This is a genomic window from Caulobacter sp. GW821-FHT09B11, from assembly GCF_059418205.1.
In genome coordinates this window covers 1-55,225 of record NZ_JBWKPK010000028.1, presented here as the reverse complement: position 1 = coordinate 55,225, position 55,225 = coordinate 1, and the positions used below count along the sequence as shown (strand labels likewise).

The following is a 55,225-nucleotide window of genomic DNA, read 5'->3' as shown; positions in this document are numbered from 1 at the left end:
CAGCGGATAACCTCGCGCTCGGTCGCCCAAAGAACCGCCAGCAGCCCCAGGGCGAAGCCCAGGATCGGCAGCAGCATCCGCGAGATCGGACTGAGCGAGGCCCACGACATGATGCCCGGGGCCGGCGCCGACAGGACCACGAACACGTCGTCGCCGACCAGCGAGGCGGCCGAGAACAGGCGGCGGCGGCCTTCGACGTCCTTGCCCGACCATAGGACCGTATCCCGTCCCGCCTGCTCCCGCAGATGGTCGTGGGCCGGCCCGAAGGCCTTCAGGTCGGTCGCCGAGAAGACGACGCCGCGAGCATCGGCGAGACCCACCTCGGCGCCTTCCGGCAGCGAGCGGGTCGCGGTCTGGGGCTTGAGACTGGAGAGGGTCAGGACCGCCGCCATCGCGCCGTTGAACACGCCGTTCGCATCCTCGGCCCGCACGGCGGTCAGCACCGCCGGCTCGCCGGCGTAGACGGCGCCGGGCGTCGGGGCCACGGTCAGGGGCGCTCCGGCCGACAGGTCGAGGAACCAGGGCCGCTTGGCCCGCTCCGGGTCGCGCGGCGTGGTTCCGGCCGCGCAGGACACGCGACCATAGGCGTCGAACCGGATGAGGTTGGCGTAGCCGGGCAGGCGCGACTTCACCGCGTCGAGACGCCGGGCGCACTCCAGACCCACCGAGCCGGGGCCCAGGGTCTGGAGCAGCACGCCGGCCGCCTCGATACGCGCGCGGGCGGTGCCGGCGCTATGGCTGGCGGCGATTTCCAGGCTCTGCCGGCGCGCGTCGTCCTCGGCCCGGAAGGCCAGATACGACTGGAACGCGCCGATCAGGAGCACCGGCAGGAGGGCCAGGGCCAGGGCTAGGCCCAGACGGACCCGGATGGTGCCGACGACCTCCGCCGCGCGGCCGTACACGCGCTTCACCGCTGGGTGCTCAAACGCTCCGCATCGGCCAGGATGGCGTGCATCGCGTCGCCGGCGGCCGCGCCGTCACGCTCATAGCCGCCCGACTCGAGGATGGCCTGCAGGGCTCGACGAGCCCGGCTGACCCGGCTCTTCACCGTGCCGACCGCGCATCCGCAGATGTCGGCCGCTTCCTCGTAGGCGAAACCGCCGGCCCCGACCAGGATCAGGGCTTCGCGCTGTTCAGGCGGCAGCATGGCCAGGCTCATGCGCAGCTCGTCCAGCGCCACCGGCGCTTCCGGATCGTCGACCGCCACCAGGGTCCGCTCGGCGGCTTCCTGGTCGAGCTGGCTCTGACGCCAGGAGCGACGCTTCTCCGAATAGAACTGGTTGCGCAGGATCATGAAGGTCCAGGCCTTCATGTTCGTGCCCAGCTGGAAGCTGGCCCGGGCGTCCCAGGCTTTCATCATGGCGTCCTGCGCCAGGTCGTCCGCGGCCGTCGGGTCACCGGTGAGGGTGCGCGCGAAGGCCCGCAGGTGCGGGATGAGGGTGACGAGCTCTTTCTTGAAGGTCTCGTCACGGACCGGATCGATGGGCGACCGGCCGACTTGCGCTTCGCTCATGCTCAACGCTCTCCCGAAGGCTTGTCAGCCTTGCGCAGAATGTCGAGGAATTCGTCCGGGATGGGCTCGTTGACCACCTCGTCGAACATCTGGCGAAGCTTGACGCCGATGGCCTGCTGACGAAGCCGCGCCTCGTCGAGCGAGGCGGATCCCTTGCGTTGATCTTCCATGGGTACGTGTTCGATCATGTCCTCGACGCCGGTTGTGCGCAGCGTCCGCCCCCTGCGGCCGAATTTATAAATGCTGGAGGTCAACGCCAGATTCCGCATCGGGTTCCATAAGCTTGAGCGTAGAGTGCCAAAAATCGAGTTGCTACGGAACCGTCGTCACGCAGGGCACGTTATGCTCCCGACTGAACGGCATAGCTTTGCCGTGACGGACGAGCTTTTTTGTTTCGAAGACACTCTACGGGAGGGGTCATGAGTCTTCTTGCCCGACTGGCGCCGCACCTGCCCTACGTTCGCCGTTACGCCCGCGCGCTGACCGGGGATCAGACCACCGGTGATCATTATGTCCGCGTTGCGCTGGAGGCCCTGGCCGCCGGCGAACGCTCGCTGGACGCGGCCCTGTCGCCGCGCGTGGCGCTCTATCGCGTCTTCCACGCCATCTGGCTGTCCTCGGGCGCCCAGCTGGAAGCGCGGCGCGACGATATCTCCGACGACGCCTCGCAGCGCCTGCTGCGCATCGCCCCGCGGTCGCGCCAGGCGTTCCTGCTGACGGCCCTGGAAGGCTTCACGCCCACCGAGGCCGCCCAGATCCTCGATTGCGACTTCGGCGAGGTCGAGCGGCTGATCGCCGACGCCCAGTCGGAAATCGACGCCGAACTGGCCACCGAGGTGCTGATCATCGAGGACGAGCCGGTCATCGCCGCCGACATCGAGGCGCTGGTGCGTGAGCTGGGCCACGACGTGGTCGACATCGCCGCCACCCGCGGCGAAGCCGTCGACGCGGTCGCCCGCAAGACCCCGGGCCTCGTTTTGGCCGACATCCAGCTGGCCGACGGTTCGTCGGGCATCGACGCGGTGAAGGACATCCTGGCCCGTCTCGACGTGCCGGTGATCTTCATCACGGCCTTCCCCGAGCGCCTGCTGACCGGCGAGCGTCCGGAGCCGACCTTCCTGATCACCAAGCCGTTCCAGCCGGAAACCGTGAAGGCCGCCATCGGCCAGGCGCTGTTCTTCCATCCGCGCCGGACCCGTCAGGCTGCCTGACGAAGGCGAGGCTTGAAAAAGACGAAGGCCCCGGCGAGCGATCGCCGGGGCCTTTTTCCTGGGCGGAAGAAAAGAGCGCCTAGTGGGCGGGCGCGGTCTTCTCGCCCGGGGCCTGCTTGGGGGCGGTCTGCACGGTCGTGCCCTGGGCGGCTTCGGCCGGTGTGTCGGCGCCGGTGTTGTGCTGGACCGACGCCAGGTCGCCCGAGCGCATGCCCCAGGCCCCGAACAGGGCGATGGCCGCCAGCACGGTCGAGATCACCAGCACCCAGAAGATGTGCCGGCCCCAGCGGCCCTGGCGGGCGCGCGTGGCCTTCAAGGTAGGACTGTGTTCGGTATTGATGTCGGTCGCCATGAGGGACCTCCTGATTTCAATTCGCGGCGGTCCAGGCCGCGCCTTTCGAGGCGGCGTGGTCGGCGTCGAGCCGGGCTTCGGCGAAATGCTGGACGGTGCCGACCGCCAGCGCCATGCCCAGCACGGTCGCCAGAGCGAGCAGGCGTGAACTCCGGGCCTGTCTGCGTCGACGCTGGGTTTCGAAGACCAGTCCGCCATGCGCGGCTTGATAGGCGCGGATCATCACGTCGCTCCCCATTCGCCCACTTTTTCACGGGGTCGGAGAAACAACGTTCCGCGCACGGCCATGTTCCAGCCCGACGGAACGTCGCGGCGCCGGAATATCCGCTCGCCGAGGACGCGAAAAATATTTCGGATTCGCGGGAACGCCGTTTGGGGGAGGTCGTTTACTGTATGCGGAGGCGGCGACGCCCCCCCGACTTGAGGCTGGTGAAAGCCAGCCTGCTGCCTCCGCACCCCCTCTTTTTCTGTCGCGCCTCAGGCGGACCGGGCAAAACCGGCCCGCCTTTCTTCATGCGCGGCTGGCAGGTCCGAGGATCAGCGCTTGGGCGGCGCCTCGAGGTCGATGCGCACGTCGGCGCGGCGGCGTAGGGGGCGGGCCTCGCCGTCACGGGTGATCGCGCCGGCGTCGCCGGCCGCCGACACCTCGAACGACACCTGGCGGAAGCCGACCTTGGCCAGGGCCGCGGTCACCGCGCTGGCGCGACGCTGCGACAGGGCCAGGTTGGCGTCGGGCGCCCCGACGGCGTCGGCCAGGCCCACCACGTGGACGTTCTTGGCCGTGCAGCCCTTGGCCAGGTCAGCCGCGCCGCGCAGCAGCTGCCGCGCCTCGCGCGTGATCGCCGCGGAATCGCGGTCGAAATAGATCGACACCGCGAAGTCATCGCAGGCGGCCGGCAGGGCCTCGATCTGCGATCGCGACTTCGGCCAGGGCCCGGTCGCGCAACCCGTCATCGTTGCTCCGATCGCCGCAGCCGCGATCCAAACGCCAGCCTTGTTCATCCGTAGCCCCTCTATGTGAACCCCGCCGATCGCGAACATGCCAAAGGCGGCCGACGCGCGTCGACCGCCTTCGAAACCCTGTTGGACGACGCCGCCTCAGCGGGGGCTGCCGTCTTCCCAGAAATAACGACCGCTGCGCGAGTCGTAGTAGTAATACCGTCCGGCGCGCTCGTCATAGTACTGGCGACGATTGACGTTGGTGGCGCCGCAGCCGCCGTCTTCGCGACAGCCCTTCACGGCGCCGGCGGTGCCGCCGATGGCCGCGCCGATGGCCGCGCCCGTGCCTGCGTCGCCCGCGCCGACATTGTTGCCGATCACGGCGCCGGCGAGGGCGCCGAGGGCCGCGCCGCCGGCGGCGTTGCGTTCGGTGTTGCCGGTGGCGGTGCAGGCGGTAGCCAGCAGGCCGGCGGCGGCGACCGCGATCACTGTGGTCTTCATCTTGGCTCTCCGTTCGAGCATGTCCCGGTCAGTCAAACGGAGCACGGCCACGGGAAGTTCCGGCGGGTCGCGGCGGGCGCCCCGGAGAGACCCCCGGAGGGACGCCAGGAGGGAACCCCGGCCAAGCGCCGCCGTTAGCTCCGGACGGCGGCCGTCCCGGGCCGCGTCGAGGGGAGTCTTCATGCGCGTCGAACTGGTCGCCAACGTCGCCTCGGGATCTGTGGGCCGCGACGCGCCCGAACGCGCCAAGGCGATCCTGGCTGAGCACGGCGTCGAGGGGACGGTCTGCGCGCCGGCCTCGGGCGAGCTGGAGAGTTGCCTGACGCAGGCCCTGGCCCGCAAGCCCGACGTGCTGTTCGTGCTGGCCGGCGACGGCACCGCCCGGGCGGCGGCCGAGATGGCCGGCCCCGCCGGTCCGATGGTCGCGCCCCTGCCGGGCGGCACCATGAACATGCTGCCCCGCGCCCTCTATGGCGAGCGCGCCTGGCCCCAGGCCCTGGCCGCCTGCCTGACCCATGGCGAGGAGCGGATGATCTCCGGCGGCGAGGTGGCCGGCCGCCTGTTCTTCGTCGCCGCCATCCTGGGCAGCCCCGCCCTGTGGGCCGAGGCGCGCGAGGCCGCGCGGCAGGGCCGGGCCGACCTGGCGATCATGCGCGCCCAGCGGGCCCTGCGCCGGGCCTTTTCCAGCCGCCTGCGCTACGTGCTGGACGGGCGGCCCAAGGAGAAGGCCGAGGCCCTGACCCTGATGTGCCCCCTGGTCTCCAGCGGCATGGACGCCGACGAGCGGGCCCTGGAGGCCGCCGCCCTCGACCCGACCAACGCCCTCGACATCTTCAGGCTCGGCGTGAAGACGGTGACCGGCGACTGGCGCAACGACCAGGCGGTCAGCGTCCAGCGCTGCCGGATCGGCCGGGCCTGGGCCGGCGGGCGGATCCCGGCCATCCTCGACGGCGAGCCGGTGCGGCTGGACGACCACGTCTCGATCCGCTTCCGCCCCAAGGCCTTCCGCGCCCTGGCCCTGAAGGACGACGCCCCGTGACAGGGCCTAACTCGAGCGAACCCGTCTTCAAGATGGTCCAGGTCTCCGACATCCACTTCGGCGGCGAGCATCCGCAGGCGGTCGAGGCGGCGGTGGAGTGCATCCATGCGGCCAGGCCCGACCTGGTGATCGGGGCCGGCGACCTGACCAAGGACGGCGCCCAGGTCGAGTTCGACGCCGCCCGCGCCTGGTTCGAGCGCCTGCCCCGGCCGCAACTGCTGGCGCCGGGCAATCACGACAGCCCCTTCAAGGGACCTGTGGAGCTGTTCGAGCGGCTGTTCATGCCCTGGGGGCGCTACGAGGCGCGGTTCGGCGACGCCGACGGCCTGTCGTATCGCGACGAGCGGGCGGCGGTGTTCACGCTCAATTCGGCGCGCGGCGCCCAGATCCGCTGGAACTGGTCGAAGGGGGCGGTGTCGCGTTCGCAGACCAAGGCGGTGGCCCGTCGCCTTCAGGCCGAACCGGCCAGGCGGCTGAAGGTGGTGGTCTGCCACCACCCGCTGATCGAGATGATGGGCGGGCCGATGACCGCCAAGGTGCGCGGCGGCGAGGCGGCGGCCCTGGCCTTCGCCAACGCCGGGGCGGATCTCGTCTTAACCGGGCATATCCACGCCCCGTTCGTGCACGCCTACCCCTATGCCGGCGGCTGCACCCAGGCGGTGGGCTCGGGCACGCTGTCGGTGCGCGAGCGCGGCGTGCCGCCCAGCTTCAACATCATCGAGGCCGATGCGACGGAGATGCGCATCACCGCCATGGCCTTCGAGCGCACGGGCTTCGTGGTCTGGCGCACCTGGGCGGTGAACCGCCGGCCCAACTGCAAAGCCCCCTGAACGCAAGAAGGGCGGGACCTCGCGGTCCCGCCCTTCTGAAGGTCGGCCCTAAGTTGCGGCTTAGACCGGGTACTTCCAGGCTTCGCCATCGCCTTGGGCGGCGGCGTACTGGGCGTCGGCGAACGCCCAGTTGGGCAGGGCGTCGAACCAGGCTTCCAGGAAGCCCTTACGGTTGTTCTGGTGGTCGAGGTAGTAGGCGTGCTCCCACACGTCGCAGACCAGCAGCGGGGTCACGCCCGGCTTGGTCATGGCGCCGTCGGCGTCGTGGGTCGAGATCAGCGACAGCTTGTCGCCTTCGGCGACCAGCCAGGCCCAGCCCGAACCGAAGTGGCCGACGCCCTCGGCGACGAACTTTTCCTTCAGGCCGGCCAGGCCGCCGAAGGTTTCGTCGATGGCCTTGGCCAGGGCTTCGCCCGGACCGGCCGTATCAGCGCTCATGCAGTCCCAGAAGAACGCGTGGTTCCAGGCCTGGGCGGCGTTGTTGAACACCTTGCCCGGGCCGGCGTCGGCGATGACGGCTTCCAGCGAGCGGGTGTCGCCTTCCGGCAGCAGGGTGTTGAGCACGTTCACGTAGGCGGCGTGGTGCTTGTCGTGGTGGAAGTGCAGGGTCTCCGCCGAGATGGTCGGCTGGAGCGCCTCGTAGGCGTAGGGCAGGTCGGGCAGCTTGAACATGGTTGCTCCATGGCGAAACGCCCCCGGGAAATGGGCCGGGGGCGGTTGAAAGCTAGACGTTGGCGCCGAAAAAACTCGGCGCCAGAAAATCAACGTCTGGGCGGTGGTTGTCTCGAAGCCATGAAGGCCTGGGCGACGGCCGCCGTGAAGGTCGGGTTCCTGAGCGCGAAGACGCCGGCGGCCAGGGCCGCGCCGATCGACAGGATCGGGCGATCCTTGACGATGTCGACGATGCGTTCAGCGAAGCCGTTGACCTCGGGCGTCGGGGTGTGGCGGACGCGCTTGGCCTCGGCCCGGTTGGCGGCGATCAGGCCGGCCACGGCGACGATGACAGCCGTCACCGCGGCGACCACGGCAGCCGCGCCGGCGGGCGTCAGGAACGGGGCCAGCACGGCGAAAAGCGCGAAGGCGGCGGCGAACACGCTCACGGCAGCGGCCGCGGCGATCGCCGCGGCCGCTGCCAGCGTCATCAGGGTCTTTTCGAAGATCACTTGTTGTGGCTGCGGCCGCCCGCGAGCAGGAGGCCCAGGAGAACGCCGACGCCGAGACCGGCCAGGGTGGCGGTGATCGGACGTTCGCGCACGCGCTCGGAGACGTACTTCTGGGCGTCTTCCAGCTGGGCGCCGGCGGTGTCGGTATAGGTGCGGCTCTGGGCGCGCAGGGTGTCGAAGCCTTCGAGAAGGTTCTTTTCCAGGCGCTTGGCGGCGTCGGCGAAGCTGGCCTTCGCGGCCGAGGCAGCCTCGGCGAAGCTGCGTTCGGCGTGCTCGGCGGCCACGCCGGCGGCGCTCGCCGCCTTGTCGGCTTCTTTGAGAGCAGGATTCAAGGCGTTCGCGGGCATGATCTCGTCTCCGGTTCGCGGCAGGCTGTACGGGAATGCAGCGTCAAGCTGCGCCCCGTCAACGCGGAGCCCATGCGGCCAGTTCCCATCTTAGCGTCACCGCGAAAGCTTCACCACAGAAGATCGCGTGCGAACGCCCCAATCCGGGGTGATCGCCGCTCGCGCGTGGCGGGAAGCCGGTCTATGTTCGAATCATGGCGGACGCGGATGCAGAACGAGCATCGGATCAGGAGGCCCGTAGATTGCGGGCGGCGACGGCTCTGGCCGAGGCGTGGAAAGACGCCGACGACCCGCGTCTCTCGCGCCTGACCCGGCTGGCGGCGCGCCTGTTCGAAGCGCCGCGCGCGACCCTGCTGCTGATCGAGGTCGATCACATCCGCCTGGCCGGACGGGTCGGCCACGCCGACCCGACGATTTCCCGCGAGACGCCGCTGGCCGACATCGTGCTGCGCTGCAGCCGCTCGTCGCAGCACGCGAACGTCGCCGATGCGGGCTTCCTGGCCTGCGCGCCGCTGCGCGATCCCCGCGGCTTCGTCGTGGGGGTGCTGGCGGTCGAGGACGACGCGCCGCGCGGCGAGGCCTCGCCGGACCTGCTCGAAGCCCTGTCGGAGCTGGCCGACCTGGCGGTCGAGGAGCTGATCCGCGGCGCCGACCAGGCGCGGGCCGAGGCCGAGCGCCTGCTCGACGGCGAACGCCTGGCCCTGGCCCTGACGGCCGCGCGCCTGGGCGAATTCGAGTGGCACATCAAGACCGACCGCGTGCGCATCAGCGAGCGCATGGCGCGGATCAGCGGCATTCCCGCGGGCGAAATGCCCGCCGAGGAGGGCAAGGCCATCTGGCCCTACGTCCACCCCGACGACCGCGAGGTCACCCGCGACGACCTGCGGGCCCAGCTGCACGAGAGCGGCCGCTACGAGGTGGAGTATCGCCGGGCCGCCAGTCCCGACGGCCGCGAAAGCTGGAGCCGCGGTTGCGGGGTCATGGTGCTGGACGGCGAGGGCCAGCCTGATCTGCTGATCGGCGTGGTGCAGGACATCACCGACCAGCGCGAGGCCGACGAGCGGCGCGACAACCTGGTGGCCGAGCTCGACCACCGCATCAAGAACCTGCTGGCGGTGGTGCAGTCGGTCGCCGCCCAGTCGGCGCGCAAGAGCTCGTCTCTGGACGCCTTCCTCAAGACCTTCGCCGGGCGGCTGAAGTCGATGAGTTCGGCCCACGACCTGATCAGCGCCGCCCGCTGGCGCGGCGCCACCTTGGGTCGCATCGCCGCCGCCGAGCTGGGCGGCCTGGCCCCCAACCAGACCCGCTGGGACGGGCCTGAACTGTTCCTGACGCCGCGTGCGGCGGCCGCCCTGTCGCTGGCCCTGCACGAACTGGCGGTCAACGCGGTCAAGTACGGCTCGCTGTCGACCGAGAGCGGCCGGGTCGAGATCGTCTGGCGTCGCTCGCCTGAGGGCGGCTTCAGCCTGGAATGGCTGGAGACCGGCGGCCCGCCGACTAGTCCGCCCACGACGCGCGGCTTCGGCGCCACCCTGGTCGAGGACGTGGTCGGCCGCGAGCTGGGCGGCGAGGCCAAGATCGACTACCGCCGCAGCGGCGTGTCGGCGATGATCCACGCCGCCCCCGCCGCCCTGGCCGACGGCCCCGAGCCCGAGCCGGCCGAGGTCGAGCCCGAGCGCATCGTCGAGACCATCGGCGGCGGCGACGAGAATTTCCGCGCCGGCGCCATCGCGGGCCTCAAGGTGCTGATCGTCGAGGACTCGCTGCTGCTGGCCATGGAGCTGGAGGCGGGGCTGGAGGACAGCGGCGTCGAGGTGGTGGGCTGCGCGGCCGAACTGGGCGAGGCCCTGGCGATGCTGGAGCAGGAGTTCGACGCTGCCGTGCTCGACGCCGACCTCAACGGCCAGTCGGTGGCTCCGGTGGCCGAGGTGCTGCGCAAGGAAGGCCGGCCGTTCGTGTTCGCCACGGGCTATGCCGACAAGGCCGCCCCGATGGGCTTCGACGCCCCGATCGTCCGCAAGCCCTACAATGTCCACCAGATCGCCCGGGCGCTGGCCTCGGTGACGGGGCGGGGGTAGCTCGCCTTCGGCGACCCCCTCAGTCGCTCCGCGACAGCTCCCCCAGAGGGGGAGCATCTGGGCGCGATCCTCCCCCTCTGGGGGAGGTGGCCCGGAGGGCCGGAGGGGGTAGGCGCCTGGCGCCTACTTCCGGATCCGCATCAGGCATTCCTGCGCCACCGACGCCACCAGCCGGCCGTCGCGGCTGAACATCTGGCCGCGCACCAGGCCGCGGCCCTGCGAGGCGCTGGGGCTGTCCTGGGCGAACAGGGTCCAGTCGTTGAAGTCGAAGGGGTGGTGGAACCACATGGCGTGGTCGAGGCTGGCGGCCTGCAGGCCCGGCGTCGTCCAGACCAGGCCGTGCGGGCGCAGGGCGCTTTCCATGAAGGCCATGTCGGACGCATAGGCCAGAGCGGCCTGCTGCATGCGGATGTCCTCGCCCAGCGGGGCGACGGCGCGCATCCAGACCTGCTTTTCGCCGGACTTCTTCTCGGGCTTCACCGGGTTCTGCGGATCGATCCAGCGCAGGTCCACCGGGCGCGGGCGCTCCATGAAGGCCAGCATCTTGGGATGGATCTGGTCGCCCAGGCTGCGCAGATATTCGGCCTCGGTGGGCAGGGTCTCGGGCGCGGGGACGTCGGGGGCCTCGAACTGGTGCTCCAGCCCGACTTCCGGCGTCTGGAACGAGGCGGCCAGGTTGAAGATCTGCTCGCCGTGCTGGATGGCGGCCACCCGGCGGGTGGTGAAGGTGCCGCCGTCGCGGGCCCGCTCGACCTCGTAGAGGACGGGGGCGTTCACGTCGCCCGGACGGATGAAATAGGCGTGCAGCGAGTGGCAGACCCGGTCGGGCACGGTCTTGTAGGCCGCCGTCAGGGCCTGGGCGATGACCAGGCCGCCGAAGATGCGCGGAAAGCCGTCATTGGGGCTGATGCCGCGGAACAGGTTCACCTCGATGGCTTCGAGGCTGAGGATTTCGGCGAGGTTCTCGGGCGTCTGCATGGTGCGCTGCGATAAGCTTCAAGGATCGATAGGGCAAGGCTGCCCATAGCGTCAGCCTTGCGCCGCATGGTCGCGGCGCCCATGCTTTGCGCATGCCGCCAATCGTCCATCACCCCGCCTTCCGGGCCGAAATGCCGCCCGGGCACCGCTTCCCGATGGACAAGTTCTCGAAGCTGGCCAGCCTGCTGGAGGCCGAGGGCCTGCCGGGGCCGGAGGGTTTCCACAAGCCGGAGTTCGCGCCGCTGGAGGTCCTGCGGCTGGCGCATACGGACGACTATGTGCGGGGCGTGGTCGAGCTTTCCCTGCCGCCCGACATCGTGCGCCGCATCGGCATGCCCAACAGCGACAGCGTGGCGACCCGGGCCCGCGCCGCCACCGGCGGCACCATCCTGGCCGCGCGCCTGGCGCTGGAGCATGGGATCGCCTGCAACACCGCCGGCGGCAGCCATCACGCCGAGGCGGCTTCCGGCGCGGGGTTCTGCGTGTTCAACGACGTGGCGGTGGCCGCGCGGCTGCTGCAGGCCGAGGGGCGGGTGAGCCAGGTGCTGGTCGTCGACCTGGACGTCCACCAGGGCGACGGCACGGCGCGGATCTTCGAGGGCGATCCCAGCGTCTTCACCTTCTCGATGCATGCCGAGAAGAACTTCCCACATCGCAAGGCGGCGAGCGATCTCGACGTCGAACTGGCCGACGGTACCGATGACGCCGCCTATCTGGCCCGGCTGGATGCGATCCTGCCCGACCTGCTGGCCCGGGTCGCGCCTGATCTCGTCTTCTTCAACGCCGGCGTCGATCCGCATGCGGACGACAAGCTGGGGCGGCTGGCCCTGACCAACGCCGGCATCGCCGCCCGCGAGGCCCGGGTGCTGGGCGCCTGCCTGTCGCGCGAGATCCCGGTCGTCGGCGTGATCGGCGGCGGCTACGACCCCGATCTCGACCGCCTGGCCGACCGTCACGCCATCCTGCACCGCACGGCCGCGGCCCTTGCTTCAAAAGAAAAGGGGCGACCCGTCGCCGAGCCGCCCCTTCCTTACGCGTACTGACGTTGGACGGTCCTAGAAGGCCGTCTTGAGGCTGAGCACCGCCGCGCGCGGGGCGCCCTCATAGGCGTAGGTGCGCGCATAGCCGAGCTGGCCCGGGGTGGCGCTGGTCTGGGTGCCCGACAGGTTGCCGTAGTAGAACTTGTCGAACAGGTTGGTGACGTTCAGCTGGATGTACGAGCTCTTCCAGCCGTCGCCGCCCAGGTCGTACCGGACGTCGGCGTCCCACACCGTGTAGTGGGGCAGCTTCTGGTCGTTGACGTCGGTCATGTAGCGCTCGCCGACGAACTTGCCCTGCACGCCGATCTGGAACTTGCCGATGTCGTAGGTCAGGCGGCCCGAGAAGGTCCACTCCGGCGTTTCGACCAGCTGCTTGCCGGCGGTCTTGGCGTAGCCGGTGGTGGTGACGCTGTTGACCGTGACGGCCGTGTACAGGTTGTCCTGCAGCTTGGCGTCGGTATAGGCGGCCGAGACGTAGCCGGTCAGGTGTTCGTCGATCTGCCATTGCGCCTGGGCGTCGATGCCCTTGATCACCACCGCGCCGACGTTGCGGTCGATGTAGGTGCTGGTGTCGGTTGGGTCGACGGTGCTGACGATGCGGTTCTCGATGCGCGTGTGGTAGGTGCTGATCGAGCCCATCACGTCGGCGACGCGGAAGCGGTAGCCCACTTCGTAGGTCTTGCCGGTTTCCGGTTCGGCGTCGCCCAGCGAGCCGTCGGCCGCCAGGGTGTAGAGGTTGTCGACCTTCGGCGCCGACAGCTGCTCAGAATAGCTGCCGTAGACGGTGCTGTTGTCGGTCACGCGGTACGACAGGCCGAGGTTCGGCAGGACCGCGTCGTAGGTGCGGTCGGCGCTGAACGGCGTGAAGTAGGTGGTCGACGAGCTGCCGAACTTGACCGCCGCGGCGACGGCGCCGTCGGCCTTGGCCGCGGTGCTCGAGGGCGTCTGCGAGGTGCAGTAGTAGGTGCTCGAACCGGCGCGCGAGTAGCAGTACTGATGCAGCTCGCGATCCAGGGTCGGCAGGCGCACGCCGATGTTGGCGATCAGCCGCTCGTCCAGGAATTCGCCGCGATACTCGACGCTGAACTGGTTGAAGGTGGCGACCGAGGCGCGGTTGCGCTTCTGGGCCACTTCGCCGGCCGCGTTGAGGATGGCCGAACCGTAGCCGTCCTTGCCGCTGAACACGTCCGTGGGCGAGCCGTCGCTGTTGAGGATGCTGTACTCGCCGGTCTGGCGGGTGTGAGCCTCATCCCAGGCATAGGCGAAGCGCACCCGGTGATGGTCGTTGATGTCCCAGATCAGCGAGGTGTTCAGGCCGTAGCGGCGGGTGTTGGTGTTGCTGGGCGAATAGACCAGGACCGTGTCGCTGGTGTCGCCGTCGCCGTTGAGGTCGACGCCGGTCGTGCCGGCGGCGTTCAGCAGCTGCATCGACTTTTCCGACAGGCTGGTCGTGCCGCCGCCGTTGGCCAGGGTGTAGTTGAACGACGGATCGACGGTCAGCTTCAGGTTCGGTAGGAGGGTGAACCGCGACTGGCCGCGGATGGTGCCCGTGTTCGACGGGTTGATCCGCACGCCGTAGTAGTTCGAGCCGGCCGTGGTCGTGTAGTCGTAGTCCTTGCCGTAGGTCGCGACATCGCCGGCCACCGACGCGTCGGCGTTGGTCAGATAGGGCGCGTAGTAGCTGCTGTTGCGGTTTTCATTGTAGTTGAAGTTCAGCGCGACGAAGTCGCCCGGCTTGACCAGGTCCTGCTCGATGCGGGCGTTGACCTGCTTCTTCTCGAGGTCGCCCGGACCCTTGAACTTGTCGTACTTCTGGTAGCTGGCGGAGATCCAGGCGCGGGTGTCCAGCGGGCCGAACTCGCCGGTCTGCAGCAGGCCGAACACGCGACGGTAGTTGTCGGTGCCGACGCCGGCCTTGGCGACCACGCCGAAGTCCTTGGTGGCCTTCAGGGTCGTGTAGTTGATGACGCCGGCGGTCGCCGAGGCGGTGACGGAGTCGGCGTCGGTCGAGCCGGTGTTGACGTTGGCCTGCTGGATCAGCTCGGCGTCGACCTGCTGGTTCGAATAGATGGCGTAGTTGCCGCCGTCGTTCAGCGGCACGCCGTCGACCAGGAAGCCGATGTGGGCGCCGTCCTGGCCGTGCAGGCGGATGCTGCCGCCCGACGAGCCGTACGGGTCGCTGTTCGAGAACACGACGCCCGGAATGAGGTTCAGCGACTGCAGGACGGTCTGGCCGTCGGCCTGACGGGCCAGGAACTCGTTGGTGATCGTGTACTTGGCCTTCGGCGCGGTCTCGGCGACCATCGTGCCGTCGATGGTCTTCGGACCGGTGGCGGCGGTGACGACGACGGCGTCGAGTTCGGTGGTCGCCGTGGATTGGGCGTAGGCGCCGGCGGCCGAGAGCAGACCGCCGAACAGCGCCGTGGTGGCCAGGCAGGCCAGCTTGGTTCTGTTCATCTCTAAGATTATCCCCTTGTCCGCAACAACTTCGGCGATGTGCGAAGTAAAACCGTGCGGAGGCAGGATTTTTAGAGACCGTAATTCAATGTTTGATGACGATAATAGAGCGATTATAGGGTCGAAAATCGACGATATCGCTGCAACGGTGTTGCAAAGGCAACGTTCTGATATCTATAGAAACAAGTAAGTTTCGAATTCTTTCAGATGAATACTAATTCGGCGCGATCGGTTGCGCCATGCTCCGCCGGGATCGGCCGGCGGAGCTACGCGGCGATCACTTAGAAGCTCGGCGACAGCGAACCGGCGACGATGACGAGCGGCAGGACGGCGAGCACCAGGCTGGCCAGCGAAGCGAAGGCGTTGTTCGAGAAGGTCATTGTTCTGATCCCTGAGTTTTTGTTTCCCGGCGCGACGTCCGCGTCCGGTGAAAAGGGGTATAGGTCGGGCGAGGGATGAACACCCGTTACCTTTGCGTCATGACGCCATTTTAAGAAACTATCTCGCGCGTAATATGCATTACATGGGATTAATGTTGGTGTTATTTCGCCATTTCCTGGGAGATTATTTCTCTTCCGGGCTTCGCCGCGGCGGCGCCGGCTTGCGCCAGCCGCCGCGACGAGGGTCGATCAGTCCTCGGCCCCGGTGAGCAGGAAATGGCCGCGCAGGGCCGCGATCGGGGCGGCGCGCTGCTCCTGCCAGGCCTCGACATGGACGTTGGCGATCCGCCGGCCGACCTTCTTGATCTGGGCGCGGGCGTAGGTGGTCAGCGGACGGCCCGAGCGCAGGTATTCGATGGAAACGTCAATGGTGCGCGGCTGGCGCTTCAGGGTCTCGGCGATGGAGAGCTGGGCCAGGGCGGTCATCTCCATGAACGCCCCCAGCACCCCGCCGTGGATGGCCGGCAGCATGGGGTTGCCGACGATCTCGGGCGAGAACGGCAGGATGGCGGTCATCTCGTCGCCGGCCAGTTCGGCGGTCATGCCGATGAAGCGGGCGTAGGGAATGGCGCCGAGCACGGCGACCAGGCGGTCTTGAGCTTCGCTCATTGGCCGGTCTCCCCGGATTCAGGTTTGCTGGAGCCGGGCGGCTTGAGATTGGCGCCCGCTTTGCGGCCGGCGCTGGAGTCGAGCATGAAGGCGGCCTGGGCGGCGGCGATCGGATCCTCCGGATCGGTCTCGTAGGCGACGGCCCGCACGAAGGCGACCGAGCGGGTCAGCTTGTAGCAGTGGGCGCGGGCCAGGATGTCCTTCCCCGGCTCTGCCGGCCGCATGTAGTCGATGCGCAGGTCCAGGGTGGCGATCGAGGTCCAGGTGCTCATGGCCGCGTGCACCGCCTGGCCGCTGGCGTGGTCGAGCAGGGTGGTGACCACCCCGCCGGCGATCACCCCCGTCTCGGGATCGCCGACCAGTTCTGTGCGGTAGGGGACCTTCAGCACCGCGACGCCGTCGCCGATGTCGAGGGTGGTGAAGCCCAGGGCCTTGGCCTGGGGACTGCCTTCGTTCATCGCCTTGGCGATGAGGCGGTGCTGCTCGTTCAGATCCGTCTCGCTCATGCCGCTCTCTGGTCTTGGAGGGATAGGCTTACAGGATCGCGCGTTGTCTTATCCAGCCGTGATCAAGCCGCAGGATGTTCTCTGTCCGAAGCCCGCCGGGCTCTACTGCCCGCCCGGCGACTTCTATATCGACCCGGTCCGCGAGGTGGACAGGGCGGTGATCACCCATGGCCATTCCGATCACGCCCGCGCCGGCCACGGGATGGTGGCGGCGACGCCCGAAACCCTGGCGATCATGGCCGAACGCTATGGCGAGGACTTCACCGGCCAGCGCCAGGCCGTTCCCTACGGCGAAAGCTTCACCCACAACGGCGTCGAGGTAAGCCTCGTCCCCGCCGGCCACGTGCTGGGCTCGGCCCAGGCGGTGGTGCGCTGGAAGGGCCTGACCATCGTCGTCTCCGGCGACTACAAGCGCCGCCGCGATCCCACCTGCGCGCGGTTCGAGCCCGTGCCGTGCGACGTCTTCGTCACCGAGGCCACCTTCGGCCTGCCGGTCTTCCGCCATCCCGACGACAAGGGCGAGATCGCCGCCCTGCTGAAATCGGTCGAGCAGTTCCCCGAGCGCGCCCACATCGTCGGCGCCTACGCCCTGGGCAAGGCCCAGCGGGTGATCAGCCTGCTGCGCGAGGCTGGCTGGGACAAGACGATCCACGTGCACGGGGCCATGGAGCGGCTGAACCGGCTCTACGAGGCCCACGGCGTCGATCTTGGCCCCCTGGCGCCGGCGACCACCGAGCGTGGCAAGACGGGCGACTTCGCGGGAAGCATCATCGTCGCCCCGCCCTCGGCCCTGGCCGACCGCTGGAGCCGGCGCTTTCCCGATCCGGTCGACTGCTTCGCCAGCGGCTGGATGCGGGTGCGGGCCCGCGCCCGGCAACGAGGCGTGGAACTGCCGCTGATCATCTCCGACCACGCCGACTGGGACGAGCTGACCGACACCCTGGCCGAGCTGCGGCCCGGCGAGGTGTGGATCACCCACGGCCGCGAGGAGGCCCTGGAGCGCTGGTGCGCCCTGGAGGGCATCCCCGCCCGCGCCCTGCGCCTCGTCGGCTACGACGAGGACGACGGGGAGTAGGGCGCTCCGATCAGGAGATCAGGTCGGGTCCCGACGGCGGCGGGGAGCCGCTTTTGGCCTTCTTGCCGCCGCCGAACTTGTTGCGGAACCAGGTCACCAGGCCCCCGAAGGCGGCGATGATCAGCACGATCCCCTTCTTGCCGAAGGCGATCAGCAGGGCCAGCAGGCCGAACTTCTTGGCCGCCGCCACGCCCGCGCCGGCGGCGATCAGGCCGGCGACGCCGAACTCGGCGACCTTGTCCTCGCCCTTCTTGAAGTCGGCATAGCGCGAGCCCTGGTCGAACTGGGCGGTGGCGGCGATGCGGCCGGACATCTCGTGCAGCTCGGGCAGGGCCTCGGGCGCGGCCACGGCGTTCAGGCTGATGACGCCTTTGCGGCCCAGCACGCGGATGTCGTAGTTCAGCGAGTGGGCCTCGCCGCGGCCGATCTCCAGGTCGCGGGCCCAGATCAGCACATGCTTGCCGGCGTCATAGCTGGGCCGCTCGGCCCAGCCCGCTAAGTGGATGGCCTTGTAGCCCGCCTTCTCGCGCGAGGCGTTCTCCTCGTCCTCGCCCTGGCGCAGGTCGACCAGCAACTTGTCGTAGTCGGTGGTCTTGGCGTCCTCGTCCGAGACGTAGCCGACGTCCTGGTAGGTGACGATGACGCCCCACGACTCGTCGTCCAGCGGCTTGAAGCGGGCCGGCAGGATCATGCCCAGCACGCCCTCGGCCACGTCCGGCGGGTTGCCCCAGCCCTCGGTCAGCACGCGGCGGGCGGCGGCGGCGTCGAGAAAGTAGAAGTCCGGACCCAGGTCCAGCGTGGCCTTGCCTTCGCTCAGCGACACCTTGCCCGTGCGGCGCGGCAGGTTGTCCTGCCAGCTGATGTCCGGCTTGCCGGCGACGACTTCCGGGTCGGCGGCCAGGGCGGCGGTGGGCAGGATCATCGCCGGCAGCAGGGCGGCGGGCAGGGCGACCGAGACGACGGCCGCGGCGGTGGTCGTGAAATGACGCATGAATTGTTCCCCCGAACATACTAGCGCTTAGCTATAGCCGGGCCGCGGGGACCGGCAAGGGGGCGAGAGATGGCGAAAGGCATGATGAGGCTCGAGGCGGGCAAGGTGGTCGAGACCCTCGATCACCTGCATGCGCGGATCTCGGAGCGGTTTCCGGCCTCGGGCCTGTCGCGGGTCTGCGCGCGGCTGACGGCGACGGCGCGGGAGACGGCCAAGCGGGCGCGGCGGCTGTCGCGACCCTATCTGGCCCTGCGTCTGCCGGTGGCGGCGATCGTCCTGACGGCTCTCGCCCTGCCGACCTGGCTGATCGTCCGGATGGACTGGCTGGCCGGCCTGCGCGGGGCCGACGTGCTGCATGTGGCCGAGGGCCTGGAGCCGGCGGTGAACCTGGCCCTGCTGTCGGCCGGCGCGGTGTGGTTCCTGCTGTCGCTGGAGGCCCGCTGGAAGCGCGCCCGCGTGCACAAGGCGCTGCACGAGCTGCGCTCCTTCGCCCACGTGGTCGACATGCACCAGCTGACCAAGGACCCCACCCTGGTGATGGGGCCGCGCACGGCCTCCTCGCCCGCCCGCGAGATGAGCCGCTTCGAGCTGGCCCGCTATCTCGACTACTGCGCCGAGATGCTGGCCCTGACGGCCAAGCTGGCCGCGCTCTACGCCGGCGAGAACGACGACCCGGCGATCCTGGCGGCCGTCAACGACATCGAGACCCTGACCTCCGACCTCGGCCGCAAGATATGGCAGAAGATCATGATCCTGGGACAGCTGGACGAGGCGAAGGCCTAGAGCCTCACACCACCTTGAACGTGCCCCGCGCCCTGGCCACCGGCTTGCCGTCGGCGCGGACGGTGGCCTCGGCGTAGCAGAGGCTCTTGCCGGGTTTGATGAAGTCGGTGTCGAAGTCCAGCCATTGGCCAAGGCTCGGCGCCGCCAGATAGTCGACCCCCAGCGAGACGGTGACGAAGCCGTTGAAGGCCAGGCCCTCGCGGCGCATCCGCACCCCGCACGACAGGCCCATGGCGTTGTCGGCCAGGGCGGCGATCAGGCCGCCGTGCGGTCCGCCGCGCGAATTGGCGTGGACTTCGCGAGCCTCCAGCCCCAGCACCCAGCGGTCGTCGCGCACGTCGGCGTAGATCGGCTCCCAGGGCGCGGTCAGGGGGCTGGCGCGGGTGTGCGGGACGAAGGGTTCGGGCGGCTGGAACGTCATGGTCGTCTCCGAGGCCAGGCTCTGCATCGAGTTAAACGAATGTTTGAATTGGGTGCAAGCCGCGCCATGGCTTGAACCTGCGCCCGGGCGCGACATTCTCTGCTCTATGCGCGCCTTCGCCCATCTTCTCGACCGCCTGTCGCTGACGGCCTCGCGCAACGCCAAGCTGACCCTGATCGAGGACTTCCTGCGCGGGACCCCCGATCCCGATCGCGGCTACGCCCTGGCGGCCCTGACCGGCGCCCTGTCGTTCGACGCCGCCAAGCCGGCCTTCATCCGCAAGGCCGTCGAGGCGCGGATGGACGCCCAGCTGTTCGCCTGGTCCTACGACTATGTCGGGGACCTGGCCGAGACCGTCGCCCTGGTCTGGCCCGAGCGGCCCGGCGCCAATCGCGAGCCGGAGCTGTCGGAGGTGGTCGAGGCGCTGAAGACGACGTCGCGCGCCCAGGCCCAGCAGCTGATCGAAGGCTGGCTCGACGCGTTGGACGCCGACGGTCGCTGGGCGCTGCTCAAGCTGATGACCGGCGGCCTGCGGGTGGGGGTGTCGTCGCGCCTGGCCAAGCAGGCCTGCGCCAATCTGGGCGGCGTGCCGATCGGCGAGATCGAGGAGGTCTGGCACGCGATCGAGCCGCCCTATGGCGACCTCTTCGCCTGGCTGGAGGGACGGTCCGAGCGGCCCTCGCCCGACGCCCCGGGGCGCTTCAGGCCGGTGATGCTGGCCCAGGCCATCGACGAGGCCGTGGATTTCGAGAAGCTCAAGGCCGCCGACTACGCCGCCGAATGGAAATGGGACGGCATCCGCGTGCAGGCGGTCAGCGAGCGCGGCGAGCGGCGGCTCTACACCCGCACCGGCGACGACATCTCGGCGACCTTCCCCGACGTGCTCGATGCGCTGGATTTCGAGGGGGCGCTGGATGGCGAGCTGCTGGTGATGCGGGGCGGCGCGATCGCCAGCTTCGGTGATTTGCAGCAACGGCTGAACCGCAAGACCGTCGACGCCAAGCTGACGGCCGCCTATCCGGCCGGGATCCGCGCCTACGACCTGCTGCTCGACGGCGAGGAGGATCTGCGGAGCCTGCCGTTCGTCGAGCGCCGCCAGCGCCTGGAGGCCTTCGTCGGCGGGCTGAAGACGTCGCGGATCGATCTCTCTCCGCTCCAGCCCTTCGATAGCTGGGAGGAACTGGCCGCTCTGCGCGCCGATCCGCCGGCCGGCGATCCGGCCATCGCCGAGGGCCTGATGCTCAAGCGCTGGGACAGTGCCTACGAGCCCGGCCGTCCCAAGGGGCCGTGGTTCAAGTGGAAGCGCGACCCGCACCTGGTCGATGCGGTGTTGATGTACGCCCAGCGCGGCCACGGCAAGCGGTCGAGCTTCTATTCCGACTACACCTTCGGCGTCTGGCGCGAGGACGAGACCGGCGAGCGCAAGCTGACCCCGGTCGGCAAGGCCTATTTCGGCTTCACCGACGAGGAGCTGAAGCAGATCGACAAGTTCGTGCGCGACAACACCGTCGAGCGGTTCGGGCCGGTGCGCTCGGTGCGCGCCGACCTGGAGTTCGGCCTGGTGTTCGAGGTGGCGTTCGAGGGGCTGCAACGCTCGACCCGGCACAAGTCGGGCGTGGCCATGCGGTTTCCGCGCATCAACCGCATCCGCTGGGACAAGCCGGCGCGCGAGGCCGACGAACTGGCCGCCCTGGAGCGGATGCTGGAATGAACCGATGTCGGCGCGATCGGGCGGCTCAACCCTAGGGTCCGATGCGATGCCCTCTTGCGCGTAACTCAAGCTCCGCTAAGGCGTTGTGCAGCCGGGGGGCGGCGGCTTCGCCACGCCGGGGCGAGCATTGGAGCAGGGTGTGAAGTCGTTGTCTGGTCCGCTCGCTGAGGTCCTTCGGGCCTGCCGGCCGCATTTCGTGGCGACGGCGGTGTTCAGCGCCCTGCTCAATCTGCTCTATCTGGCGCCGACCCTGTTCATGCTGCAGGTCTACGACCGCGTCGTGCCGACCAGCGGCCACCTGACCCTGCTGTACCTCACCGTGGTGGCGATGCTGGCCCTGGCCACCCTGGCGGCGCTCGACGCGGTCCGCGCCCGGCTGATGACGCTGGCCGGCCTGCGGCTCGACCGCCTGCTGGCCCCGGTCATCCTGCGCCGCCTGATCATGACCCGCGCCGGATCGGCCCAGGGCATGCGGGACTTCGACCTGCTGCGCCAGGCGCTGTCGGGCTCCACCGCCCTGGCCGTCCTCGATGCGCCCTGGGCGCCGATCTACGTGCTGATCGCCTTCATGGTCCATCCGGCGATCGGCGCCATGGCGCTGGCCGGGGCGGCGGTGCTGCTGGGCCTGGCCGTGCTCAACGAGCGGGCCACCCGCGTTTCGGCCAAGGCGTCGCTGGAGGCCCAGGCCGCCGCCTACGCCGCCCAGGACGCCGCCGCCCGCAACGCCGAGGTCGTGCGCTCGCTGGGCATGCAGCGGGCCATGGAAGCCCGGCAGCTGGAGCAGCGCTCGACCGGGCTCGACCTGGCGGCGCGCACCCAGATGGCCGGCGGCGGCTACGCGGCCGCCACAAAGTTCGCGCGCCTGGCTCTGCAATCCCTGGCCCTGGCCCTGGGCGCCTGGCTGGCGATCGAGCGGCAGATCTCGGCCGGGGCGATCATCGCCTCGTCCGTGCTGATCAGCCGGGCCCTGCAACCGGTCGAGCAGATCGTCGGCGCCTGGGGCGTCGTCAGCCAGGCCCGCAACGCCCTCTCGAACGTGGTCGCCCTGCTCGACACCTCGGCCGATCGCCCCGCCGGCACCGTGCTGCCGACGCCCAGCGGCGACGTCCGCCTGGAGCAGGTGGTCGTCCGCGGCCGCGAGGGCCAGCTGCTGCTGCGCGGCGTGAGCCTCAACCTCGTTCCCGGCGAGATCCTGGGGATCCTGGGTCCCAGCGGCGCGGGCAAGACCACCCTGGCCCGGGTCGCGGCCGGCGCCTTGGCGCCCGATTCCGGCACGGCCCGGATCGACCAGGCCAACTACGCCGACTGGGAGCCCGACCGCCTGGGCCGCCTGATCGGCTATGTGCCGCAGGATCCGTCGCTGATGGTGGGGTCGGTGCGCGACAACATCTCGCGCTTCGCCGGCTGGATCGAGGACGATGCGACCCTGATCGACACCGAGACCGTCAACGCGGCCAAGTCGGCGGGCGTGCACGAACTCGTCCTGCGGCTGCCGCATGGCTACGACACCGAGCTCGGCGTCGGCGGGCGCGGCCTTTCGGCCGGCCAGTCGCAGCGCATCGCCCTGGCGCGCGCGCTCTACGGCGCCCCGCCGGTGCTGATCCTGGACGAGCCCAATTCGGCGCTCGACGCCGACGGCGAGACCGCCCTGGCCAACGCCCTGTCCGACGCGCGGCGGCGCGGCTCCGCCATCATGATCATCGCCCACCGCAGCGGCATCCTCGGCATCGCCGACCGGCTGGCGGTGATGCGCGACGGCCAGATCGAACGCATCGGGCCGCGCGACAAGGTGATCGCCGAACTCAACGCCCTCGCCAATCCGCCCAAGCCCAAGGTGGTCAAGCCATGAGCCGCTCCATCGCTCTTCCCCGGAGCGCGCCGCGCGCCATGGCCGACGACCCCAGGCGGATGATCATCGTCGGGGCGGCGATCTCGGGCTTCTTCTTCGTCGGCTTTCTCGGTTGGGCCGCGCTGACCCCGCTCGACGCGGGCGCCTATGCGCCGGGGTCCATCGTCGTGGCCGGCAACCGCCAGGCGGTGCAGCATCGCGAAGGCGGCGTGGTCACCGCGCTCAAGGTCCAGGAGGGCGAGGTGGTCGGCCGCGGCCAGGCGCTGGTCGAGATCTCCGACAGCGAGATCAAGGCCTCCGAGCGCGGCCTGGCCGGCGAGGTCCTGACCCTGCTGGCCCAGCGCGCCCGCCTGGTCGCCGAACGCGACGACAAGGCCGTCTTCGCCGCGCCGGTCGAGTTCGCCTCGCTGTCGCCCGAGGACCGTTTCCTGGCCGACGAGTCGATGAAGCTGCAACGTCTGCAGTTCCAGGCCCGCCGCCAGGCCCTCGACACCCAGCGCGGGGTCCTGGGCCAGCGCGTGCTGCAGCTGACCGAACAGGCCGGCGGCTCCGAACGCCAGCTCAAGGCCAACGTCACCCAGCAGGACCTGATCGAAGAAGAGTACCAGGGCGTCAAGGAGCTGGCCGACAAGGGCTATGCCCCCAAGACCCGGCTGCTGGCGCTCAAGCGGGCCGAGGCGTCGCTGGAGGGCGAGAACGGCGCCCACCGGGCGCAGATCGCCCGCTCGGGCGAGGCCATCGGCGAGACCCGCCTGCAGATCATCTCGCTGAACCGCCAGCGCGCCGAGGAAGTGGCCGGCCAGCTGCGGGACGTCCAGGTCCGGCTCGACGACCTGCAGCCGAAGTGGGGCGCGGTCCGCGAACAGCTGGCCCGCACGGTGATCCGCGCGCCGGCCGGCGGCAAGGTGGTCGGCCTGACGGTGTTCACGGTCGGCGGCGTGATCGCGCCGGGCCAGACCCTGATGGAGATCGTGCCGCAGGATCGCGAGCTGGTGATCCAGGCCCAGGTGTCGCCGGGCGACGCCGACGACCTGCGCCTGGGCCAGACGACGCAGGTGCGCTTCAGCTCGCTGCACGAGCGCAACCTGCCGATCCTCAAGGGCGTGCTGACCAAGCTCTCGGCCGACAGCTTCACCGACGAAAAGAGCGGCACGCGCTACTTTCGCGCCGAGGTGAAGGTGCCGGCCGACGAGATGGCCAAGATCACCGCCGTCCGCGGCGCCCAGGCCGGCATCCAGCCGGGCCTGCCGGTGGAGGTGATCGTGCCGCTGCGCCGCCGCACGGCGCTGGACTACCTGGTCGAACCGCTGGTCCAGACCTTCTGGCGGGCCGGACGCGAGCACTGAGCCCCGGAGGGCGCGCGCGTCCGGATCGCCCTAGTGGGCCATGTCCGGCGCGTCGCCGCCGGGGCCGGTCTGGAACAGCCTGCCCTTCTCGGTGACCAGCACGACCAGCAGGCCGGCCAGGCCGAAGCCGAAGAAGCCCAGGGTCAGCGGCCCGACCGTGCCGTCGAACAGCTGACCGATCATGAAGCCGCCCAGGGCCCCGCCGATGGTGGTGATGAACCCTTGGATCGAGGCGGCCGCGCCGGCGATGTGGCCCAGAGGCTCCATGGCCACCGCGCCGAAGTTCGACATCACCAGGCCGAAGCAGAACATCATCGACCCCTGCAGCAGGGCGAAGGTCCAGACCGTCTCGTGGCCGGTGTGGGCGACGATGGCGTGGATCCCGGCGAAGGCGATGAAGCCCAGAAGCGCCCCGTGCGAGACCTTGCGCATGCCCAGCCGTTCGACGATGCGGGCGTTGACCAGCGAGGCCACGGCGATGCCGCCGGCGATCCCGGCGAAGATCAGGGTGAACCACTCGCCCGCGCCCAGGGCGTCGACGAACACCTGCTGGGCCGAGTTGATGAAGCCGAACAGGCCGGCCAGCACCAGGGTGGCGGCGATGGTGTAGCCGATGGCCGTCCGCTCGGTCAGGGCCTGGCGGAAGGCCGAGAGGATGGCCTTGGCCGAGATCGGCGTGCGGTCCTCCGGGTGCAGGGTCTCGGGCAGCTTCAGGGCGGTCCATGCGATCACGGCCGCGCCGAACAGCGCCATGACGCCGAAGATCCAGCGCCAGGGCGCGACCAGCACGATGGCCTGGCCGATCGAGGGAGCCAGGATCGGCACGGCCAGGAAGACGATGAACGACAGCGACATGACCTGGGCCATGCGGCGGCCCGAATAGCAGTCGCGGACGATGGAGACGGCCAGCACCCGGGTGGCGGCCGCGCCGACCCCGGTCAGGGCCCGGGCGACCAGCAGCATCTCGAACGAGGTCGTCAGGGCGCAGGCCAGGCTGAACAGCACGTAGAGCGTCAGGCCCGCCAGCAGCACGGGCTTGCGGCCGTAGCGGTCGGCCAGCGAGCCGTAGGCGATCTGCGCCACGCCGAAGCCCAGCAGATAGGCGGTGATCACCCACTGGCGCTCGTTGTCGGCGGTCAGGCCGAGGCTGGCGCTGATCTGCGGCAGGGCCGGCAGCATGGAGTCGATGGCCAGGGCGTTGGTGGCCATCATCGCCGCGATCAGGGCGACGAACTGCACGAAGCCCATGCCCTTGTGCGGAGAGGTCCCCGGCGAGGCCGGGGGCGACACCCGGGGCATGGCGGCGGTGGTGTCTTTGGGCATGACGCGATCTCTTCGGCCGTGGACGCGCGAGGCGCCGGCCGGCGCGAAACGCAACGGGCGGCATATAGGTCGCGCGGCGGCGCCCGCCAACCGAGAGATTTACGCTAGGGCGCCATCAGCAGCTGGATGCTGAGGGTCTGGCCGTCGCCGACCCGCGAGGCGCCTTCCTGCGACTGGCCCACGCTGGCCACCCGCAGCAGGGGCTGCGAGCCGGGGTCGCCGGGCGGGGCGCTGCGCAGCGCGCCGAGCACCGGCTGGGCGGCGGTCAGGGCTCGGTGCAGGGCGACCGAACGCTGCAACGCCAGGGCCGCGGCCTGCTGACCCTCGGGCGTGAAGGCGTCGAGGCTGGTCTGGCCCAGCACGTTGACCAGCGCCAGCTTGGCCTCGCCCTCGGGACAGGCCGCGCTGGCGGACCCGCCGTAGGCCAGGCAGGGCAGGCGCTTGGCCAGGGCGGCGGCGACGTCGTCGGCGATCTTGCGGCCTTCGGTCGACAGGGTCGCCGAGCCGGGCTCGAACAGCTGCTCGGCCTTGAACGACAGCACGCCGCCGCTGGTGTCGCCGGTCAGCGGCGCGCCGGCGTCGCGCAGGTCGGCGTCCAGGAAGCCCATCAGGGCGCGCTGGGCGTCGCCGGCGGCCAGCGTCGAGGCCGCGCCCTTGGCGGGCGGGGCGTAGGAGAAGCAGCGGCGGTCGGATCCGCTTCCGCCGATGGCGCTTTCGGGCACGCACAGCACGCGGGCCTTGTCGTCGACCTCGACGGTGACCTCACGCGGGGTCAGGGCCGTGGCGGTCTGCAGCAGGGCCGCCGTCTCGGGATGCTTGGCCTCGGTCAGCGCCTTGGTCGACTGGCGGTACTGCAGGGCGAAGTAGCTGAGCATGATGATGAAGATGAAGATCACCCCGACCATCATGTCGGTCATCGAGACGTAGTAGCTTTCGCCTTCCTCGAGGTCGGGCGCGCGGCGCCGGCGGGCGCGGGCCAGGACCGCCATCAGGCCAGGCTCGATGTGGCAACTTGGGCGGCGCGGGGCGCGGGGCCCGCCGCCAGGGCGGCCTCGATCCGCGACAGCACGGCCAGCTGCTCCAGCATGACCTTTTCGGGCGGGGCGAAGCGCACGCAGCTGTCGAGCAGGGCGAAGAAGTGGGCTTCCAGCGACTCGATCGCCTTGCGCCGCCCCCGCGCCGCCAGGCGCAGGATGATCGAGCCCAGCACGCCGGCGATCGAGGTCCAGAACTTGGTGGCCGCCACGGCCAGCAGGTTCATCAGCGCCGCCTGCATGCCCGCGCCGCCCTGGCGCTGCATGGCGTCGACCGCCTCGGTCAGGGCCGCGACGATGCCCATGAAGGTGATGACCAGGCCGATGGCGACCAGCAGGTTGGCCCACCATTCGAGGGTGCGGGCCGGACCGTCGGCGTGGTCGAAGACGTCGACGGCGTGGATCGACGAGGCCAGGCGCCCATCGCCCGTCTCCGCCAGCTGGCCGCGATAGGCCGACCAGCCCAGTTCCAGCGTCGGATGGGCCGAGGCGCTCAGGCGGCTGTCGATGGTGGCGAAGGCGTCGGCGAAGGCCTTCTGCGGGTCCGATCCGCGTAGTTCCGACAGCAGGTCGCTACGCCGCCGCAGGTCGTCCTTCAGCGGCGCATATTCGAAATGGCCCGACTGGAAGATCAGGCCGACCGCCAGCGCCAGTATGGCGCCCGCCAGGATCAGCGCCGCGCTGGGGGCGCTGAACACCGTGACGACGAAGCTGGTGATCGGGTCGTGCATGCGGATCCTGGGCGGTGAGCGTCGGGCCCGACCATGCCGTTAGTTGCGGCCTCAATGAGGCGCAACTTAACCGTTGAAGCCGCGGATCGCCTCGATGATCACGGCCTGGTCAGCCTCGGGCAGATAAGGATGCATCGGCAGGGCCAGCACCGTCTGCGCCTTGGCCTCGGTCACCGGCAGGCCGCCCTCGCCGCGCGGGAAGGCCGCGTACGGCGCCTGCACGTGCATCGGGACGGGATAGTAGACGGCGGTCGGAACGCCCTTGGCCTTGAGGTGGGCGGCCAGGCCGTCGCGGTTCTCGTGCTCGATGACGTACTGGGCCCAGACCGAGACGCCGCCGTCGATGACGGCCGGCGTGGCCAGCACCTTGCCCTTCAGGCCGTCGGCGTAGCGGTCGGCCACCACCTGGCGCAGGTCGATCTCTTCCTGGAAGATGGCCAGCTTCTCGATCAGGATCGCCGCCTGGATGGTGTCGAGCCGCGAATTGATGCCGATGCGGGTGTTCAGGTACTTCGGGTCGTGGTCGAAGGTCTTGCCTTCGAGGTCCGGACCGACCGCCTTGCCGTGCACGCGGTAGCTGTCCATCAGGTCCCACAGACGGGCATCGTTGGTCAGCACCGCTCCGCCGTCGCCGTAGCAGCCCAGGGGCTTGGCCGGGAAGAAGCTGGTGGTGGCCACGTCGGCCCAATGCAGCGGGTGCTTGCCGTCGAGGGTGCAGCCGAAGCCCTGGGCGCTGTCGGAGATCAGCTTCAGGCCTTCTCGGTCGCAGATCGCCTTGATGGCCGGATAGTCGGCCGGCTGGCCGAACAGGTCGACGGCGATGACCACCTTGGGGGTCAGCTCGCCCTTGGCCTTCACGCCGGCGATGGCGGCTTCCAGCCTGGCCGGGTCGAGGTTGAAGGTATCGGGCAGCACGTCGACGAACACCGGCGTGGCGCCGACCCACGGCACGACTTCCGGCGTCGCGGCGAAGGTGAAGGACGGGCAGAACACCGCATCGCCCGGGCCAACGCCCCAGGCCATCAGCGGCAGGGCGATGGCGTCGGTGCCGTTTCCGCACGACAGGGCCAGCTTTGCCTGGCCGAAGGCGGCCAGTTGGGCTTCGAACTCGCGCACCTGCGGGCCCATGACATAGGCGCCGCTGTCCAGCACCTTGGCGATGGCGGCGTCGATCTTGTCGCGGATCCGGCGCTGCTGCGCGGCGAGGTCGATGAAGGGCATGCTCATGGGCGGGCTCTTAGAGGCGGCGCGGCTCGGGGACGAGCCAATTGATGTAACCGACTGTTTCTCGGCTGTCTGTCTCAGGATCCTTCTCCCCTTGCGGGAGAAGGTGGCGGTCGAAGGCCGTCGGATGAGGGGTCTCTCAAACACCGGACGCTTCACCCGGCCTCCCCGTCTTTGCGGCGGAAGGTTCTGAGAGACCCCTCACCCGACCTCGCTGCGCGAGGCCACCCTCTCCCGCAAGGGGAGAGGGGCTATGGGAACGAACCTTCACCGCGCTTCGTTGACCGGCCGGCGCGGGGGCGCCATCGAGAGATTCATGACCAAGCCCAGTACCGTACCCGCCGACCTGAACCTTCCATCCATCGCCAACATCAAGGCCGACGAGACCATGTTCGGGCATTTCCTCGACTGGCTGGGCAAGGTGGCCGTCAACCTGGTGGTGGCCGCCCTCATCCTGTTCGTCACCTTCTGGGCGGCCGGCTGGCTGGCCGGGGTGGCCAGGCGGGCGCTGAGCCGGGTGCATCGCACCAATCCCGACCCGACGCTGGAGAGCTTCGTCTCCTCGCTGGTGCGCTACGCCGTGGTCGCCATCGGCCTGGTGGCGGTGCTGCAGCAGCTGGGCGTGCAGGCGACCTCGATCATCGCCGTGCTGGGCGCGGCCTCGCTGGCCATCGGCCTGGCCTTGCAGGGCGCGCTGTCGAACGTGGCGGCCGGGGTGATGATCCTGCTGTTTCGCCCCTACCGCGTCGGCGACGTCATCGAGACGGCCACCCGTCAGGGCACGGTCAAGTCGCTCGATCTGCTGTTCACCGAGATCGCCACGCCCGACAACGTCAAGGTGATGATCCCCAACAGCAAGGTGTTCGGCGACGTCATCCTCAACTACTCGACCCACCGCAACCGCCGGGCCGACGTGCTGTTCAAGGTGCCGCTGAAGACCGACCTGGTGGCCGTTCTGCAGAAGATGCGCGAGCGGGCCGAGAGCGACCCGCGGGTGCGCAAGGACCCCGCGCCGATGATCGAGGTCGTCGACCTGTCGGAAGCCTTCGCCCAGGCCGCGATCCGCGTCTGGACGGCCAAGGAGGACTTCGGCCCGGTCAAGACCGACCTGATGCTGGCCGCCCACCTGTGGGCCGAGGATCCGACGCGCAGCTTGCCGCCCCCGCGTCCGTCCAAGGCGCCGGACCCGTCGCCGGCCATGCCCGGCGACAAGGACCATCACCTGTTCAGGCTGAAAGCGCCGAGGAGAGGTCGGAAATCAGATCCGAGCAGTCCTCGATCCCCACCGAAAGCCGGATGAGGGTGTCGCTGATCCCCAGCGCCTTGCGCTGATCGGCCGGGATCGAGGCGTGGGTCATGATCGCCGGATGCTCGATCAGGCTCTCGACCCCGCCCAGGCTCTCGGCCAGGGTGAACAGGCGCGTGCGCTCCAGCATCCGCCGCGCCGTCGCCTCGTCGCCCTTCAGCTCCACCGAGATGATGCCGCCGTAGCCGCCGTGCATCTGGCGGCGGGCGAGAGCGTGCTGGGGATGGCTTTCCAGGCCCGGATAGATCACCCGCTCGATGTCCTTGCGGGTGGCGAGCCACTGGGCGATCTCCAGGGCGCTGTCGCAGGCCCGCTGCATGCGCAGGGCCAGGGTCTTGACCCCCCGTAGGGCGAGGAAGCTGTCGAACGGCCCCAGCACCGCGCCGACGGCGTTCTGCAGGAACTTCAGCTTGTCGGCGATCTCGGCGTTGTCGCCGACCACGGCCACGCCCGCGACCACGTCGGAGTGGCCGTTCAGGTACTTGGTGGCCGAGTGCATGACGATGTCGAAGCCCAGCTCAAGCGGCCGCTGGACGTAGGGGCTGGCGAAGGTGTTGTCGGCGACGGTGATCAGGCCGCGGCGCTTGGCCAGGGCCGCGATGGCCTCCAGGTCGGCCAGGCGCAGCATCGGGTTGGTGGGCGTCTCGACCCAGATCATCTTCGTCTCGGGCCGGATCGCCGCCTCGATGGCCGAGACGTCGCCCATGTCGACGAAGCTGAACGACAGCCCCGCCGAGCGCTTGCGCACCTTGTCGAACAGCCGGAACGAGCCGCCGTAGAGGTCGTCGCTGGCGATCACGTGGGCGCCGCTGTCGAGGATCTCCAGGATCGTCGAGGCCGCCGCCAGGCCCGAGGCGAAGGCGAAGCCGGCGGTTCCGCTCTCCAGGTCGGCGATCGAGCGCTCGAAGGCGAAGCGGGTGGGGTTCTGGCTGCGGCTGTACTCGAAGCCCTTGTGCTCGCCCGGGCTCGACTGGACGTAGGTCGAGGTGGCGTAGATCGGCACCATGACGGCGCCGGTGCTGGGATCGGGAAACTGGCCGCCGTGGATCGTGCGGGTGGCGAAGGCCAGGCGGTTCTTGCCGGGGATGTCGGTCATGGAATCTCGACGTCAGAGGGATTTGAGGGCGTCGGCCAGGTCGCGGGCCTCGTGCAGCAGGCGTACGATCACTGGCGGCTTTCGAGACGGATTGTAGGCAAGGACGTAGGGAAATCCTTTCAGCCTGAACAGGCGAAAGGGCGGTCGAACAAGGTCCGGCTGCTCATGGCCGAGATAAGGATTCCGGCCCAGGGCGTCAGCGGCGGCCAGCATGGTCTCCGTCAGCCTCAGCGCCGCGCGAGGGCTATCGGCGGAAATCCAGTTCGAAGCGGCGAGAAGCTCTTGCCTAGCTTGCGGCGCGATCGTCGCCGGAGCCATCTATTTCACAGCTTCCCTGGCGGCCGTTTCTATCGCGGCCCTCATTTCCGCCGCGACTTCGGCGGCCGTGAAACAGCCGTCGCGATCAGCCTCCGCCATCGCCTCGTCCAGTGAATCGCTCAGCTGCTTGCGCCGTTCCTCCCGCTCCTGGAGTAGAGCAAGCGCCGCCTTGATCACCGCCCCGACATCTTCGTAGCGGCCGTCGGCGACGCAATCGCGGGCGAACTGCTCAAGATCGGGCTTCAGAGAGACTTCCATAATCGGACCCTAGGATAGAACCCCAGAATGACTCCGGCGGAACATTTCCGCAACGCCCTCACGCCTCCAGCCGCAGGTGGTTGAGCAGGTCCACCCGGGTGATGACGCCCAGGAATTCGTCGCCGTCGACCACCAGGGCCACCTCGTCGCGCTCGAAGACGTCGGGCAGGTCCTCGACGCCCTGATGGGCCTGCAGGGTGTTGACGTTGCGGGTCATGGCGTCGGCGACCGGGGTCTTGAAGCGGGCGCCGCGATGTTCGTCGCGCCCCTCGACGGCGGCCAGGATGTCGCTCTCGTCGAGAATGCCCACCAGCCTGCCGTGATCGACCACCGGCAGCTGGCTGATGTCGCTCGAGCGCATGCGGTTGTAGGCGGTCAGCAGGGTGTCGCCCGGGCCGATGGCGATGACCCCGCCGTCGGCGTAGCGCTTGGCGATCAGGTCGCGCAGGTCGCCGTGCAGTTCGCGCTGGTCGAAGCCGTGCGCGGCCAGCCACATGTCGTTGAACATCTTGGTCAGGTACTTGGCGCCGGTGTCGCAGACCAGGGTGACCACCCGCTTGGGCTGCGTCTGCTCGCGGCAATAGCGCAGGGCCGCCGCCAGCAGGGTGCCAGACGACGAGCCGGCCAGCACGCCCTCCTTGCGCAGCAGCAGGCGGGCGGTGTCGACGCTTTCGCGGTCGCTGATCGAATAGGCCTTGGAGACCAGGTCCATCTGGGCGTTGTCGGGGATGAAGTCCTCGCCGATGCCCTCGACGATCCACGAGCCGGCCTCGCCATAGGTCCCGGTCGCCACGTAGTCGCAGAGGATCGAGCCGACCGGATCGGCCAGTACCATCTTCGTCTTCGGCGACTGCTCGGCCATGTAGCGGCCCACGCCCGTCAGCGTGCCGCCCGAGCCGACGCCGACCACCACGGCGTCGACGTCGCCTTCCATCTGGGCGAGGATCTCGGGGCCGGTGCCCAGGTAGTGGGCGCGCGGATTGGCCGGGTTCTCGAACTGGTTGGCGTAGATCGCCCCGGGGATCGACTGGGCCAGGGCCTGGGCCATGTCCTGGTAGTATTCCGGGTGGCCCTTGCCGACGTCGCTGCGGGTCAGGCGCACGTCCACGCCCATGGCCCGCAGGTGCAGGATCTTTTCCCGCGCCATCTTGTCGGGGACGATCAGGATCAGCTTGTAGCCCTTCAGCGCCGCCACCTGGGCCAGGCCCAGGCCCGTGTTACCGGCCGTGGCCTCGATGATCGTGCCGCCGGGCTTCAATGAGCCGTCGGCCTCGGCCGCCTCGATCATCGAGCGGGCCACGCGATCCTTGATCGAGCCGCCGGGGTTCTGGTTCTCTAGCTTGAGAAACAGGCGGCAAAGGCCGGTGTCCAGGTTGCGCACCTCCAGCATCGGCGTCGAGCCGATCAGGTCGAGCGCGGAACCGGCGACCGGCGGGAGGGCGAATTTGGGGTCGTTCATGGCGCGACTCTGCGACAGGAAGAAAGGATCTCCTGTCTAACGCGCAAAATCAGAAACGGGAAACGCCGTTCTTCAAGCTTGGCCGCAACGTCCGGACCCCGGATTCAGACCCCAGCTTCAGGCCCCGCTGGCGGCCAGGCGGTCCATGCGCCATTCGAGGGCGAACTTGCGGCCGACGCCGGCGTCCTCGAACACCACCTTGCGGCGCTCGCCCTCGAGTTCGGGCGCGTTGTGGATCATCACGAACGGAAAGCCGTTGCTGGCCAGGAAGCTCTGCACGAAACGCGAGAACCGCACGGCTTCCTCGGCGGAGGCCAGGCAGATGTCGACGGCGATATCGGCGGCTTTCATGGGCGCGCTCCTCGTGTGAGGTTTCCCGACCCTAACGCACGAGTTCGCGTTTGCGAACCACCTTCGCAGTTGCAAAAAAGAACGGCCCCGGACGAATCCGAGGCCGCGCCTTGTGAAGTAAGGGTTTTCGACCCTTACGAAATCGCCCGATTACAGGATGGCCCGCTTACAGGATCGATTGGCCGGTGCCGGCCCAGTCCTTCAGGAACTGTTCCAGGCCCTTGTCGGTCAGCGGGTGCTTGAAGAGCTCGGCGAACACCGCCGGCGGGATGGTGACGACGTCGGCGCCGACGATCGCGGCTTCCTTGACGTGGGCGGCGTTGCGCACCGAGGCGGCCAGGATCTCGGTCTCGTAGCCGTAGTTGTCGTAGATCGTGCGGATGTCGCGGATCAGGTCCATGCCGTCGAAGCCGTAGTCGTCCAGGCGGCCGATGAACGGCGAGACGTAGGTCGCGCCGGCCTTGGCGGCCAGCAGGGCCTGGGTCGCCGAGAAGCACAGGGTGACGTTGGTGTTGACGCCTTCGTTGGCGAAGTGGTTGCAGGCGATCAGGCCGTCGCGGGTCAGCGGCAGCTTGATGACCACGTTCGGCGCGATGCCGGCCAGCTTCGTGCCTTCGGCGATCATGGCGTCGGCGGTGGTGGCGGCGACTTCGGCGCTGATCGGGCCGGGGACGAGGTCGCAGATCTCGGCGATCACCTCGAGCATCGGGCGGCCGGCCTTGGCGATCAGGGTCGGGTTGGTGGTGACGCCGTCGACCAGGCCGGTCGCGGCGGCGTCGGCGATGACCTTGGTGTCGGTGCTGTCGAGGAAGATCTGCATGGCTCTGCGCGGGCCTTTTTCTTGAAGGGATTTGCGGTCGGTTTAGCCCCTCGGGAACCGAGGCGCCAGGATTTCAGATCTCGCCGTCGGCCAGCTGGCGCAGATAGCGATGGTAGCCGGTCTTGGGCGAGGGGCCCGCCAGGGCGCGCAACTGGTCGGCGTCGATGAAGCCCATCTGGAAGGCCACCTCCTCGACGCAGCCGATGCGGAAGCCCTGGCGCAGCTCGATGGCGCGCACGTATTCGGAGGCTTCCATCAGGGAGTCATGGGTGCCGGTGTCGAACCAGGCGTAGCCGCGGCCCAGGCGCTCGACCGTCAGGGTCCCGGCGTCGAGATAGGCGCGGTTGACGTCGGTGATCTCCAGCTCGCCGCGGGCCGAGGGCTTCAGCGCCCTGGCGATCGCCGGCGCCTGGCCGTCGTAGAAATAGAGGCCGGTGACGGCGTGGCGCGAGCGCGGCCTTTCCGGCTTTTCCTCGATGCTCAGCGCCTTGCCGTCGGGACCGATCTCGACGACGCCGTAGCGCTGGGGATCCACCACGGTGTAGCCGAACACGGTCGCGCCGGAGGACCTGCCGGCGGCGGTCTGCAGCAGCTCGGCGAAGCCGGCGCCGAAGAAGATGTTGTCGCCCAGCACCACGGCGCTGTCGGCGCCGTCGAGGAAGTCCTCGCCGAGGATCAGGGCCTGGGCGATGCCTTCGGGCGCGGGCTGGGGCTTGTACTCGATGCGAAGGCCCAGCCGCGAGCCGTCGCCCAGCAGGCGGCGGAAGGACTCCTCGTCATGGGGATTGGTGACGATCAGCACCTCGCGCACCCCGGCCAGCATCAGCGTGGTCAGCGAGTAGTAGATCATCGGCTTGTCGTAGACCGGCAGCAGCTGCTTGCTGACGGCCAGGGTCAGGGGCGCCAGGCGGCTGCCCGAGCCTCCGGCGAGGATGATGCCGCGTCTCATGCGTCCAGTCCTTCCGCGATGATCTGGTCGGCCGCGCGCCGCACGGCCGGCTCCCAGGGCTCGGCCCGCCAGCCGAACACCGCCGCCACCTTGCCGCTGTCGAGCGCGCCGTTCAAAGGGCGAGCGGCGGGTTCGGGAAAATCCCGCTTGGCGATCGGCGACAGCTTCGCCCGGGTGTCCGGGTCGCGCGCCAGGGCGGCGGCGGCCAGGTCGTGGCGCGAGGTCGCGCCGGCGTTGGTGAAATGGAACAGGCCGAAGGCCGCGTCGCTGGCCGGGGCCGAGGCCCAGCGGGGCGCGGCGTCCAGCAGGAACTGCGCCAGGGCGAGCGCGTCGGTCGGGCAGCCGTACTGGTCGGCGACCACCCGCAGCTCGTCGCGCGTACGGCCCAGCTGCAGCATGGTGCGCACGAAGTTGCGGCCGAAACGCGAGAACACCCACGAGATCCGCACCACCACGCCCTTCTCCCAGGCCAGGACGGCGGTCTCGCCGTCGCGCTTGGTGGCGCCGTAGACCGACAGCGGATTGGGCGCATCGTCTTCGCGATAGGGCCGGTCCAGGGCGCCGTCGAACACGCAGTCGGTCGACAGGTGCACCAGCGGCAGGCCGCGCGCCGCGCAGGCCCGGGCCATGGCCGCCGGCGCCAGGGCGTTGGCGGCGCGGGCGGCTTCCGGCTCGGCCTCGGCCTTGTCCACGAGGGTGAAGCCGGCGCAGTTGATCACCAGGTCGCAGTCGGCCCCGGCGATGGCCGTCTCGATCGCGGCGAGGTCGGAAAGGTCGACCTCCCGGCGCGACAGGGGCGTCAGGACGGCGCGGCCGGCGGCCTGGTCGATCATCGCCCGCGACACCTGGCCGGTGGCGCCGAACTGCAGGATGCGGATCACGGGTTCACGCCCAGCCGCTGGCCGGCGAAGCCCTTGGCCTGGATGGTCTCCCACCAGGCGTCGTTGTCGAGGTACCAGCGCACGGTGCGCTCCAGGCCCTCTTCCACGGTCATGGCCGGCGACCAGCCCAGCTCCCGCTGCAGCTTGCCCGCGTCGATGGCGTAGCGGCGATCGTGGGCGGGGCGGTCGGTGACGTGGGTGATCAGGCTCTCGCGCGGCGTATTGCCGGGGCGGACGGCGTCGAGCACGGCGCAGATGGTGCGCACCAGGTCGATGTTGGCCCGTTCGGCGTCGCCGCCGATCAGATAGGTCTCGCCCGGGGCGCCGGCCTCCAGCACCCGCAGCAGGGCGCCGGCGTGATCCTCGACATGCAGCCAGTCGCGCACCTGCCGCCCGTCGCCGTAGACCGGGATGGGCCGTCCGGCCAGGGCGTTGAAGATCACCGTCGGGATCAGCTTTTCCGGATGCTGGCGCGGGCCGTAGTTGTTCGAGCACGAGGTGACGATCACCGGCAGGCCGTAGGTGCGGCCCCAGGCGCGGGCCAGCAGGTCGGACGAGGCCTTGCTCGACGAATAGGGCGAGGTGGGGTCGACCGGCGAGCGCTCGTCGAAGGGCGGATCCTCTGGACCCAGGGCGCCGTAGACCTCGTCGGTGGAGACGTGGACGAAGCGGAAGCGGTCCGCGCGGTCGGCCGCCAGGCGGGCCAGGTGCGCGCGGGCGGCCTCCAGCAGCACGGCCGTGCCGACGATGTTGGTGCGCACGAAGGCCAGGGGACCGTCGATCGAGCGGTCGACGTGCGACTCGGCGGCCAGGTGCAACACCGCGTCCGGGTCGTGGCGGGCGAAGATCGCGGCGACGGCGTCGGCGTCGGCGATGTCGGCCTGCTCGAAGGCGTAGCCCGGCGCGGTCTCCACCTCGGCCAGGTTGGCCAGGTCGCCGGCATAGGTCAGGGCGTCGAGATTGACGACCGCGTGGCCGGCCTCCAGCGCCTTGCGCACCAGGGTCGAACCGATGAAGCCGGCCCCGCCGGTGATCAGGAGTTTCACGCCGGGTCTCCGGAAGCCGTCGGGAAGCGGGGGCCCAGCCGTTCGCGCAGGAAGGCCAGCAGGTCGCCGCCGGTGAACAGGAAGCCTTCCATGCCCGCCCGCCTGGCGGCCTCGACGTCGCTGTCGTTGTCGCCGACCAGCACGCAGTCCTCGGCCGAGAGGCCGTTTTCCGCCAGGCCGCGCAGGATCATGCCGGGATTGGGCTTGCGGTCGGGATGGTCGTCGCGGCGATAGGCCTCGACGACGGCGTCCTTATGGAACGGGCAATGGTAGAAGGCGGCGATCTCTCCGCCCAGGCCGGCCAGCTCGCTCTGCATGTGGGCGTGCAGGGCGTGGACCGCGTCCTCGCCGTAATAGCCGCGCGCGACGCCGGACTGGTTGGTGACCACGATGCAGCGGACGCCGGCCCCGGTCAGCGCCGCGATCGCCTCGCGGGCGCCGGGGATCCACTCCAGGTCGGCCGGATCGTGGACGTAGCCCCCGTCGACGTTGAGGACGCCGTCGCGATCGAAGAAGACGGCCTGCAGTGGTTTCGGATCAAGCATCGCCTCACGCAATTACGCGACGGCCCCGCCTGTCACAAGCCGAGGGTTGCGCGGCGGCGGCCGGCCGCTAGAAAACCCTCGACCCTTTGGAGAACCGCATGACCGTTCCGGCCCGCATCGTCCGCCTTCGCGACCAGCTCAAGGCCTGGGCGCTGAACGACGCCTTCCCCGTCTGGTGGACCGTCGGGGCGGATCGCGAGAACGGCGGCTTCTTCGAGAAGATCGCCCTGGACGGAACCCCGGTCGAGGCGCCGCGCCGCGCCCGCGTGCAGCCGCGCCAGATCTACTCCTACGCCGCCGCCGGCGTGCTCGGCTGGGATGGTCCGTGGCGCGAGGCCCTGGCCCACGGCCTGGCCTTCTATCTGGAGCGCTATCGCCGCCCGGACGGCTTCTTCCGCACGCTGGTGGCGTCGGACGGCTCGCCGCTGGACGACAAGGTCGATCTCTACGACCAGGCCTTCGGCCTGTTCGGCCTGGCCATGGCCAGCCAGGCCCTGCCCGAGCGCGAGGACCTGCCGCGCATCGCCGTCGAGCTGCGCGAGGCGCTGCGCGCGACGCTGAAGCATCCGGTCGCCGGCTTCGAGGAGAGCGTGCCGCGCACCCTGCCGCTGCTGTCCAACCCGCACATGCACATGTTCGAGGCCAGCCTGGCCTGGGTTGAGGCCGGTGGAGACGCGGGCTGGCGGGCCCTGGCCGACGAGATCGCCGAGCTGGCGCTCGCCAAGTTCATCGATCCCAAGAGCGGCGGCCTGCGCGAATACTACGACGGCGACTGGAACCCGGCCGCAGGCGTGGCCGGCCGCATCGTCGAGCCGGGCCACCAGTTCGAATGGGCCTGGCTGCTGCTGCGCTGGGGCGCGCTGGCCGGCCGCGACGACGCCCGGGCCGCGGCGCTGCGGATGATCGAGATCGGCAAGGGTCCCGGCGTCGATCCGGCCCGCGGCGTGGCGATCTTCTCCCTGCTGGACGACATGAGCGTGCACGACGACGTCGCCCGCCTGTGGGCTCAGACCGAGTGGATCAAGGCCGGCGTGCTGGCCGCCCAGGCGACCGGCGACGTCGCCTGGCTGGAGACGGCCGCCGACGGCGCCGAGGCGCTGTTGAAGTATCTCGACGTCGCGGTCCCTGGCCTGTGGCGCGACAAGCTCCAGGCCGACGGGACCTTCGTGGACGAGCCGGCCCCGGCCAGCTCGTTCTATCACATCGTCTGCGCGATCCTGGAGCTGGACCGCGTGGTCACAGCCATGTCGTGACGAGCACGGTGGCGGCCTCGCCCGCCCGCACCAGGGTGGGCGAGTGCAGGTCGACGCGGGCGCCGAAGGCGAAGCTTTCGGCCTCGGCCTGAAGCTCGCCGCCCAGCACCTGGATCGAACTGGCCGGCAGGCTGGCCGTGACGCCCGCCTCGAACCGCCACAGGTCGACCGACGCCTTGGGCGAGCGGGTGACCGGCTGGCGCTCGACCCCGCCCGAGAAAGCGATGGCGTGGCGGTGGGCGATGTCGCGACCGCTGGCCTTCAGCACGTCGACCAGAGTCTTGACCGCCTGGGCGTCGTCGCGCCTGCAGACCAGCACAGCGTCGCTTTCGGCCACGATCAGCAGGTCCTGCACGCCGATGGCGCCGACGAACGGACCGTTCGATCGGGCTAGCACGCCCTTGGTGTTGATCAGGTGCACGTCGCCGGTGGCGGTGTTGCCCGAGGCGTCGCGGATCGAGGCTTCCCAGATCGCGTCCCAGGCGCCCAGGTCCGACCAGGTGAAGGCGGCGGGGGCCACGGCGGCCTTGGTGGTGCGCTCCATCACCGCGTAGTCGAGCGATTTCTTTGTGGTGGTGGCGAAGGCCTCGGCGTCGAGGCGCAGGATGATCCCGTCGCGCGCGCCCTTCTCGACGGCGCCGATGGCGCCGTTGCTGATCGCCGGCTCGAAGGCGTCCAGCTCGTCGAGCAGGGTCTTGGCGGCGAAGGCGAAGTTGCCGCTGTTCCAGTAGTAGCCCTCGTCGAGATAGCGCTTGGCGGTCTCGAGGTCGGGCTTTTCGACGAAGGCGTCGATGGCCTTGACGCCGCTGGGCAGGGACTGGCCCGGCTTGATGTAGCCGAAGCCGGTGGCCGGGCCGGTGGGCTGGACGCCGAAGGTCACGATCAGGCCGGTCTTGGCCGCCGTCACCGCCGTCAGGGCGGCTTCGCGGAAGACGTCGACCTCGGCGATGTGGTGGTCGGCCGCCAGCATCAGCACCACGCCGTCGGGCGACTTGGCGCGGACATAGGCCGCCGCCGCCGCGATGGCCGGGGCGGAGTCGCGGGCCTCGGGCTCGATGATGACGACGAGGTCGGCCCCGATCTCACGGGCCTGGCGCTCGACCAGCTCGGCCATGTGGCGGCCGGTGACGACGACGATCTCGCGCGCGCCGGGCAGGTTCATCACCCGCAGAATAGTTTCCTGGAAGCTGGACCGGTCACCGATCAGTTTCAGAAACTGTTTGGGACGGTCCGACCTTGATGAAGGCCACAGGCGCGTGCCCGATCCGCCGCAAAGAATGACGGGATAGATAGCGTCTACCAAGGATTCCCCCGAGCTTCCACGCGGATACATTGCGCGGACTATATGACAATCCTCGGTCGGTCCACCGCGTTCGCAGATCTTTAACCATCTTCGGCGCGCGAAACTCTATACGGGCGTTTTAGCGCGCAGTTCGGCCAGCCAGGCGTCAGCCGTGGCGTCCGACGGCATCCGCCAGTCGCCCCTGGGCGAAAGCGCGCCGCCCGACGAGATCTTCGGCCCGTTGGGCAGGGCCGAGCGCTTGAACTGGTTGTTGAAGAACCGGCGCAGGAAGAGCTCCAGCCACTTCTTGATCTCCGCCAGGTCATAGGCGCGCCGCGCGGCTTCCGGCAGGCCGACCGGCCAGGCGCCGTGCTCGGCGTCATGCCAGGCGCTCCAGGCCAGGAAGGCGATCTTCGACGGCGCCATGCCGTAGCGGGTCATGTAGTAGAGGTTGAAGTCCTGCAGGGCGTAGGGGCCGACGAAGCTCTCGGTGGCCTGCACCGCTTCGCCCGGCACCAGCTCCGGCGAGATCTCGGTGGCCAGGATGTCGTCCAGCAGGGCGGTGGTCGCCGCATCGACGTCGCCGGAGTGCGAGACGAAGCGGATCAGGTGCTGGATCAGCGTCTTGGGCACCCCGCTGTTGGGGTTGTAGTGGCTCATCTGGTCGCCGACGCCGTAGGTGCACCAGCCCAGGGCCAGTTCCGACAGGTCGCCGGTGCCTACCACCATGCCCTTGTGGTGATTGGCCAGGCGGAAGAGGTAGTCGGTGCGCAGACCCGCCTGCACGTTCTCGAAGGTCACGTCGTAGACCGCTTCCCCCTTCGCGAAGGGGTGGTCCATGTCGGCCAGCATCTGCCGGGCGGCCGGACGGATGTCGATCTCCTCGGCGGTGACGCCCATGGCCCGCATCAGCGCCCAGGCGTTGCTCTTGGTGCGGTCGGAGGTGGCGAAGCCGGGCAGGGTGTAGGCGCGGATGTCCGAGCGCGGCCGGCCCAGCTGGTCCATGGCCCTGGCCGCGACGATCAGGGCGTGGGTTGAGTCGAGGCCGCCGGAAATGCCGATCACCAGGCTCTGCGAGCCCGTCGCCTCGACTCGCCGGGCTAGGCCCTGGACCTGGATGTTGTAGGCCTCGTAGCAGTTCTCGCGCAGCTTGGCCGGATCGGACGGCGTGAACGGAAAGCGCTCGATCGCCCGGGCCAAAGCCAGGTCGCCGGCCGGCGGCGCGAAGTCGAACGAGGCGATCCGGAACGGGACCTTGGGCGGGGCCAGCGCCATGGCGTCGCCGAAGCTGCCCACCCGCATGCGCTCCTGGCGGATGCGCTCGACGTCGACGTCGGCGAAGGTCCAGGTCGGGCCGGTGGAGAAGCGTTCGGTCTCGGCCAGCAGGGCGCCCATCTCGTGGATGTCGAGGTGCCCATCCCAGGCGACGTCGGTCGAACTCTCGCCCGCCCCGGCCGCCGAATAGACATAGGCGGCGATCGCCCGGGCCGACTGGCTGGCGCACAGCAGGCGGCGGGTCTCGGACTTGCCGATCGTGATGTTGCTGGCCGACAGGTTCAGCAGGATCTCGGCCCCGGCCAGGGCCTGGGCGGTGCTGGGCGGATTGGGCGTCCAGACGTCCTCGCAGATCTCGATCCCGACCGTGAACGGGTTCTCGCCGCCCGAACGGAGCAGGATATCGGTCCCGAACGGAACCTCCTGGCCGGCCAGACGCAGGCTCTTGCCCGTCACCCCGGCGCCCGGCGTGAACCAGCGGCGCTCGTAGAACTCGCGGTAGTTGGGCAGGAAGCTCTTGGGCATGACCGCCAGCAGCCGCCCGCCCTGGATGGCGACGGCGGTGTTGTAGAGCCGTCCAGCGTCGCGCAGCGGCGCGCCGACCACGAACAGCGGGGCGAGGTCCTTGCTCTCCTGCGCCAGGGTCGCGATCGCCGCTTCGACAGCGTCGAGCAGCACGTCCTGCTGCAGCAGGTCGTCGATGGAGTAGCCCGAGAGGCCCAGTTCCGGGAAGGCGATCGCCGCCACGCCCTGGTCGTGCGCCTGGCGGACGAGGTCGAGCACGCCTTGGGCGTTCACGGCCGGGTCGGCCAGCTTCACCTTGGGAACGGCCGCGGCCACGCGGACGAAGCCGTGGCGGTAGGGCGAGAAGAACGACGGACTACCCAAGAGACCGACCTTTCGAGGTTATGCTGAAAATGAGCATAAGTCTGCGCCCTGCTATAGCCGCTCCGCCCGCCGTTGCATAGCAGCCTCAGCCGATAAGCGTTGAGTCCCGGTTGCTTGACCCTGGCGGCCCCACATGTCACGTGCGGGCCGCGCAGGCGCCCCCGCCGACCACAGACATTATAAAGCCGAAGAGCCAGAGCCCATGCCCGTCTCGCCGATCAAGATGGCCGACGCCATCCGCGTCCTTTCGATGGAGGCCGTGCACAAGGCCAAGTCGGGTCACCAGGGCATGCCGATGGGCATGGCCGACGTGGCCACCGTGCTGTTCAGCAAGTTCATGAAGTTCGACGCGAGCAAGCCCGACTGGGCCGACCGCGACCGCTTCGTGCTGTCGGCCGGCCACGGCTCGATGCTGCTCTACTCCCTGCTTCACCTGACCGGCTACAAGGCCGTGACGATGAAGGAGATCGAGAACTTCCGTCAGTGGGGCTCGCTGACGCCTGGCCACCCCGAAGTGCACCACACCCCGGGCGTGGAGACCACCACCGGCCCGCTGGGCCAGGGCCTGGCCACCTCGGTCGGCATGGCGATGGCCGAGGCCCACCTCGCCGCCGTCTACGGCAAGGACCTCGTCGATCACCGCACCTGGGTGATCGCCGGCGACGGCTGCCTGATGGAAGGCGTCAGCCATGAGGCCATCAGCCTGGCCGGCCGCCTGAAGCTGTCCAAGCTCACCGTGCTCTTCGACGACAACAACACCACCATCGACGGCGTGGCCACCATCGCCGAGACCGGCGACCAGGTCGCCCGCTTCAAGGCCGCCGGCTGGGCCGTGAAGGTCGTCGACGGCCACGACCACGGCAAGATCGCCGCCGCCCTGCGCTGGGCCACCAAGCAGGACCGTCCGACCATGATCGCGTGCAAGACGCTGATCTCGAAGGGCGCCGGTCCGAAGGAAGGCGACCCCCACAGCCACGGCTACACCCTGTTCGACAGCGAGATCGTCGCCGCCCGCGCCGCCATGGGTTGGGACGCCGCGCCGTTCACCGTGCCGGACGACATCGCCAAGGCCTGGAAGAGCGTCGGCCGCCGCGGCGCCCGCGTCCGCAAGGCCTGGGAAGCCGCCGTCGCCGCCTCCGACAAGGGCGCCGAACTGACCCGCGCCGTGAAGGGCCAGCTGCCCGCGAACGCCTTCGAGAAGCTGGAAGCCCACATCGCCTCGGCCGTCGAGAACAAGCCGGTCAACGCCACCCGCGTCCACTCGGGCTCGGCCCTGGACCAGCTGATCCCGGCCATCCCGGAAATGATCGGCGGCTCGGCCGACCTGACCGGCTCGAACAACACCCTGGTCAAGGGCATGGGCGCCTATGACACGCCCGACTACGCCGGCCGTTACGTCCACTACGGCGTGCGCGAGTTCGGCATGGCCGCGGCCATGAACGGCATGGCGCTGCACGGCGGCGTGATCCCCTATTCGGGCACCTTCCTGGCCTTCGCCGACTACAGCCGCGCGGCGATCCGCCTGGGCGCCCTGATGCAGGCCAAGGTCATCCACGTGATGACCCACGACTCCATCGGCCTGGGCGAAGACGGCCCGACCCACCAGCCGGTCGAGCAGGTGGCGTCCCTGCGCGCCATCCCCAACCTTCTGGTCTTCCGCCCGGCCGACGCCGTGGAAGCCGCCGAGGCCTGGCAGGTGGCCCTGCAGCAGAACACCACCCCCTCGGTGATGTGCCTGTCGCGCCAGAAGACCCCGCACGTCCGTACCTCGGCCGGCGAGAACCAGGTCGCCAAGGGCGCCTACGAGCTGATCGCCGCCGACGGCGAAGCGGCCGTGACGATCTTCGCCACCGGCACCGAGGTCGGCCTGGCCGTCGCCGCCCGCGAGATCCTGCAGTCGCAAGGCAAGCCGACCCGCGTGGTCTCGGTTCCCTGCTGGGAACTGTTCGACCAGCAGCCGGCGGCCTACCGCAAGGCGACGATCGGCGACGCGCCCGTGCGCGTGGCAGTCGAGGCCGGCATCCGCCAGGGCTGGGAGCGCTTCATCGGCGAGGACGGCAAGTTCGTCGGCATGACGGGCTTCGGCGCCTCGGCCCCGTTCGAGCGCCTCTACAAGGAGTTCGGCATTACCGCCGAGGCGGTGGCGCAGGCCGCCCTGGCCTAAGGCCGGGTTCTGTTCAGGGTCGTCGGCAGCAGGCCGGCGACCTCGGCGCTCCAGCGATCCATGCCCAGGCGGGCGTGGATCGCCCGGCGCCCGTTCTCGCCCAGGGTCGCGCGCGCCTCGGGGCTGGCGATCAGGACGGCGAGCTTTTCGGCGGCGTCCTCGACGTCCGGCTCGACCCAGCGACCGCCGGCGTAGTCGCCGGCCTCGGCGCCGGCCGCGACGGGCCGGCTGGCGACCAGGGCGGCGCTGTCCTCGTCCATGAATTCCAGATTGCCCGACCAGCCGGTGGCCACCACCGGCACGCCGGCGCGCATGGCGTCGGCCAGTAGCAGACCGAAGCCCTCGGCCCGGTGCAGCGACAGCACGATGTCGGATCCGGCGACCAGAGCCGCCATCTCGGCGTCCGACAGCCTTTCCAGTATCAGCTCGATGCGCGGGTCGTCGGCCAGGTCGCGCCGCAGGGCGGCCAGGGCCTCGGGACGGGCGTCGCCGCCCGACACCTTGAGCCGCAGTCGCGCGTCGGCCCCCGCGCGCGCGCTCGCCCGCCGGAACGCCGCGATCGCGGCCTGCGGGTTCTTGCGGCTCATCCAGGACTTCAGGTCGAAGGCGAAGAACACCGAGACCGGGCCGTCGGCCGCGCGGACCGGCCTTGGCGCCTCGGGCAGGGCCAGGATCGGATAGGGCGTGACGCGCACCGGCCGCGGGCCGGCGATCCGCGCCAGGGCTTGGGCCGTGAAGCCGCTGGGCGCCCAGATCTCGTCGACATAGGGCAGGGCGCGGGCCCAGGCCGGCGGCGCGTCGGGCAGCTCCCAGGCCCAGTGCGCCACGTGCCGGCGGCCGCGCAGCAGCCGCGCGCCCGGACCGTCGGCGAACAGCAGCAGCTCGGGCGGATTGAGCACCGACAGCACCAACCCCCCGTCGGCCAGGTCGGGCAGGGCGGCCCGGCGCGGGGCGCGGCGGTCGACATCGATGTCGACGACCTCGTAGCCGGCCTGCCGCAGTCCGGCCGACAGCAGCCGCGCGGCGTGGGACAGGCCCATGGTGTCGCTGTGGAAGCCGACGCAATAGATCGGCCCGGGCGCGTCGCCGGTCGGGCGAGGGCCGACGCGGTACGGACGCACTAGGTCGCGCTGGACCTGCAGGGCCAGGTGGGCGCCGAGCCTGACGGGGCGGGGCAGGGCGCGCCAGGCCGTCAGAAGGGAAGATGCGAGCCGGTTCATGTCGTCCGATGCGACGGGGCGGCGAAAGGCCCCGCGTCCGGTCCGGTATCGGGTGAAACGGCGCGGGCGTCCATGCCGTGCGCAGGCCCCGGCCTGGGCGCCGGAGGAAAAATCACGCGCGCCGGTTCGGGGCCATGAAACTGCGCCGGAGGCTTGCGGTTTTTTGTTTCATCGAAACAATCCACAATCCCAGCGCTTTCTTAACGATCACCGCAGAACCTGCGTGCCGCTCCCCTGAAACGCCCTTGAGGTCCCACCCATGGCCGAACAATATCCCGCTCCCGGCGAAGAGATCATCTACGCCACCACCCCGGGGACGGCCTATGTGGGCGGCAGCGGCCGCACCGCGGTCAGCTACGAAAACGCCAGTTCGGGCGTCGGCGCCTATCTGATCCCCAGTGAAGACGCCTTCGGCCTGGCCGACAACGCCACCTACCAGAGCGTCGAGGACCTGATCGGCAGCCAGTTCAACGACTGGCTCTGGGGCGACGGCAAGGGCAACAGCCTGTACGGCCTGGGCGGCATGGACGCGATGTACGGCTTCGCCAGCGCCACCAACGTGATCACGCGGATGTTCGGCGGTTCGGGGATGGACACCCTGCTGGGGGGCCTCGGTATCGACATCATGGACGGCGGCGAGGACGAGGACACGGTGTCCTACTACCTCTCGCCCACCGGCCTGACGATCTCGCTGGCCAATCCCAGCATCAACACCGGCTGGGCGGCCGGCGACAGCTACATCAGCATCCAGGACGTCATCGGCAGCAATTTCGACGACGTCATCTACGGCAGCAACGAAGGCCTGCTGAACCAGCTGCAGGGGCAGGACGGCAACGACACCATCTACGGCGGCACGGGCTACAACGTGCTGATCGGCGGCGCCGGGGCCGACAAGCTCTACGGCGGCAATGTCGGGATGAACCTCGTCGACTACGAGACCTCGGCCACCGGCCTGACGGCCTCGCTCGAGAACCCGGGCATCAACACCGGCGACGCCGCCGGCGACAGCTACCACAACCTGTTCAACGCCGACCTGGCCGGCTCGCCCTACAACGACATCCTGTACGGCGACTCCCAGAACAACCACCTGATCGGCGACCCGACCCCGCTCGATTACGGCGGCAAGTTCGGCAACGACACCCTGTACGGCGGCGGCGGCGACGACATCATCGAGGGCAACCTCGGCGCCGACTCCATCAACGGCGGCGACGGCTACGACTACGCGGCCTATTCGACGGCGGCGACGGCGGTCTACGTCTCGCTGGTCAACCCGTCGCAGAACACCGGCGAAGCGGCCGGCGACACCTACACCTCGATCGAGGGGGTGTTCGGCTCGAACTTCAACGACACCATCATCGGCAACGACGCGGCCAACTCGCTGTTCGGCGAGGCCGGCAACGACCAGATCTACGGCGGCGGCGGCGACGACATCCTGGTGGGCGGCCTGGGCGGCGACCAGCTCGATGGCGGCGCGGGTTTCAACTACATCAGCTTCGGCGGGCTGACCGCGGGCATCACCGTCTCGCTGGCCAACACCAGCCTCAACACCGGCGAGGCCATCGGCGACACCTATGTCAACGTCCAGGGCATCCTGGGCTCGGGCTATGGCGACGTCCTGTACGGCGACACCGGCGTCAACGTGCTGCAGGGCCTGGGCGGCAACGACGTCATCTATGGCGGCGGCGGCAGCGACCTGATCACCGGCGGCGACGGCGACGACATCCTGATCGCCGGTCCGGGGGCCTCGCGCCTCTACGGCGAAGGCGGCGCGGACACCTTCAAGTTCCTGTCGGCCACCGACTCGATCTCGACGCCGCAGATCGCTCCGACCGAGATCCACGACTTCCAGACGGGCGTCGACAAGATCGACATCTCGGCGATCCAGCCGCAGAGCTTCCAGATCGTCCAGGAAAACGGCTTCTACACCCTGACCGCCAGCACGGCGTCGGGCACCTTCGCGGTGCGCTCGACCAACCCGTTCTCGACCTCGGACGTCATCACCCAGGTGGCGGGCCAGACCCTGCTGGGCACGGCGGGGTACGACAAGCTGGTCGGCGGGGCCGGCGCCGACATCATCTATGGCGGCGGCTCGGGCGACAACCTGACCGGCGGCGGCGGTCCCGACCTCTTCGTCTACAAGGCGACGTCGGAATCGACCCAGTCGAACTACGACATCATCACCGACTTCCAGACCGGCGTCGATCGCATCGACCTGCAGGGCGTGGCCCCCACCTACATCAGCATGCTGCACAGCGGCGGCGCGACCTACCTGTTCCCGACCGGGGGCATGCAGATCGCCGCCATCGGCGACGTGCGCGGCTCCGACGTGGTGACGGGCGTGGCCACCAACTTCTACATCGTCGGCGACAACACCGGCATGACCCTGATCGGCGGGGCCTATTCCGACAGCATCGTCGGCGGTTCGGGCAATGACCGGGTCATCGGCGGGGCCGGCGGCGATGCTCTGTACGGCGGGACCGGAACCAACACCTTCGCCTATCTGGCGGTGGCGGATTCCAACAACCAGAACCTCGACCTGATCCACGACTTCAAGACCGGGATCGACAAGGTCGACCTGACGGCGATGAACCCGTCGAACGTCAGCATCATCCGCTACAACGGCGGCGCCTTCATCAACGGCGGCACGGCCGGCGGCGTCTTCCAGATCGGCTCGATCCAGGCCCTCAACGGCTCGGACATCCTGGGCCTGACCAACGGGGTCTACCTCGTCGGCGAGAACGTCGGCTCGACCCTTGTCGGCAGCGCCTTGGACGACACCGTGGTCGGCGGCTCGGGCAACGACATCATCGACGGCGGCGCCTGGGGCGACGCGCTGTTCGGCGGCGCCGGGGCCGACACCTTCCTCTACAAGACCGCGCCGGACTCCAACGCCCTGGCCGGCCAGATGGACATCATCCACGACTTCGAGACCGGCGTGGACAAGCTGGACCTGACGGGCCTGAACCCCACCAACGTCAGCGTCGTGCACTACAACGGCGGCACCTTCATCTTCGGGGCCTCCGACAGCGGCTCGTTCCAGATCGCCTCGACCCGCGACATCAACGCCTCCGACATCGTGGGCCTCAAGAGCGGGGCCTACATCGTCGGCGACGGCGACGCGCGCACCCTGCGCGGAGGCAGCTTCGCCGAGACGGTCGCCGGCGGCGCGGGCGCCGAGATCATCATCGGCGGCGGCGGTTCGGACGCCCTGTTCGGCGGCGGCGGCGCGGACGTCTTCAAGTACCTGGCGGCCTCGGACTCCGCGCCGGGCGCGGCCGACCTGATCCACGACTTCCAGACCGGCGTGGACAAGATCGACCTCAGCGCCCTGCACACCTCGTCGGCCGACAAGTTCTCGCTGATCTCGGACGGCGCGGCCTCGTACATCTTCGTGCAGCTGGCCGGGAACACGGGCAACGACATGCAGATCCTGATCAACACGCCCAACGTCAAGGTCACCGACATCGTCTGGTGATCGCCGCCCTCCCGTTCGGCCCTCGGGCCGGACGGGACAGGGCCCAAGAAAAAAGCCATTCCGGGCGACCGGAATGGCTTTTGTCGTTTTCGGACGGCGTGGCGGCCGGGGGCTAGAGGCCCAGCTGACGCGAGACCACGTAGAGGCGCTCTACCGCCGAGGTCAGCTCCAGCAGCACCGAGCGCCGGTCGGCGCCGTCGGCCAGCTTGGCGCCGAAGTGGCTGCGGCCGGTGTCGTCGATCGGACGCGAGAACTGCTGCTCGTAGGCGCGGGAGAGGAAGGCCTCGTTGGTCAGGTTGCGGTCGTCCAGCAGGCTGTCCCACTCGCTGGTCTTCTCGCACTCGAACTTCAGCATCCAGCCTTCGACGATCTCCTTGTTGTGGATCGTGTAGCCGGCGGCGGCCAGGTGCACCGTCAGGCTGACGTCGGTGAAGCCGGTGTGGTGGTAGTCGCCCGGGTGGGCCTGGTTGCCGAACAGGCAGATCGACCAGCCGTAGTGGTCGGCGAAGGACGGGTTTTCCCGCATCTTTTCGGCGACGTGCAGGATGCTGCTGGTCTGGACGACGAGCTTGCCGCCCATCTTGGTCAGGCTGGCGAATTCCAGCAGGGTTGTCAGGCTGAAGGGGCGCGGAATGTGCTCGAGCACGTCGCGGGCGTAGACTTCGGCGAAGTGCCGCTTGGGCAGCAACGAGAAGTCTCCGGGTTGGATCAGGAAGTCGGGCTGGCACGCCGCGTCGGAGTCGACGTTGAGATAGCCGGCCCGCTTGTCGTAACCGCAGCCGTAATTCATCTTATCGTACTGATACAATTGACTTCTCACGACTTGAGATAGGACCGCGGTCCGGATCTTTCTGAAAGTATAGTGTTGGCGCCACCGCAGACGAAGTAGCGTATTACGGAGGCTCACGCTTTGCTCCAAAACTCGGGGTTGCGCAAGACGGGAGCTGGACGGCGAAAGAAGGCGCTGTCGAGGCGGATGAGGGTCATTCGCCGAACAGTGGCCAGGCGCCGCCTCAGCTCCTTTCGCGCCAGTAGTCGAGAACTTCGCCGATGGTTTCACGGAAGGGGATGGCGGGGCGCCAGCCGGTGGCTTCGGTCAGGGCCGCGTGCGAACCGGCCGCGCGCTTGACCGCCGAGGGGCGCACGCGGGCGGGATCGACGGCGAAGGTCACCGGCACGCGGGCCAGCGACTCCAGCAGGGCGGCGATCTCGCTGACCGGCCGGGTCGTTCCCGAGCAGATGTTGAACACCGACCGGGCCGGCAGGGCGTGGGCCTTGTCCAGCACCGCCACATAGGCCTCGACCAGGTCGCGGACGTCGCCGAAGTCGCGTTCCGCCGACAGGTCGCCCACCTGGATGACGGCGGGCGCCTCGCCGCGTTCGGCGCGGGCGACCTGGGCGGCGAACGAGGCGGCCACGAAGCGCTCGTCCTGGCCGCGGCCCAGGTGGTTGAACATGCGCAGCACCACCAGTTTGCCGGCGTCGCCCCACAGGTCCTGCAGCGCCAGCTCGGCGGCGGCCTTGCTGCGGGCGTAGGGATTTTCGGGCTGCAGGGGCGCGTCTTCGGTCAGGGCCTGGCCCGACAGGAACGAGCGGCCATAGGCCTCGCCGCTGCTGGCGAAGACGAACAGGGCGTCGGGGGCCTCGGCGCGCAGGGCGTCGGCCAGGCGCAGCACGCCCTCGACGTTGGATTCCCAGACCCGCCGGGGCGAGCCCAGGGCCCCCTGGACGCTGGACTGGGCGGCCAGGTGGACGACGACGGTGGGCCGGAAGTCGGCCACGACCGCCATCGCCTGGTCAGGAGACAGAAGGTCCAGCTGGCGGGCCTCGACGCCGTCGACCGACAGGCCGCCGGAGTGGCTGGTCCCCATCAGGCGCGCCTGCGGGTAGGCCTGGCGCAGCCTGGCGACCAGGGCGCTTCCGACGAAGCCGGAAGCGCCCGTGACGAGGACGCGTTGCTCGCTGGACGCCGGCACTAGGCGCTCCGACGGTGCCGCTCGAGGTCGGCTTCCACCATTTCGGTGATCATGTCGTGGAAGCTGGTCTCGGCCTTCCAGCCCAGCTGGGCGGCGGCCTTGGCGGGGTTGCCGAACAGGACGTCCACCTCGGCCGGGCGCATGAAGGCCTCGGCCACCTCGACGTGGTCCTGGTAGTTCAGGCCGACGGCGCTGAACGAGGCCTCGCAGAGCTCGCGCACGGTGTACATCGTGCCGGTGGCCACGACGTAGTCGTCGCCGGTCGGCTGCTGCAGCATCAGCCACATCGCCTTGACGTAGTCGCGGGCGTGGCCCCAGTCGCGCTTGGCGTCGAGATTGCCCAGCTGGACGGTCTTGGCCAGGCCCAGCTTGATGCGGGCGGCGGCGTCGGTGACCTTGCGGGTCACGAACTCCAGGCCGCGTAGCGGGGATTCGTGGTTGAAGAGGATGCCGCTGCTGGTGTGCAGGTTGAAGCTCTCGCGGTAGTTCACGGTCAGCCAGTGGCCGTACAGCTTGGCGACGGCGTAGGGGCTGCGCGGATAGAACGGGGTCTTCTCGCTCTGCTGCGGCTCCTGGATCAGGCCGTACATCTCCGAGGACGAGGCCTGGTAGAAGTGGGCTTCCGGCGCTTCGAGGCGGACGGATTCCAGCACGTTGGCGACGCCGGTGGCCGTGACCTGGCTGGTCAGGATCGGCTGCTGCCAGGACGACTTCACGAAGGACTGGGCGGCCAGGTTGTAGACTTCGTCCGGCTTGGTCTCGCGGACGGTGCGGATCAGGCCCGACAGGTCGGTGAGGTTGCCGTCGTGGTATTGGACGTCGTTTTCGATGCCCAGCCACTTCAGGCGGTGGGCGTGGACTTCCGAATGGCTGCTGCGACGGACGAGGCCATGAACAGTGTAGCCCTTCTCAAGCAGCAGCTTGGAAAGGTAAGCGCCGTCTTGCCCAGTAACGCCAGTTATGAGTGCCGTGCGAGCCATATATCAGTCCTGTCCACATCCGAATTTGAGCCGCGGTCGTAGCATCCGGACCGGGGAGCGCACAACGGCCGCCCCTAGCGCGAAGCCATGACAACGTGATGAAGGTTCAGCCGGCTTGGCGGAAGTTGGTGTCTCCCGGCGCCGATCTTCTGGAAGGGCGAGCCGGAACGCCGAAGCGGTCAGACTAGCCTTGGGAAGTCTATGCGGCGGGCCGAACAGTCGGCGTCGCCGCGGGAAAAGAGGGTCGTGTCTCCGGTCAGGCGAGCGCTCCGGCTGGAACGGCCGCCAGGGCCTGCAGGGCGCCCTGGACGCCGCTGTTGGCCAGCACCCGGTCCCAGTAGGCCTGGTCGCGGGCCTTGCGCTGGGCGGGCGTCAGCTTCAGGGGGGGGCTGTTCATCACCTCGATCATCGCCTGGCGGAAGGCCTTGGGCGTGTCGGCCACGATGATCCCGGGGGCGTCGGCATAGTCCTCGCGGCCGCGCATGGCCGTGCTGGTGGTGACCACCCAGCGGCCCGAGGCGATGGCTTCGGCGGACTTCAGGTTGGTGCCGCCGCCGAACTGGATCGGCAGCAGGAAGGCGTGGGCGGCGCGCTTCAGCGACCACAGGGCCTCGTCGTCGAGGTCGGGCAGGAACTGCACCCGGTCGCTGTTGCCATGCAGGAAGCGCTGGTACTCGGCGCTGACGAAGATGCCGTGCGAGGCGCCGCCGCAGACCGCCAGGCCCTTGGCAGGGGGCAGGAAGAAGAAGCCGCCGTCGGCCACCAGGCGGCGGAAGCCGTCGATGTTGGGCGGATAGGCGCTGCCGGCGAACAGCATGAACCGGTTGTCGCCGAAGTGCTCCTCCAGCGGCGAGGCGCCGGCCGCGACGGCCGGCGGCCGCGAGGTGCCGTTCGGGGCGACGAACACCTTCGAGGGATCGGTCAGGCCGCGATAGATCTCGCCGTCGGCCTTCGAGACGGCGATGACCACCGAGGCGGCCTCGGCGAGCTCGGCCTCCATGGCCTCGATCTCCTCGCGCAGCTTCTCGGCCTTCTCGGCCGGGACGCCGGCGCCCAGGAGGATGCTCTTCTTCAGCGGGCCTTCCCAGTTGTGCGAGGAATAGACCAGCGGCACGCCGTTCAGGCGGCCCTCCTTGCGCAGCCGCTTGACCAGCGGCCACAGGAACGGGTGCTCCAGCTGCACGACGTCGGGGCGCTCGCGCTCGATCAGGGCGCAGAAGTGGGCGTAGGCCGCCGGGCTTTCGGCCGCGAACGTCCCGGACGACATGTCGCCCAGGAACGGCAGGCCCTGCCAGCGGGCGTCCATGTAGCCCAGCTTGATATCGTCGGGACCGATGGTCCCCGGGCCGTAGGCCGGCGATTCGTAGACCGCCACGCAGTGATAGTCGTGGCCGAAGGTCTCGTAGAAGGCCTTGATCGCCTCGATGCGCAGCTGGCCGCCGTGACGTGGCCGCACTGCCGGATAGGTCGAGAGTCCCAGCACGCGACGGGTCATGACTGCACCAGGGCGTCGAGTCGTTCGAAGAAGACGCCGGCGGCGGCTTCCCAGGTCACCGGTTCGTAGGTCTCGCGGATCGCCTTGCGGTGGGCGGCCAGCGTCTTCGGCTCCGAGAAGAAGCGGACGATCTCGTCGGACCACCCCTTCACGTCGATGGTGTCCTTGTAGACCACCAGCGAGCGGCCGACTTCCGGCAGCGAGCCCGCCGGGCTGGAGATGCAGGGCAGGCCGCGGCTCAGCATCTCGGCCAGGGGCAGGCCGTAGCCTTCGTAGTGCGAGGGGAAGAGGCCGAACTCGGCGCGCTTGTAGAGGGTGTCGAGCAGGGCGTCGCTGACGCCCTCCATCAGGACGATGCTGTCCTTGGTGGCCGGGTTGTGGCGGATCTCGTGCATCAGCTCCGAGACGCTCCAGCCCGGACGGCCGACGAACAGCAGCTTGCAGGTCTCGGGATCGATCCGGCCGTCGCGCACCGCGCGGTTCCAGGCCTCGTACAGCGTACGGTGGTTCTTCCGCGGCTCGATGGTCGAGACGAAGATGGCGTAGCGCTTGCCCTCCAGCGCCTTGGGCAGCGGGGCCTCGATCTTGGCCGGGGGCAGGTCGCCGCCCAGCGGGAAGTGCGAGATGGCCGGCGGCTTCATGCCGTTGGCGGCGCAGTATTCCAGGGCGTCGTCCCGCGTGCGCTCGGAGATGCACATCAGGTAGTCGGCGGTCCAGAACAGCTCGCCGAAATAGTCGGTCAGCAGGTCGACATAGTGCGGCACCACGTAGTGGGGCAGGTTCAGCGGGATCAGGTCGTACAGCACCGCGGCGTAGCGGAAGCCGTAGGCCTTCTTGCGCTTGTAGATCTCGCGCAGGTTCTTGGTTTCCCAGTCCAGGCCGCCGGAGATGATGACGGTGTCGGGACCCACGGGCAGGTCGCCGTCGATGGCCTCGGCGAGCGACAGCCGCACGACCTTCGGCGGCGCCTCGGGCGTCTCGGTCGCGGCCCCGCGCTGGCGGGCTTCCTCGGTGCGGATCTGGGCGACCTGGGCCAGCGACAGCGAGCGGCCGCGCGCCTTCTGCAGCAGCTGGTAGGTGCGCGGGCGGCGCAGCAGGAATTCGCGCAGGATCTGGCGCGGCGTCATGGTCGGGGCGCCGACCATGGCCCGCAGCTCCAGGATCTGGGCCAGGGTCACGTCGCGGCCGCGGACCTTCTGCATCAGCTGGAAGGCCTTGGGGCGCAGCAGAAGGTGGGCGCGGATCTCGGCCAGCAGGTCCAGCTCGACCGGTCGGCGGATCTCGGGCGCGCGCGCCGGACCCAGGTCGATCTCGACGCGGCCCTCGATGACCGCCAGGGCGATGTCGCGGCGCAGCACCCGGAAGGTGTGCTGCTGGGAGTCATAGACGCAGTAGCGCAACTGGTCGCCCAGGTGGCGCGCGGCCTGGCGGCCCAGCTCGCGCTCGACCCGGACGATGCCGACGGCCAGGCCGCTCCAGCGGACGGCGGTCGAGAGGTCGAAGGCGAACAGGGTGCGGCCGGCCGCGGACGCGGCCCGCGCGGCCTTGGGCGCCCGCGGTTTCGACCGCGCGGCCTTGGCCTGGATGACGTCTTCTGGACCCCCCGCCATGTGTCAGCCCCCGCGGCCGATGGAGGCGTAGGTGAAGCCGGCGCGGACCATTTCGGCGGGCTTGTAGACGTTGCGCAGGTCGACGAC

Annotated in this window: 54 protein-coding genes (1 of these 54 cut by a window edge); 14 read left to right on the top strand and 40 right to left on the bottom strand. The window is 69.5% G+C overall.

Annotated elements, in window-relative coordinates; translation table 11 throughout:
- The 3 genes in view from phyK to nepR are tightly spaced (at most 2 nt apart) and all read right to left on the bottom strand, a layout consistent with a single transcriptional unit that may run on beyond the window.
- On the bottom strand, positions 1-911 hold the 5' portion of the coding sequence (gene phyK, locus AC07N1_RS19320; RefSeq protein ID WP_494673258.1) for a sensor histidine kinase PhyK. The gene continues 802 nt to the left of window position 1, outside the view; the window shows 911 of its 1,713 coding nt (coding positions 1-911); the start codon lies at positions 909-911; its stop codon lies beyond the left edge, outside the window.
- Positions 908-1,513: a sigma-70 family RNA polymerase sigma factor gene (locus AC07N1_RS19315; RefSeq protein WP_110118973.1), complete on the bottom strand. Its 606-nt coding sequence runs from the start codon at positions 1,511-1,513 to the stop codon at positions 908-910. Before AC07N1_RS19315 ends, phyK begins: the two co-directional genes overlap by 4 nt.
- A gap of 2 nt (positions 1,514-1,515) precedes the next feature.
- Positions 1,516-1,701, bottom strand: coding sequence for an anti-sigma T factor NepR (gene nepR, locus AC07N1_RS19310; protein WP_494673277.1), 186 nt, complete (start codon positions 1,699-1,701; stop codon positions 1,516-1,518).
- 231 nt (positions 1,702-1,932) lie between these two features.
- On the opposite strand from nepR, the gene phyR reads away from it, so the two are divergent.
- Entirely contained in the window at positions 1,933-2,724 is a 792-nt protein-coding gene (gene phyR / locus AC07N1_RS19305) for an anti-anti sigma factor/receiver protein PhyR (protein ID WP_494673257.1), read from the top strand.
- Positions 2,725-2,803: 79 nt separating this feature from the next.
- On the opposite strand, the gene AC07N1_RS19300 is transcribed toward phyR, so the two are convergent.
- The 4 genes from AC07N1_RS19300 to AC07N1_RS19285 form a co-directional block, all read right to left on the bottom strand.
- Entirely contained in the window at positions 2,804-3,076 is a 273-nt protein-coding gene (locus tag AC07N1_RS19300) for a hypothetical protein (protein ID WP_494602228.1), read from the bottom strand.
- 16 nt (positions 3,077-3,092) lie between these two features.
- The gene (locus AC07N1_RS19295) at positions 3,093-3,299 is read right to left on the bottom strand and encodes a hypothetical protein (RefSeq protein ID WP_494673256.1); all 207 of its coding nucleotides are present in this window, start codon (positions 3,297-3,299) and stop codon (positions 3,093-3,095) included.
- Between the two features lie 314 nt (positions 3,300-3,613).
- A complete protein-coding gene (locus AC07N1_RS19290; protein WP_494673255.1) occupies positions 3,614-4,030 on the bottom strand; it encodes an OmpA family protein in 417 nt (138 codons plus the stop codon).
- Positions 4,031-4,174: 144 nt separating this feature from the next.
- Complete coding sequence (locus tag AC07N1_RS19285; protein ID WP_494673254.1) at positions 4,175-4,516, bottom strand: YMGG-like glycine zipper-containing protein; 342 nt, start codon at positions 4,514-4,516, stop codon at positions 4,175-4,177.
- 181 nt (positions 4,517-4,697) lie between these two features.
- On the opposite strand from AC07N1_RS19285, the gene AC07N1_RS19280 reads away from it, so the two are divergent.
- Entirely contained in the window at positions 4,698-5,555 is an 858-nt protein-coding gene (locus tag AC07N1_RS19280) for a diacylglycerol/lipid kinase family protein (RefSeq protein ID WP_494673253.1), read from the top strand.
- Entirely contained in the window at positions 5,552-6,385 is an 834-nt protein-coding gene (locus AC07N1_RS19275; RefSeq protein WP_494673252.1) for a metallophosphoesterase family protein, read from the top strand. Before AC07N1_RS19280 ends, AC07N1_RS19275 begins: the two co-directional genes overlap by 4 nt.
- A gap of 60 nt (positions 6,386-6,445) precedes the next feature.
- On the opposite strand, the gene AC07N1_RS19270 is transcribed toward AC07N1_RS19275, so the two are convergent.
- From AC07N1_RS19270 to AC07N1_RS19260, 3 genes are all read right to left on the bottom strand, one after another.
- A complete protein-coding gene (locus AC07N1_RS19270; protein WP_494673251.1) occupies positions 6,446-7,057 on the bottom strand; it encodes a superoxide dismutase in 612 nt (203 codons plus the stop codon).
- Positions 7,058-7,146: 89 nt separating this feature from the next.
- The gene (locus AC07N1_RS19265; protein ID WP_494673250.1) at positions 7,147-7,527 is read right to left on the bottom strand and encodes a hypothetical protein; all 381 of its coding nucleotides are present in this window, start codon (positions 7,525-7,527) and stop codon (positions 7,147-7,149) included.
- Positions 7,528-7,544: 17 nt separating this feature from the next.
- Positions 7,545-7,895 carry a hypothetical protein gene (locus tag AC07N1_RS19260; protein ID WP_494673249.1) on the bottom strand — a complete coding sequence of 117 codons (351 nt, stop codon included), beginning with the start codon at positions 7,893-7,895 and terminating at the stop codon, positions 7,545-7,547.
- Positions 7,896-8,137: 242 nt separating this feature from the next.
- Between AC07N1_RS19260 and AC07N1_RS19255 the strand changes: the two genes are divergently transcribed.
- On the top strand, positions 8,138-9,973 hold the full coding sequence (locus AC07N1_RS19255) for an HWE histidine kinase domain-containing protein (protein WP_494673248.1): 1,836 nt from the start codon (positions 8,138-8,140) through the stop codon (positions 9,971-9,973).
- Positions 9,974-10,096: 123 nt separating this feature from the next.
- On the opposite strand, the gene AC07N1_RS19250 is transcribed toward AC07N1_RS19255, so the two are convergent.
- Positions 10,097-10,951: an acyl-CoA thioesterase gene (locus AC07N1_RS19250; protein WP_494673247.1), complete on the bottom strand. Its 855-nt coding sequence runs from the start codon at positions 10,949-10,951 to the stop codon at positions 10,097-10,099.
- A gap of 92 nt (positions 10,952-11,043) precedes the next feature.
- Between AC07N1_RS19250 and AC07N1_RS19245 the strand changes: the two genes are divergently transcribed.
- Positions 11,044-11,994 carry a histone deacetylase family protein gene (locus AC07N1_RS19245; protein WP_494673246.1) on the top strand — a complete coding sequence of 317 codons (951 nt, stop codon included), beginning with the start codon at positions 11,044-11,046 and terminating at the stop codon, positions 11,992-11,994.
- Between the two features lie 12 nt (positions 11,995-12,006).
- On the opposite strand, the gene AC07N1_RS19240 is transcribed toward AC07N1_RS19245, so the two are convergent.
- The 4 genes from AC07N1_RS19240 to AC07N1_RS19225 all read right to left on the bottom strand — a co-directional run bounded on the left by AC07N1_RS19240 (position 12,007) and on the right by AC07N1_RS19225 (position 16,003).
- The gene (locus AC07N1_RS19240; RefSeq protein WP_494673245.1) at positions 12,007-14,448 is read right to left on the bottom strand and encodes a TonB-dependent receptor; all 2,442 of its coding nucleotides are present in this window, start codon (positions 14,446-14,448) and stop codon (positions 12,007-12,009) included.
- Positions 14,449-14,729: 281 nt separating this feature from the next.
- Positions 14,730-14,828 (bottom strand): hypothetical protein, encoded by a 99-nt coding sequence (locus AC07N1_RS19235; RefSeq protein WP_233245198.1) that lies wholly within the window; start codon positions 14,826-14,828, stop codon positions 14,730-14,732.
- A gap of 249 nt (positions 14,829-15,077) precedes the next feature.
- The gene (locus tag AC07N1_RS19230; RefSeq protein WP_494673244.1) at positions 15,078-15,497 is read right to left on the bottom strand and encodes a PaaI family thioesterase; all 420 of its coding nucleotides are present in this window, start codon (positions 15,495-15,497) and stop codon (positions 15,078-15,080) included.
- Complete coding sequence (locus tag AC07N1_RS19225) at positions 15,494-16,003, bottom strand: PaaI family thioesterase (RefSeq protein WP_494673243.1); 510 nt, start codon at positions 16,001-16,003, stop codon at positions 15,494-15,496. Before AC07N1_RS19225 ends, AC07N1_RS19230 begins: the two co-directional genes overlap by 4 nt.
- 43 nt (positions 16,004-16,046) lie before the next feature.
- Here AC07N1_RS19225 and AC07N1_RS19220 point away from each other — a divergent pair, with 43 nt between their 5' ends.
- Positions 16,047-17,078, top strand: coding sequence for a ligase-associated DNA damage response exonuclease (locus AC07N1_RS19220; protein ID WP_494673242.1), 1,032 nt, complete (start codon positions 16,047-16,049; stop codon positions 17,076-17,078).
- Between the two features lie 10 nt (positions 17,079-17,088).
- Here AC07N1_RS19220 and AC07N1_RS19215 read toward each other — a convergent pair whose 3' ends face one another.
- The gene (locus AC07N1_RS19215) at positions 17,089-18,069 is read right to left on the bottom strand and encodes a DUF2167 domain-containing protein (RefSeq protein WP_494673241.1); all 981 of its coding nucleotides are present in this window, start codon (positions 18,067-18,069) and stop codon (positions 17,089-17,091) included.
- 81 nt (positions 18,070-18,150) lie between these two features.
- On the opposite strand from AC07N1_RS19215, the gene AC07N1_RS19210 reads away from it, so the two are divergent.
- Complete coding sequence (locus AC07N1_RS19210; protein WP_494673240.1) at positions 18,151-18,852, top strand: hypothetical protein; 702 nt, start codon at positions 18,151-18,153, stop codon at positions 18,850-18,852.
- Between the two features lie 4 nt (positions 18,853-18,856).
- On the opposite strand, the gene AC07N1_RS19205 is transcribed toward AC07N1_RS19210, so the two are convergent.
- A complete protein-coding gene (locus AC07N1_RS19205) occupies positions 18,857-19,273 on the bottom strand; it encodes a PaaI family thioesterase (RefSeq protein ID WP_494673239.1) in 417 nt (138 codons plus the stop codon).
- Between the two features lie 106 nt (positions 19,274-19,379).
- Here AC07N1_RS19205 and AC07N1_RS19200 point away from each other — a divergent pair, with 106 nt between their 5' ends.
- The 3 genes from AC07N1_RS19200 to AC07N1_RS19190 all read left to right on the top strand — a co-directional run bounded on the left by AC07N1_RS19200 (position 19,380) and on the right by AC07N1_RS19190 (position 24,179).
- Positions 19,380-20,984, top strand: coding sequence for a cisplatin damage response ATP-dependent DNA ligase (locus AC07N1_RS19200; protein WP_494673238.1), 1,605 nt, complete (start codon positions 19,380-19,382; stop codon positions 20,982-20,984).
- Positions 20,985-21,123: 139 nt separating this feature from the next.
- Positions 21,124-22,833 carry a type I secretion system permease/ATPase gene (locus AC07N1_RS19195; protein ID WP_494673237.1) on the top strand — a complete coding sequence of 570 codons (1,710 nt, stop codon included), beginning with the start codon at positions 21,124-21,126 and terminating at the stop codon, positions 22,831-22,833.
- Positions 22,830-24,179 carry an HlyD family type I secretion periplasmic adaptor subunit gene (locus AC07N1_RS19190; RefSeq protein ID WP_494673236.1) on the top strand — a complete coding sequence of 450 codons (1,350 nt, stop codon included), beginning with the start codon at positions 22,830-22,832 and terminating at the stop codon, positions 24,177-24,179. Before AC07N1_RS19195 ends, AC07N1_RS19190 begins: the two co-directional genes overlap by 4 nt.
- Before the next feature lie 30 nt (positions 24,180-24,209).
- Here the strand turns inward: AC07N1_RS19190 and AC07N1_RS19185 are convergent, their stop codons facing one another.
- The 4 genes from AC07N1_RS19185 to AC07N1_RS19170 all read right to left on the bottom strand — a co-directional run bounded on the left by AC07N1_RS19185 (position 24,210) and on the right by AC07N1_RS19170 (position 28,494).
- Positions 24,210-25,427: a multidrug effflux MFS transporter gene (locus AC07N1_RS19185; protein WP_494673276.1), complete on the bottom strand. Its 1,218-nt coding sequence runs from the start codon at positions 25,425-25,427 to the stop codon at positions 24,210-24,212.
- Between the two features lie 179 nt (positions 25,428-25,606).
- Positions 25,607-26,491 (bottom strand): hypothetical protein, encoded by an 885-nt coding sequence (locus AC07N1_RS19180; RefSeq protein WP_494673235.1) that lies wholly within the window; start codon positions 26,489-26,491, stop codon positions 25,607-25,609.
- The gene (locus AC07N1_RS19175) at positions 26,491-27,267 is read right to left on the bottom strand and encodes a hypothetical protein (RefSeq protein ID WP_494673234.1); all 777 of its coding nucleotides are present in this window, start codon (positions 27,265-27,267) and stop codon (positions 26,491-26,493) included. The genes AC07N1_RS19180 and AC07N1_RS19175 overlap by 1 nt, the downstream gene beginning before the upstream one ends.
- Positions 27,268-27,333: 66 nt before the next feature.
- Positions 27,334-28,494: a DegT/DnrJ/EryC1/StrS family aminotransferase gene (locus AC07N1_RS19170; RefSeq protein WP_494673233.1), complete on the bottom strand. Its 1,161-nt coding sequence runs from the start codon at positions 28,492-28,494 to the stop codon at positions 27,334-27,336.
- 313 nt (positions 28,495-28,807) lie between these two features.
- On the opposite strand from AC07N1_RS19170, the gene AC07N1_RS19165 reads away from it, so the two are divergent.
- Positions 28,808-29,791, top strand: coding sequence for a mechanosensitive ion channel family protein (locus tag AC07N1_RS19165; RefSeq protein WP_494673232.1), 984 nt, complete (start codon positions 28,808-28,810; stop codon positions 29,789-29,791).
- Here the strand turns inward: AC07N1_RS19165 and AC07N1_RS19160 are convergent.
- The 10 genes from AC07N1_RS19160 to AC07N1_RS19115 form a co-directional block, all read right to left on the bottom strand.
- Complete coding sequence (locus tag AC07N1_RS19160; RefSeq protein WP_494673231.1) at positions 29,718-30,893, bottom strand: trans-sulfuration enzyme family protein; 1,176 nt, start codon at positions 30,891-30,893, stop codon at positions 29,718-29,720. The two genes, AC07N1_RS19165 and AC07N1_RS19160, sit on opposite strands and share 74 nt — an antisense overlap.
- Positions 30,894-30,905: 12 nt before the next feature.
- Positions 30,906-31,211 (bottom strand): type II toxin-antitoxin system RelE/ParE family toxin, encoded by a 306-nt coding sequence (locus AC07N1_RS19155; RefSeq protein ID WP_494673230.1) that lies wholly within the window; start codon positions 31,209-31,211, stop codon positions 30,906-30,908.
- Positions 31,212-31,469 (bottom strand): type II toxin-antitoxin system ParD family antitoxin, encoded by a 258-nt coding sequence (locus AC07N1_RS19150; protein ID WP_494673229.1) that lies wholly within the window; start codon positions 31,467-31,469, stop codon positions 31,212-31,214.
- Between the two features lie 58 nt (positions 31,470-31,527).
- Positions 31,528-32,928, bottom strand: a complete 1,401-nt coding sequence (locus AC07N1_RS19145) for a pyridoxal-phosphate dependent enzyme (RefSeq protein ID WP_494673228.1) — start codon at positions 32,926-32,928, stop codon at positions 31,528-31,530.
- Positions 32,929-33,045: 117 nt separating this feature from the next.
- Positions 33,046-33,279 (bottom strand): hypothetical protein, encoded by a 234-nt coding sequence (locus tag AC07N1_RS19140; RefSeq protein ID WP_494602271.1) that lies wholly within the window; start codon positions 33,277-33,279, stop codon positions 33,046-33,048.
- Between the two features lie 166 nt (positions 33,280-33,445).
- A complete protein-coding gene (fsa, locus tag AC07N1_RS19135) occupies positions 33,446-34,099 on the bottom strand; it encodes a fructose-6-phosphate aldolase (protein WP_494673227.1) in 654 nt (217 codons plus the stop codon).
- Positions 34,100-34,172: 73 nt separating this feature from the next.
- A complete protein-coding gene (gene rfbA, locus AC07N1_RS19130; RefSeq protein WP_494673226.1) occupies positions 34,173-35,048 on the bottom strand; it encodes a glucose-1-phosphate thymidylyltransferase RfbA in 876 nt (291 codons plus the stop codon).
- The gene (gene rfbD / locus AC07N1_RS19125; RefSeq protein ID WP_494673225.1) at positions 35,045-35,929 is read right to left on the bottom strand and encodes a dTDP-4-dehydrorhamnose reductase; all 885 of its coding nucleotides are present in this window, start codon (positions 35,927-35,929) and stop codon (positions 35,045-35,047) included. The genes rfbA and rfbD overlap by 4 nt, the downstream gene beginning before the upstream one ends.
- Positions 35,926-36,975, bottom strand: a complete 1,050-nt coding sequence (rfbB, locus tag AC07N1_RS19120; RefSeq protein ID WP_494673224.1) for a dTDP-glucose 4,6-dehydratase — start codon at positions 36,973-36,975, stop codon at positions 35,926-35,928. Before rfbB ends, rfbD begins: the two co-directional genes overlap by 4 nt.
- Positions 36,972-37,520, bottom strand: a complete 549-nt coding sequence (locus AC07N1_RS19115) for a D-glycero-alpha-D-manno-heptose-1,7-bisphosphate 7-phosphatase (RefSeq protein WP_494673223.1) — start codon at positions 37,518-37,520, stop codon at positions 36,972-36,974. Before AC07N1_RS19115 ends, rfbB begins: the two co-directional genes overlap by 4 nt.
- Before the next feature lie 98 nt (positions 37,521-37,618).
- Here AC07N1_RS19115 and AC07N1_RS19110 point away from each other — a divergent pair, with 98 nt between their 5' ends.
- Positions 37,619-38,773: an AGE family epimerase/isomerase gene (locus AC07N1_RS19110; RefSeq protein WP_494673222.1), complete on the top strand. Its 1,155-nt coding sequence runs from the start codon at positions 37,619-37,621 to the stop codon at positions 38,771-38,773.
- On the opposite strand, the gene AC07N1_RS19105 is transcribed toward AC07N1_RS19110, so the two are convergent.
- Both AC07N1_RS19105 and AC07N1_RS19100 read right to left on the bottom strand, forming a co-directional pair.
- Entirely contained in the window at positions 38,757-40,106 is a 1,350-nt protein-coding gene (locus AC07N1_RS19105; RefSeq protein WP_494673221.1) for a mannose-1-phosphate guanylyltransferase/mannose-6-phosphate isomerase, read from the bottom strand. The genes AC07N1_RS19110 and AC07N1_RS19105 overlap by 17 nt on opposite strands.
- A 75-nt stretch (positions 40,107-40,181) precedes the next feature.
- Complete coding sequence (locus tag AC07N1_RS19100; RefSeq protein WP_494673220.1) at positions 40,182-42,218, bottom strand: NAD(+) synthase; 2,037 nt, start codon at positions 42,216-42,218, stop codon at positions 40,182-40,184.
- Positions 42,219-42,420: 202 nt separating this feature from the next.
- Between AC07N1_RS19100 and tkt the strand changes: the two genes are divergently transcribed.
- Complete coding sequence (tkt, locus tag AC07N1_RS19095; RefSeq protein ID WP_494673219.1) at positions 42,421-44,382, top strand: transketolase; 1,962 nt, start codon at positions 42,421-42,423, stop codon at positions 44,380-44,382.
- Here tkt and AC07N1_RS19090 read toward each other — a convergent pair.
- Positions 44,379-45,602, bottom strand: coding sequence for a glycosyltransferase (locus tag AC07N1_RS19090; RefSeq protein WP_494673218.1), 1,224 nt, complete (start codon positions 45,600-45,602; stop codon positions 44,379-44,381). The genes tkt and AC07N1_RS19090 overlap by 4 nt on opposite strands.
- A 259-nt stretch (positions 45,603-45,861) precedes the next feature.
- Here AC07N1_RS19090 and AC07N1_RS19085 point away from each other — a divergent pair, with 259 nt between their 5' ends.
- Entirely contained in the window at positions 45,862-49,077 is a 3,216-nt protein-coding gene (locus tag AC07N1_RS19085; RefSeq protein WP_494673217.1) for a M10 family metallopeptidase C-terminal domain-containing protein, read from the top strand.
- A 112-nt stretch (positions 49,078-49,189) separates the two neighbouring features.
- Here AC07N1_RS19085 and AC07N1_RS19080 read toward each other — a convergent pair whose 3' ends face one another.
- The 6 genes from AC07N1_RS19080 to AC07N1_RS19055 form a co-directional block, all read right to left on the bottom strand.
- Positions 49,190-49,885: a DUF4214 domain-containing protein gene (locus AC07N1_RS19080; protein ID WP_494673216.1), complete on the bottom strand. Its 696-nt coding sequence runs from the start codon at positions 49,883-49,885 to the stop codon at positions 49,190-49,192.
- A 205-nt stretch (positions 49,886-50,090) separates the two neighbouring features.
- Positions 50,091-51,053: an NAD-dependent epimerase/dehydratase family protein gene (locus tag AC07N1_RS19075; protein WP_494673215.1), complete on the bottom strand. Its 963-nt coding sequence runs from the start codon at positions 51,051-51,053 to the stop codon at positions 50,091-50,093.
- On the bottom strand, positions 51,053-52,033 hold the full coding sequence (gene gmd / locus AC07N1_RS19070; protein ID WP_494673214.1) for a GDP-mannose 4,6-dehydratase: 981 nt from the start codon (positions 52,031-52,033) through the stop codon (positions 51,053-51,055). The genes AC07N1_RS19075 and gmd overlap by 1 nt, the downstream gene beginning before the upstream one ends.
- Positions 52,034-52,289: 256 nt before the next feature.
- Entirely contained in the window at positions 52,290-53,528 is a 1,239-nt protein-coding gene (locus tag AC07N1_RS19065; RefSeq protein WP_494673213.1) for a glycosyltransferase, read from the bottom strand.
- Positions 53,525-55,138, bottom strand: coding sequence for a glycosyltransferase family 4 protein (locus AC07N1_RS19060; protein WP_494673212.1), 1,614 nt, complete (start codon positions 55,136-55,138; stop codon positions 53,525-53,527). Before AC07N1_RS19060 ends, AC07N1_RS19065 begins: the two co-directional genes overlap by 4 nt.
- 3 nt (positions 55,139-55,141) lie before the next feature.
- A partial coding sequence (locus AC07N1_RS19055; protein WP_494673275.1) for a hypothetical protein occupies positions 55,142-55,225 on the bottom strand: 84 nt, incomplete at its 5' end.

Excerpts from the sequence above, each read along its gene's own strand:
- AC07N1_RS19315 (WP_110118973.1), bottom strand. The coding sequence starts at position 1,513 with ATGAGCGAAGCGCAAGTCGGCCGGTCGCCCATCGATCCGGTCCGTGAC.
- nepR (WP_494673277.1), bottom strand. The coding sequence starts at position 1,701 with ATGATCGAACACGTACCCATGGAAGATCAACGCAAGGGATCCGCCTCG.
- phyR (WP_494673257.1), top strand. The coding sequence starts at position 1,933 with ATGAGTCTTCTTGCCCGACTGGCGCCGCACCTGCCCTACGTTCGCCGT.
- AC07N1_RS19300 (WP_494602228.1), bottom strand. The coding sequence starts at position 3,076 with ATGGCGACCGACATCAATACCGAACACAGTCCTACCTTGAAGGCCACG.
- AC07N1_RS19295 (WP_494673256.1), bottom strand. The coding sequence starts at position 3,299 with ATGATCCGCGCCTATCAAGCCGCGCATGGCGGACTGGTCTTCGAAACC.
- AC07N1_RS19290 (WP_494673255.1), bottom strand. The coding sequence starts at position 4,030 with ATGACGGGTTGCGCGACCGGGCCCTGGCCGAAGTCGCGATCGCAGATC.
- AC07N1_RS19285 (WP_494673254.1), bottom strand. The coding sequence starts at position 4,516 with ATGAAGACCACAGTGATCGCGGTCGCCGCCGCCGGCCTGCTGGCTACC.
- AC07N1_RS19280 (WP_494673253.1), top strand. The coding sequence starts at position 4,698 with ATGCGCGTCGAACTGGTCGCCAACGTCGCCTCGGGATCTGTGGGCCGC.
- AC07N1_RS19270 (WP_494673251.1), bottom strand. The coding sequence starts at position 7,057 with ATGTTCAAGCTGCCCGACCTGCCCTACGCCTACGAGGCGCTCCAGCCG.
- AC07N1_RS19265 (WP_494673250.1), bottom strand. The coding sequence starts at position 7,527 with ATGACGCTGGCAGCGGCCGCGGCGATCGCCGCGGCCGCTGCCGTGAGC.
- AC07N1_RS19260 (WP_494673249.1), bottom strand. The coding sequence starts at position 7,895 with ATGCCCGCGAACGCCTTGAATCCTGCTCTCAAAGAAGCCGACAAGGCG.
- AC07N1_RS19250 (WP_494673247.1), bottom strand. The coding sequence starts at position 10,951 with ATGCAGACGCCCGAGAACCTCGCCGAAATCCTCAGCCTCGAAGCCATC.
- AC07N1_RS19245 (WP_494673246.1), top strand. The coding sequence starts at position 11,044 with ATGCCGCCAATCGTCCATCACCCCGCCTTCCGGGCCGAAATGCCGCCC.
- AC07N1_RS19240 (WP_494673245.1), bottom strand. The coding sequence starts at position 14,448 with ATGAACAGAACCAAGCTGGCCTGCCTGGCCACCACGGCGCTGTTCGGC.
- AC07N1_RS19235 (WP_233245198.1), bottom strand. The coding sequence starts at position 14,828 with ATGACCTTCTCGAACAACGCCTTCGCTTCGCTGGCCAGCCTGGTGCTC.
- AC07N1_RS19230 (WP_494673244.1), bottom strand. The coding sequence starts at position 15,497 with ATGAGCGAAGCTCAAGACCGCCTGGTCGCCGTGCTCGGCGCCATTCCC.
- AC07N1_RS19225 (WP_494673243.1), bottom strand. The coding sequence starts at position 16,003 with ATGAGCGAGACGGATCTGAACGAGCAGCACCGCCTCATCGCCAAGGCG.
- AC07N1_RS19215 (WP_494673241.1), bottom strand. The coding sequence starts at position 18,069 with ATGCGTCATTTCACGACCACCGCCGCGGCCGTCGTCTCGGTCGCCCTG.
- AC07N1_RS19210 (WP_494673240.1), top strand. The coding sequence starts at position 18,151 with ATGATGAGGCTCGAGGCGGGCAAGGTGGTCGAGACCCTCGATCACCTG.
- AC07N1_RS19205 (WP_494673239.1), bottom strand. The coding sequence starts at position 19,273 with ATGACGTTCCAGCCGCCCGAACCCTTCGTCCCGCACACCCGCGCCAGC.
- AC07N1_RS19200 (WP_494673238.1), top strand. The coding sequence starts at position 19,380 with ATGCGCGCCTTCGCCCATCTTCTCGACCGCCTGTCGCTGACGGCCTCG.
- AC07N1_RS19190 (WP_494673236.1), top strand. The coding sequence starts at position 22,830 with ATGAGCCGCTCCATCGCTCTTCCCCGGAGCGCGCCGCGCGCCATGGCC.
- AC07N1_RS19185 (WP_494673276.1), bottom strand. The coding sequence starts at position 25,427 with ATGGGCTTCGTGCAGTTCGTCGCCCTGATCGCGGCGATGATGGCCACC.
- AC07N1_RS19180 (WP_494673235.1), bottom strand. The coding sequence starts at position 26,491 with ATGGCGGTCCTGGCCCGCGCCCGCCGGCGCCGCGCGCCCGACCTCGAG.
- AC07N1_RS19175 (WP_494673234.1), bottom strand. The coding sequence starts at position 27,267 with ATGCACGACCCGATCACCAGCTTCGTCGTCACGGTGTTCAGCGCCCCC.
- AC07N1_RS19170 (WP_494673233.1), bottom strand. The coding sequence starts at position 28,494 with ATGAGCATGCCCTTCATCGACCTCGCCGCGCAGCAGCGCCGGATCCGC.
- AC07N1_RS19165 (WP_494673232.1), top strand. The coding sequence starts at position 28,808 with ATGACCAAGCCCAGTACCGTACCCGCCGACCTGAACCTTCCATCCATC.
- AC07N1_RS19160 (WP_494673231.1), bottom strand. The coding sequence starts at position 30,893 with ATGACCGACATCCCCGGCAAGAACCGCCTGGCCTTCGCCACCCGCACG.
- AC07N1_RS19155 (WP_494673230.1), bottom strand. The coding sequence starts at position 31,211 with ATGGCTCCGGCGACGATCGCGCCGCAAGCTAGGCAAGAGCTTCTCGCC.
- AC07N1_RS19150 (WP_494673229.1), bottom strand. The coding sequence starts at position 31,469 with ATGGAAGTCTCTCTGAAGCCCGATCTTGAGCAGTTCGCCCGCGATTGC.
- AC07N1_RS19145 (WP_494673228.1), bottom strand. The coding sequence starts at position 32,928 with ATGAACGACCCCAAATTCGCCCTCCCGCCGGTCGCCGGTTCCGCGCTC.
- AC07N1_RS19140 (WP_494602271.1), bottom strand. The coding sequence starts at position 33,279 with ATGAAAGCCGCCGATATCGCCGTCGACATCTGCCTGGCCTCCGCCGAG.
- fsa (WP_494673227.1), bottom strand. The coding sequence starts at position 34,099 with ATGCAGATCTTCCTCGACAGCACCGACACCAAGGTCATCGCCGACGCC.
- rfbA (WP_494673226.1), bottom strand. The coding sequence starts at position 35,048 with ATGAGACGCGGCATCATCCTCGCCGGAGGCTCGGGCAGCCGCCTGGCG.
- AC07N1_RS19115 (WP_494673223.1), bottom strand. The coding sequence starts at position 37,520 with ATGCTTGATCCGAAACCACTGCAGGCCGTCTTCTTCGATCGCGACGGC.
- AC07N1_RS19110 (WP_494673222.1), top strand. The coding sequence starts at position 37,619 with ATGACCGTTCCGGCCCGCATCGTCCGCCTTCGCGACCAGCTCAAGGCC.
- AC07N1_RS19105 (WP_494673221.1), bottom strand. The coding sequence starts at position 40,106 with ATGTATCCGCGTGGAAGCTCGGGGGAATCCTTGGTAGACGCTATCTAT.
- tkt (WP_494673219.1), top strand. The coding sequence starts at position 42,421 with ATGCCCGTCTCGCCGATCAAGATGGCCGACGCCATCCGCGTCCTTTCG.
- AC07N1_RS19090 (WP_494673218.1), bottom strand. The coding sequence starts at position 45,602 with ATGAACCGGCTCGCATCTTCCCTTCTGACGGCCTGGCGCGCCCTGCCC.
- AC07N1_RS19085 (WP_494673217.1), top strand. The coding sequence starts at position 45,862 with ATGGCCGAACAATATCCCGCTCCCGGCGAAGAGATCATCTACGCCACC.
- gmd (WP_494673214.1), bottom strand. The coding sequence starts at position 52,033 with ATGGCTCGCACGGCACTCATAACTGGCGTTACTGGGCAAGACGGCGCT.
- AC07N1_RS19065 (WP_494673213.1), bottom strand. The coding sequence starts at position 53,528 with ATGACCCGTCGCGTGCTGGGACTCTCGACCTATCCGGCAGTGCGGCCA.
- AC07N1_RS19060 (WP_494673212.1), bottom strand. The coding sequence starts at position 55,138 with ATGGCGGGGGGTCCAGAAGACGTCATCCAGGCCAAGGCCGCGCGGTCG.